Here is a 41,474-nt window from a genome sequence, read left to right on the forward strand (position 1 = left end):
CTTTGGGCGGCCCGCCCTGCGGGGGCCCCGGCGGTGGACGCGTTCCACCTTTCGCCCCCGTTCCACGATTTACCCGCTACCCGCCAAACGACCCCCTCTGTCGCCTTCGGCGACATCTCCCCCTCGAGGGGGGAGATTGGCGCCTAATCACGCCTTGCGCTTCTCCACCTCCGCCTTCCTCAGCAGGAAGCGCTGGATCTTGCCGCTTGGGGTCTTCGGCAGTTCCGTGATGAACTCGACCTCGCGCGGGTAGGCGTGCGCCGACAGCCGTTTCTTGACGTGCTGGGCCAGCTCTTCGGCGAGCTCCGAATTGCCCTTGTAAGCCGGCGCCAGAACGACGAAGGCCTTGACGATCTCGGTGCGCTGCGGATCGGGCACGCCGACGACAGCCGCCTCGTTGACCGCCGGATGCTCGATCAGCGCGCTTTCGACGTCGAACGGGCCGATGCGATAGCCGGCCGAAGTGATGACATCGTCGGCGCGGCCGATGAAGGAGACCGAACCGTCCGGCTCGTACTCCACCGTGTCGCCGGTGCGGTAGTAGCCGCCCGTGACCGCTGGCGTCTCGGCTTGGTGATAGCCGTCGAACCAGCGCAGCGGCGACTTCGCGATGTCGACGGCGAGGATGCCGGGCTGGTTGGGGCCGAGCTCGTTGCCGGCCTTGTCCAATACCACCATGCGATATCCGGGCATTGCCAAGCCGGCCGAGCCCACGCGCACGACGTGCGAGAGCCCATGATGGTTGTTGACCATCATGCCGTTCTCGGTCTGGCCGTAATGGTCGTGAATGGGCGCGGCGAGATTTGCGTCGAACCAGCGGATGACTTCCGGGTTGAGCGGCTCGCCGGCGCTGCTCACCACGCGCAGTCTGCCTTTGACACGGGCCGCAGCTTCCGCGCCTTCCGCCATCAGCAGGCGATAGGCGGTCGGCGAGCCGGCAAGGCTGGTGACGCCGAGCCGCTCGATGATGTCGTAAGTGCTCTTGGCGTTGAAGGCGCCTTCATAGAAGGTCGTGGCGATGCCGAGCTGCAACGGGCCGGTGATGGCGTAATAGAGGCCGTAGGCCCAGCCGGGGTCCGCGATGTTCCAGAAGATGTCGTCGGGCAGCAAGCCGATCGCGTCGCGCATATAGGCGCCGAAGGCGAGCAGGGCGCGAAGCGGCACCGGCACGCCCTTGGGCAGGCCGGTCGTTCCCGACGTCGACATCATCATGAACAAGTCGTCGCCCTTGCGCATCACCGGCTGGCACTCGGGCGAGGCGGCGGCAAGCGCGGCGCGGAAATCGATGTCGCCTGCAGGTAGCTCACCGCCATTGCCAAGAATGGTGGCGATTTGCGCTGATGTCTCGACCTCGTCGAGCTTGCCGCGATTGGCCGGGTTGGTCACCACGATCCTGGCGCCGCTATAGCCGAGGCGGTGCTCGATGGCTTTCGGACCGAAGGCGGTGAACAGCGGCTGGTAGACCGCGCCGATGCGCCACGTCCCGAGGATCAGCGCCACCAGTTCGGGGACGCGCGGCAGCATGCCGGCGACGACATCGCCGGCACGGACGCCGGCGGCCTTGAGCACATTGGCGGCGCGCCCCGACATGTCGGCGAGATCGTCGAAGCTGAATTCGCGAAGCTCACCGCCGGCCGAGATCGCGCGCAGCGCCAGCCGGTTTTGTCCGGTGTAGCGGCCGCAGCATTCGACATAGGCATTGATGCCGGTTCCAGGGTTGCCATACAACCACGCGATCTCATCTTCGATGCGAAAGCGCTGAACGGCATCCTCATAGCGCGGCATTTTGCTCATTGCGGTCCTCCCTAAGCGGCGCCCATCTCCCCTTGGAGCGCCTTATCGGTCAGATTGCCTGAAATTGCTGCGCTGGTCGATTACGGCGATAGTCGGGGGATGCGAAGGATCGCAGCGCAGCGACAATCCGCGCCGAGCCACTGCTGTTGACCGAACCGTCCATCCGGCCGATAGCACCGCCAGAATTGCCCCGAGGCCCCAATGACCCCAGACTCAACTTTCGATGACGCGGCCATCGCCGACGAAGGACGCGATGCCGACACCGCCTGGCAAAACGACATCCGCGCGGGCGTGCGCCACGTCCGCGATCTCGCCTCGCTGCCGCTGTCACCCGCCGAGCGCGCGGCGGCGCAGGAGGCGGCCGTACACCACAAGGTGCGTGCCCCCAAAACCTATCTCGACCTGATCGACTGGAACGATCCCGCCGACCCGATCCGCGCGCAAATCATTCCATCGCCGGATGAGCTGACGGAAACGGAAGGCGAGCTCGACGATCCGATCGCCGACCATGCCTTCAGTCCGGTGCCGCGACTGACGCACCGCCACGCCGACCGCGTGCTGTTGTTTGCGACCTACCAATGCGCGGTCTATTGCCGCTTCTGCTTCCGCAAGGAATCCCTGACCTCGATCGGCCGCGGCTATACGCGAGAAGCGCTCGAAGAGGCTTTTGCATATATCGAGGGCCATACCGAAATCCGCGAAGTGATCCTGACCGGCGGCGATCCGCTGTCGCTGCCGGACAAGGCGCTGGCCGAAATCCGCGCCCGCATCGAGGCGATCGCGCATGTCAGGCTGCTGCGCATCCACACGCGCGTGCCTGTCGTACTGCCCGCGCGCATCACGCCGGGGCTGGTTGGCGCGTTGCAGGGCCGGCTGATGGTCACAATCGTCACCCATTTCAACCATGCGCGGGAGATCACGCCGGCCACCGAATTGGCCTGCCGCGTCATGCGCCAGGCAGGCTTCGTGCTGCTCAACCAGAGTGTCCTGCTCAAGGGCGTCAACGACACGGTCGAGGTGCTGGAGGAACTCTGCCGCGAACTGATGTACCGGCTCGGCGTCAAACCCTATTACCTGCACCATGGCGACCTCGCGCGCGGCATGGCGCACAGGCGCACCACGATTGCGCAGGGACAGGCGCTGGCCGGCGCGCTGCGCGCCCGCCTGTCGGGCATCTGCAATCCGGTCTATGTGCTTGACCTGCCGGAAGGCGGCGGCAAGGTGCCGCTCGGGCCATGCCATGTCGAGGGGCGGGAAGAGCAGGACTGGCGCATCCGCGGCCAGGATGGCGAGGTGAGGGTATATCGGGACGTGGTGGTGTAGGCACGGCGCAGCGGCGACAATGACCGCCGCCGTCACATTGTCGATCGGGATGACCGATCGCACCAAACTCTCGCCACTACGCGTTCGCCTGCATTCCGTATGTTGACATAAAGATATCCTTATGTGATGGTTGTCGCCTCAAGGATAAAAAATGTCGCAGAATTCTGCATCGCTGGACGTTTTGTTCGGCCCCGTCGCGGCCAAGCCCGACGGTTCGGAAGTGCTTGCGGCGCTCACCGCGGCGGCACGCGAGCGCATCCTCATCCTCGACGGCGCCATGGGCACGCAGATCCAGGGTCTCGGTTTCGACGAGGAGCATTTTCGCGGCGAGGCATTCGCCGGCTGCGCCTGCCACCAGCAAGGCAACAACGACCTCTTGATCCTGACGCAGCCGAAGGCAATCGAGGAGATCCATTATCAATACGCCATCGCTGGCGCCGATATCCTCGAGACCAACACCTTCTCCTCGACCTCGATCGCCCAGGCCGATTACGGCATGGAGGATGCCGTCTACGCGCTGAACCGGGACGGCGCGCGACTGGTGCGTCGGGCAGCGGCGAGGGCACAGCAGGAAGACGGCAAACGCCGTTTCGTCGCCGGCGCGGTCGGGCCGACCAACCGCACCGCCTCGATGTCGCCCGACGTCAACAATCCCGGCTATCGCGCCGTGACCTTCGATGAATTGCGCCTGGCCTATGGCGAGCAGCTGCGCGGCCTGATCGACGGCGGCGCCGACATCATTCTCATTGAAACCATCTTCGACACGCTGAACGCCAAGGCGGCGATCTTCGCCTGCAACGAGATTTTTCTCGAAAAGGGCGTGCGCCTGCCGGTGATGATTTCGGGCACCATCACCGATCTCTCCGGCCGCACGCTGTCGGGCCAGACGCCGACCGCCTTCTGGCATTCGGTGCGCCATGCCAACCCCTTCACCCTCGGCCTCAACTGCGCGCTCGGCGCCAATGCGATGCGCGCGCATCTGGCCGAAATTTCAGGCGCCGCCGACACCTTCGTCTGCGCCTATCCGAATGCCGGCCTGCCCAATGAATTCGGCCGCTATGACGAGAGCCCGGACTTCATGGCCGCGCAGATCGAGGATTTTGCGCGGGAAGGGCTCGTCAACGTCGTCGGCGGCTGCTGTGGCTCGACGCCGGACCACATCCGCGCCATCGCCGAGGCTGTCAAGAAATATCCGCCACGCGCCATCCCCGAGATCGAGCGCAAGATGCGCCTGTCCGGGCTGGAGCCGTTCACGCTGACTGATGAGATTCCCTTCGTCAATGTCGGCGAACGCACCAACGTCACCGGCTCGGCCAGGTTCCGAAAGCTGATCACGGCGGGCGACTATGTTCCGGCGCTCGACGTGGCGCGCGACCAGGTCGCCAATGGCGCACAGATCATCGACATCAACATGGATGAAGGCCTGATCGATTCGAAAAAGGCGATGGTCGAGTTCCTCAATTTGATCGCCGCCGAACCCGACATCGCCCGTGTTCCGGTGATGGTGGACTCCTCGAAATGGGAGATCATCGAGGCCGGGCTGAAATGCGTGCAGGGCAAGCCACTGGTCAACTCCATCTCGATGAAGGAAGGCGAGGAAGCCTTTCTGCATCATGCGAAGCTGGTGCGCGCCTACGGCGCGGCGGTGGTCGTCATGGCCTTCGACGAGGCCGGCCAGGCCGACACCAAGGCGCGCAAAGTCGAGATCTGCACCCGCGCCTACAAGCTGCTCACCGAACAGGCGGGTTTCCCGCCCGAAGACATCGTCTTCGACCCCAATGTCTTCGCGGTCGCCACCGGCATAGAGGAGCACGACAATTACGGCGTCGACTTCATCGAGGCCGCCGGCGAGATCACCGCCACGCTGCCGCATGTGCATATCTCGGGCGGCGTCTCGAACCTGTCCTTCTCCTTCCGCGGCAACGAGCCGGTGCGCGAGGCGATGCACGCGGTGTTCCTCTACCATGCCATCCAGCGCGGCATGGATATGGGCATCGTCAATGCCGGCCAGCTTGCCGTCTACGACACGATCGAACCGGGACTGCGCGAGGCTTGCGAGGATGTCGTGCTCAACCGGGTGCCCAGGGCCGGCGGCACCGCCACCGAACGCATGCTGGAGATCGCCGAGCGCTTCAAGGGCACCGCCGGCAAGGAAGCCAGGGAGCGCGATCTCGCCTGGCGCGACTGGAGGGTCGAGCGGCGGATTTCGCATGCGCTGGTCAACGGCATCACCGAATTCATCGACGCCGACACCGAAGAGGCGCGGCTTGCGGCCGAGCGGCCTCTGCATGTCATCGAAGGCCCGCTGATGGCCGGCATGAATGTCGTCGGCGATCTGTTCGGCGCTGGAAAGATGTTTCTGCCGCAAGTGGTGAAGTCGGCGCGCGTGATGAAGCAGGCGGTGGCCGGATTGCTGCCGCACATGGAGGCGGAAAAACTGGCGAATGCCGCCAATGGGATCGACAATGGCGAGCGCCAGACGGCCGGCAAAATCCTGATGGCGACGGTGAAGGGCGATGTCCACGACATCGGCAAAAACATCGTCGGCGTCGTTCTGGCCTGCAACAATTACGAGATCATCGATCTCGGCGTCATGGTGCCGGCGGCGAAGATCCTGCAGACGGCGCGTGAGCAAAATGTCGACATCATCGGCCTGTCCGGCCTGATCACCCCGTCGCTGGACGAGATGGTGCACATGGCCGCCGAGATGGAGCGTGAAGGCTTCGACATTCCGCTGCTGATCGGCGGCGCAACAACCAGCCGCGTGCACACGGCGGTGAAGATCCATCCCCGCTACTCCAGGGGACAGACGGTCTATGTCAATGACGCCAGCCGGGCGGTCGGCGTCGTCTCGTCCTTGCTGTCGAACGAGACCAAGGGCGGCTACGTCGACACAGTGCGGGCCGAGTACAAAAAGGTCGCCGACGCGCATGCCCGCTCCGAGGCCGACAAGCAGCGGCTGCCGCTGGCAAAGGCCAGGGCCAATGCGCACAGGGTGGACTGGTCCGCCTATGAACCGCCGAAGCCGTCCTTCACCGGCGTGAAAGTGTTCGAGAACTGGGACCTGACTGAGCTCTCGCGCTACATCGACTGGACGCCGTTCTTCCAGACCTGGGAGCTGAAGGGGCGTTACCCCAAGATCCTCGACGACGAGAAGCAGGGAGCCGCCGCGCGCCAGCTTTTCGAGGATGCGCAGGCGATGCTGACAAAAATCATCGCGGAAAAATGGTTCGCGCCGCGCGCCGTCATCGGCTTCTGGCCGGCGAACGCCGTCGGCGACGACATCAGGCTGTTCACGGATGAGGCACGCTCGCAGGAACTGGCAACCTTCTTCACGCTGCGCCAGCAGCTGACCAGGCGCGACGGCAAGGCCAATGTCGCGCTGTCGGATTTCGTCGCGCCGGCCGACAGCGGCAAGCCGGACTATATCGGCGGCTTCATCGTCACCGCGGGGATCGAGGAGGTGGCGATCGCCGAGCGCTTCGAGCGCGCCAATGACGATTATTCCTCGATCATGGTCAAGGCGCTGGCCGATCGTTTCGCCGAAGCTTTTGCCGAGCGCATGCACGAAAAGGTGCGCAAGGAATTCTGGGGCTACGCGGCTGACGAGAAGCTGGCCCCCGACGAACTGATCGGCGAGCCTTATCGCGGCATCCGCCCGGCGCCCGGCTATCCCGCGCAGCCCGATCATACCGAGAAGGCGACCTTGTTCCGGCTGCTCGACGGCGAGCGCAATGCCGGCGTCAGCCTGACCGAAAGCTATGCGATGTGGCCGGGCTCCTCGGTCTCCGGCATCTATCTCGCCCATCCCGAAAGTTATTATTTCGGCGTCGCCAAAGTCGAGCGCGACCAGGTCGAGGACTATGCCCGCCGCAAAGCCATGCCGCTGGCCGATGTCGAGCGCTGGCTCGGCCCGATCCTCAACTATGTCCCTCAGCACTATGCCGAGGCGGCGGAATAGCGGCTGCGACGTGGCCCAATGGCTGCTCGACCGCTCCCTTGATTTTTCACCGTCGAAAAAAATCGCGCCGCACCCGGTTCTCGGCGAGCTGGCGGTTGTCGGTAGGTCAGACTTAGGTCCCTCGCGCCTGCTTTTCTGGAACAAGCCGTGATGTCCCGCATTTTATTGGCAGGGACACAAGGAGTGTCGAGTGAAAGCGATTTTGGGACTGGTCGGCGGCTTCGTGCTGACCCTTGCGGTGTTCGGCAGCGGGCTGGTTTTCGCAGCCTGGCTGCTTGCCGCCAAGCCTGTGCGGGAGGCAAGGCCCACCGTCAGCGTGGCGGAACTGTGGACCCGGAAAGCGCGGCCGGTGGACAAGACGGCGCAGGACTTCGAACGTGTGCCGCCCGAGCAGTCCGCGCCTGCCGACATCGCCGCCAAGGAGCCAGCCCAGGACCCGGCCAGGCAGCAGCCCGATCCCACAGTCACCGGCGCCATCGCGCGGACCGAACTGCCGCCGCCGCATCTCGCCTGGTGCGCCAGCCGATACCGCTCCTACGATCCCGACAACAACAGCTACATGTCCTATAGCGGACAGCAGCGCACCTGCGTATCGCCCTATCTCGCCGCCGACCGCGTCGCGCCGCGAGAGGCAAGCTACGTCGAGGGCGCGGGCGCCTACGCGGCCGCCGGCGGCGACCATGTCGAATCCTGCTTCAGCCGCTATCGCTCCTACCGTCCGGAAGACAACAGCTACCAGCCATATTCCGGCGGGCCGAGACGGCAATGCGAATAGCCAGCGCGAAGGGCGCCGCAACGATTGCGACCGCGCGATTTCTGGGATCGTTCGGATCGTCCTCAAAGCCCAGGGGAGAACCACCATGGAAGACGACCGCCATCATAAGATACAGCAGCGCGCCTACCAGATCTGGGAGCGCGAAGGCACTGGCGACCCCGAGCACCACTGGCACCGGGCCGAGGCCGAAATCGACCGCGAAGCAGCCCTGCCGCTGACCGCCGACGACGCCCTGCCGCGCGAGATCGCCAGCACCGACGTCCTGACCGTCGAGGAACTCGCCGTGCGAACCGGCATATCGGGCGACGAGGCACAGGAGCTGATCGACAGACTGGGCACGGATCGCGCCGCAGTTGAGCATGCTGCGCGGGGGATTGAGGGAAAGAGGCGGGCGACGTCCTGATCAGAGGGGCTATCAGAAACTGAAAGCACATTCGATGCCGAGTGGACCGGAGAACCCATTATCAGGCAGGCAGATATTGATCGCGGATTGTACCTGACGGCTGAGCCGGCGCCACACGCCGATCCCCGGACAAAAGACTGTCAGGCGGTTGAGCATTGACACCATAAGGCATTATATACGCGCGAGGCAACGACGCCTGGCTCGTCAGAAGCATCGATTAGTTGGCAGACTGACAAGAGCTCACAAAGTCGCCGATATCGCGCGCTCGCTTTCGTGAGACGGTCGGGGCGCTCTAGAGCGTCGGGGAGCCCCTGTTTTTTGATGCGGTCGAGGGCGACTTCGACCGGGAGATCGAGAACAATAATTACGTCTGGCATCGGCGTGACCCGCAGTTCCGCCTCTACCGTGTCAACTAAGCCCTCGTCGCCGTCACCCCGAGGTTGGTATGCAGATGCTGAAAGGAAGGATCGATTCTGTAGGATGACAAAGCCCGGATTGGCTCGAACAAATGAAAGTGCCGGTTTGATCTTGGTTGCGACATGGTCCGCCCGATCAGCCGAGAAAAGGGCGCGCTGCTCTTCGATATCGTCAGTTATCGACCTTAGGCCTGCCCGGATCCGGCGACCGTGGACACCATAACTCGGTTCGTGAAGGATGATGGGCGTAACCCCTTCGCGCTCTAGCCGACGGGCGAGTAGGGCGATCTGTGTGTCTTTACCAGATCCGTCGACACCCTCAAAAGCAATGTATTTCATCATCACAGTTGGACTAGTTCAGGAGGATTGCCAGCTTTGGACGCATCCATCTGTCGTCGAAGGACTTCGGCTGCCTGCCCCTTAAGGGTGTTCTTGCTCATTTGTTTGATAGGTCGCACCTGTCGAAGTATCTCCTCGACTACAGAAAACTTTATTGAATCCTCGTTGGTTGACAGTGCATATTCTTCTATTGCTTCGCGTACAGCGTCGACGAGATTTTTGACATCTTTCTTAGTGAAATCTTCGAGATTTGTCGACTGAAGTGTTTTTTCATTTAAATTTAGAAGATACTTGTCTAGCCGTTCAATAGTAGGGTGCTTTACGGTAATAGTAAAGTCGAAGCGGCCTGCTCGTTTGATAGCGTCGTCGATTTTTTCAGGGTAGTTGGTCGCCAAGAAAATTAAGCAACGGTCCTTATCGTGCAAGTCCTGGAGGCGAGGCAGCATCGCTGAGGTCGTGAAGGCGGCAATCGTTCGGCTTTTATATTGCTCTGACGCGCGAGAATTCGGTGAGTTAATTCTACCGTCAACTTTCCCGTCACTGTGATCGGAATCACCAGTTTTGCCCTCATTCCGATTGTCTATCTTTCTCGGATCCGCCGAAGTGGTCGCCACAGCACCGGGTTCAGGACTCACTCGGTCGTCTTCACCTCGCGAGAGAAAAAACTCCTCAAACTCATCGAAGAAGATTACGCATCCGCGCAAATGGTTCAGAAGCCCAAACACTCGGTTAGCCCGAGCTTCCATTTTATCAAAGCCGTCTTCAAACACGGAAGATGCGGGAACGGCCACCATGGGCCAACGCAGAACGCAAGAGACTTGCTTCACCAGGGATGTCTTGCGAGTGCCTGGATCCCCTGGCATAAGGCCTGCGCAACGATCGCTGCGCGGTTGTTCGCTCGGATTTTTGTGGATGTATGCGAGCACCTTCTCGGCAAGGCTCTGAGAGATCGCCGCCCCGACAGACGGATCGGTCCATTTACTTTCGATGCGAGCTTTCTCGTCGCTTGGAAGAGGTGTGTCTTTGAGCCACCCGTGAGGAGGGAGGTCTGGCCAGACCCAAGGATTGTCCTTGTCTCGTGCCCATCGTGTAGATGGCGAACTGGCCGTATCGTCAATAAGATAGCGCTCGGTTGCGAGCTGAAGTTCGAGTTCCTCGATAATTCGCCTATTAATCCAGTCGTTTAGCACATTTGCAAAGCCCGCAAGGAAATGACAAACAATTGCCGTCGCCCATCCAAGTGTGGTGTTTGGCGACACCGTATGGTCGTCCTGCCATCCATCCAACTTTGATCCGTCATTGCCGCTGGTGTCGCTTACAAAGGTCGGGATTACTCCATTCAGAAGGTACTTTCGCATCATTCCCACGATTAGTGGACGCGCGGTGTCAGGTACTCTCGGCTGGAAATATAGCCAGCTGAGGCAAAGGGCGACCTCGTGGCTTGCAATATGCCATGGCGTGCTCTTCTTACGGAACACCGGGTGTGTTGCTGGCCAGCTTCCATTCTCTTGCTGCCCTGCGGCGAGTGCCTCTACGATGGCGAGACACAAGTCCTTGTCTACATGCTCGTCATAGATCGCATAAATGCAGCCCGCGAAGGCCAATCTGACGGGATCTTGTCGATGGGTTACGCCGCGCTGAAAGTAGTAAGATTGCTCGATTGCAAAGGAGCGTGCGCCGATTACGACCGAGGCAAGCCCGTCAATGTCCTTTGCGCCCAATGCATGGAGTGCTCGAAGAGCGTGAAGTGTCGCAAAGTAATGCCTCGATTCGGCACGACCCTCCTCGAAACGCACTTCGCCAGGAAAACCGACGCCGACATCGCTTGGTTTTGCGGCTTCGCGGATGGCTTCTCGTAGCCTCCACTCGATCACGTTATGCGGAGCCATCTCGTTGTATTCATCAGCACTTTTACAGGACTCGTGCAGAGGGGAGGCTTCATCTTCCGTCTCAAACCGAAATGACTTCGGAGCCTGTTTGGAACTGAAAAACTTATTTACATCCGTCGAATTTTCGTAAAACCGCTGGAGATAGGCCGAAACTTGGAAGAAGTCAGCTAGATGCGCAATGTCGAAAGTGTTGACTTCATATGGATCGATCTTCTCTCCGCTGTTTCGTTTTTTTAACGCTTCGTAGAAACGGCGCCCTTGCCGTCCCAGAGTCACTCGCTGCACCAACTTCGTGAAGTCCTCGTGCCAGTCGGGCAGCCTCTTCCCCTTGCTCGTGTCTCTAAGTCTATCAGCGTACAGTAGCGCGATGTAGGCTCGCGCAGAGGTAGTAATGTGAGGCGCTTCGCCAGATAGAGCCGATTTCGAGTCTTTCCGAAAAGAACCGTCGTCTCGTTTGAAGCGATATACCGCATCGCTCGCGACCTGGGCCCACTTTTCCACAGTCGTTCTTAGCAGCACCAGATCGTCTACTGAAGTAATACCATCACGGAGCGGTTGCGCGGCATCTTTCGGAGGCATTTCTTGGTTCCTGCGGTCGAATTACGGTTTTGTTACCGGCGCTCATTTTGTATTACAAACACTCGATCAACTAGATTTGCTTAAATCTGAATGTCACGAATAGCGGAACTCGGGTCGAGCGTCGCACAAGATCATTAGCCTGAAACCGCGATTGGTACTCAGCGCGAGGCACGAACAGCTCCGTCGTCTCCTCTAGCTGCCATCCATGGCGGACTAGCGCATTGATGTAATCGGGTATGGAGTACCGGTAATAGGTAAATGGGCCAGCGGTGCCGCCAATCACGATGTCGAACCGCCCTGGCTGGGAAAGGTCGGCCTCTACGACGAACCTGTCGTCTTCAAGTGCCTCGCCCGTGCGATAAAAGTATGGATGCACAAGCGCGACCACGAGCGTGCCGCCTGGCTGGGTCACTCGATGCAACTCGTGCACAACTGCGGTCAAGTCACCGCAATAGCACAGCACTATACTTGCAACGATCGCGTCGAAATGTCTGTCCGGGTAGGGCAGGTCGGAGATATTAGCCTCTACGAAAGCAACGTCCGGCCGTACGCTTTCCGGTCTCGCGATGTCGCAAGCATGGCGCTCGCCGATGTCCACCGCGTCGAACAGCCAACCGCTGCCTGTGCCGGCGTCGAGCACCCGTTCACCGCTACGATTACCGAGCAACCTTATAATCTCTGGCTTGAGAACCACGTCGCGGAGCCAAGACGAACTGGACGGGCCGGAGGCGACCGTGGTTCGGTAGCCGGCTCCGTGGTCTTGCCACTCCTCCGCAATGTCAGGCGTCGGCATGCTTGGGGGTCTCGGTCAGACCTAGCAGAGCGCCTTGGTCGCTGCCGGCGAGCAATGCCTGGAGATCTCGCTCGATCCGCCGTTCCCATTTGGCCGTGACTCCAACGAAGGGCATTTTGAAACCGCGCGCGGCCATCTCCTTCTTGAGCTCTTCGATGAAGATACCCTCGTCGCGTACGATGGACCGCCCCTTATTGAGATAGGTCACTGCGCAAGCCGGCGAGAAGTCCACCCCTATCACTGCTAAAATCTCAATGTCCGCCACGCGAAGGCGTTCCATGTAGTCGATCTGCGCAACCGCAATGCCAATTGCCGTTTCGCGCAGCCCATTTCGGTCGTACCAGACCTTGCCGTGAGGCTGCCTTCCGAGCCCGCCTGCACCGCAGTTTGTCTCCGGGCATGGCATTTGGATAATGTTGATATCGTTGGCGAGGCAGAACTCAACGACCGGTCGCATCATCGCAGGATGATGGCGGACTACGCCCTCGGCCATCACACACTGCGCAAGTATGCAATGGGAGACGAATACGCAGCGTCGGGAGCGGATGTCCGCCATAACCTAAGTTGAAACTTCTTCAGGATACGTATGGGGAATGAATGGCCTGTCGGTATAGCCCATAATCCAAGCGTAATCTGACCAAAGGCGAAGGCATAGTCCGCAGACCTGCTTGGCGCACCGTTCCTCGTAGTCCTCGGCTGTCAGCCAGGCGCCTTCCGTGTAGTAGCGCGGGTTAAGACGTGGCTCTTCATCGAGCTCAATCTCGTAAAGGTGGAGTTGTACGTCGATGCCCATCGGGTTTTGATCTGACGCACCTTGAGTCAGATACGACTTTACCCGTATAGGAACACCGCCAAGCCGCTGCGCCGACATTTTTTCGAAAAGCGGCGTCACAGCTTCAAGATCGGTTATGTCCGCAATCGCTCCGGGGTCGTACTGGATAGAGAAAAGACTCCAAACTCCTGGATAGTTCTCCATAAACTGGGACCGGTGTACATAGAATGTCGCGTCGCCACTGCGCCGCACCCCAATTACAGCATGAATTGGTTTCTCGCTCTGCATTCTCCGCTCCTCCGGCTCGCGCTGTCGCTTCCTGTGGAACGATTCGCGAACATACGTATACATAGTATGTATGAATCATTTGTCGTAAGAAGGGAAGTTCGAACGGGATGATAAGATGTTGATGGGGCTGCGACGTGGCGAATGGCCACGACGTCCCTGCCAACGGGGCACCCTGATCCTTCGTTCCCACCCCTCCCGTTAACCTTTCATTAACCATACCACGGCTAGCGTTTACCTCTCAGTAAGGAATCGCCCGCCGTGACCTTTGCCGCTCCCCTCGAGGCCAAATCCATTCGCTTTCGCGCCCGCTCCTTCGTCGCGTTCACGCTGACGCCGGAGGCGCCTTTGGATGTTTGGCTGGAGAGCCTCGATCGCTGGGTCGGCAATTCGCCGGGCTATTTTGCCGGGCGCCCGGTGGTGCTCGACCTGAACGTGCTCAAGCCCGATGTCGTGGCCATCGAAGCGCTGGTCGATCTACTCGGCCAGCGCGGCATTCGCATCTATGCCATCGAGCTCGACGGCGGCGCCGAGCTTGGCGCGCATCTGCCGCCGGTGCTGGTCGGCGCCAAGGAGGCGACCACCGACGGTCTGCTGCTGCAGCCGAGCCGAAAGGCGGGCAGGGCGGAGGACGCCACTGCCGTAAGCGACATGAAGGCGACCGGTGGTATCAAGGCTGAGGCCGGCGATTTGAAGGCAGGGGAGTTGAAACCGGCGGGCGATGCAAAGCCGTCGCATGACGCCAAAATTGCCGCACCCGACGCTGGCACGTTGATGATCCGCTCGCCGATCCGTTCGGGCCAGCTGATCTTCCATCCGCATGGCGATGTCATCGTGCTGGGCTCCGTCGCCTCCGGATCCGAGATCGTCGCCACCGGGTCGATCCACGTCTATGGCACACTGCGCGGCCGCGCTTCGGCAGGCGCGCAGGGCAACACGGCGGCGCGTATCTTCTGCCGCAGGAACGAGGCCGAGCTTCTCTCGGTCGATGGCTGGTATTGCACGGCCGAGGAGATGGACCCGTCAGTCCGGGGCAAGCCTGTGCAGGCATTTCTCGACAACGGCATGCTGCGCATCGCCCCTTTCAGCTAATGCGTCTCGCCCGACAACGACATAACGAACAACAACGGAGGCTTTATTGATGGGCAAGGTAGTGGTGGTCACCTCGGGCAAGGGGGGCGTCGGCAAGACGACCTCGACGGCGGCCCTGGGGGCGGCGGTCGCCAAGACCGGCAAGAAGGTGGCGCTGGTCGATTTCGATGTCGGCCTGCGCAACCTCGATCTGATCATGGGCGCCGAACGGCGCGTGGTGTTCGACCTCGTCAACGTCATCCAGGGCTCGGCAAAGCTATCGCAGGCGCTGATCCGCGACAAGCGGGTCGAGACGCTGTTCCTGCTGCCGGCTTCGCAGACGCGCGACAAGGATGCGCTGACCGAGGAGGGCGTGGCCGAGGTCATCGGCAAGCTGCGCTCGGTGTTCGACTACGTCTTCTGCGACAGCCCGGCCGGCATCGAGCGCGGCGCGCAACTCGCGATGCGCTTTGCCGACGAGGCGGTCATCGTCACCAATCCGGAAGTGTCGTCGGTGCGCGATTCCGACCGCATCATCGGCCTGCTCGATTCCCGCACCTTGCGCGCCGAGGAGGGCGAGCAGATCGCCAAGCATGTGCTGGTCACGCGCTATGATGCGGGACGCGCCGCGCGGGGCGAAATGCTGTCGATCGACGACGTGCTGGAGATCCTGTCGGTGCCGCTGCTCGGCATTATCCCCGAGAGCCAGGATGTGCTGCGCGCCTCCAACCTCGGTTCGCCGGTGACGCTGTCGGAGCCGCTCAATGCCGCCGCCAAGGCTTACATCGACGCGGCCAAGCGGCTCGAGGGCGAACAGCTGCCGGTCATCGTGCCCTTCGAGCGCAAGGGCTTCCTCGATCGTCTTTTGGGAAGGAGGGCGGCATGAACCTGCTCGACATCTTCAAGCGGCGCACCAGCGCGCCGGTGGCGCGCGAACGGCTGCAAGTGCTTCTCGCCTATGAGCGCCGCAACCGCAGCCAGCCCGATCTCGTCTCCATCCTGCGCGAGGAGATCATGGCGGTGATCGCCAAGCATGTGCAGATCGACCAGGACTATCTGCAAGTCTCGATGGACCGCGGCGAGACCATGTCGACGCTGGAGATCGACATCCAGATCCCCAACAAGAGCGCGGTGCCGCTGGCGATGGCGGGGTGAGGGCACTTTACCCTCCCCCTTGTGGGGAGGGTCGATCCGCAAAGCGGATCGGGGTGGGGGTCTGCGCGGACCTCCGCCATCTTGGGTTCCTCTCCCAGACTTCGTGAGGGAAGAGGAAATCCACATCCCCCACGGTCAGCGCTAGCACCCCCGCCCGGACCTACGGTCCGACCTCCCCACAAGGGGGAGGTAGGGGGCCAGCGCCTCTCCCCAAAAAACATTCAACCAACTAGTTGACTATCTAAAATCTCGCCTCTATATTCAACTACATGGTTGAATTAGAGACGCCCCAGATGGACCAGGTTTTTCACGCCCTTGGCGACGCCACGCGCCGGAACATGCTTAACCACCTCGCCGGCGGCGAGCGTACGGTGAGCGAGTTGGCGCAGCCCTTTGCCATGTCGCTGGCCGCAGCCTCCAAGCACATCAAGGCGCTGGAGCATGCCGGGCTGATCCGGCGCGAAGTGCGCGGGCGCACCCATGTCTGCCGCCTCGAGGCCCGCCCGCTGGCGACCGCCTATCAGTGGCTCGGCCAATACGCGCGTTTCTGGAACAGCCGCCTCGATGTCCTCGAACAGCTTTTGCGCGAGGAGGCGGGGCGCAAAACGTCGACGACGACGTCAACGCCGGCACCGGCAAATCCAGAACCATCCAAGCCGGAATCACCCAAGCCAGACACATCCAGGCCAACATCATCCGAGGGAGACGACCGATGAACCAGATGAACAGCTTCGACGGCTACGCCCAGCTGATCCAGCCGGCCACTTTGAGGATCGAACGGCTTTTGCCCGGAACCAGGGAGCGCGTCTGGGAATATCTGACGCAGAGCGATCTGCGCTGCAAATGGCTGGCGGCCGGCGACATGGAGATGGAGGAAGGCTCTTCCTTCGAGCTGGTCTGGCGCAACGACGAACTGACCGATCCGCCCGGCGACAGGCCGGCCAGCTTCAGTGGCGGCGAGCAGCGGATGCACAACCAGATCGTCGAGTGCGACCCGCCGCGTAAGCTCACGATCACCTGGAACGGCAGCGGCAATGTCACGTTCGAATTGGCGCAGCGCGGCGACGACGTCCTGCTCACCCTGGTCCACCGCCGCCTGCCGGACCGCTCGAGCCTGATGATGCATGCCGCAGGCTGGCACGTGCATCTCGACCTCCTGGTTGCCCGCGTGGCGGCCGAGAAGCCCGAACCGTTCTGGGACAGCTTTAGCCGTATCGTGGCGGAATACGACCGGCGCCTGCCGGCCTGACCTGACCTGACGCATCGCCCGGTCCAACCGGGCACCATCGATCCCTTGCGCCGGATGCCGGCGCAAGGGCCGGCGAAACACGCGCCTTCGCCAGACACCGCGGCGCGCCAGCGGAAATGAAACCAGGCAACGTGCTTGCATCCCGCAAGCCCGAAGGAGGAAGTCATGCGTAAATTGATCACCGGAATGAAGATCTCCATCGACGGCAAGATGGAAGGCCCCGAAGGCTTCGCCGACTGGGTCGACAACTGGTCGGAGGAATACGGCCTGATGCCTGAGATCGACGCCTGCCTGCTCGGCGGCGTCATGTATGCCGGTTATGAGCGCTACTGGAGCGCGATCCAACAGAACGAGCCGGACCAGCCATTGCCGATGACCGGCAGACTGGTCGACCCGGCCGAACTCGAATGGGCGCGCTTTGCCGCGAAAACCCCGCACTATGTGCTGTCGAACACCATGACGACGTCAGCCTGGGCCTCGACGCGCTTCCTGCGCCGCCTCGACGACGTCGCGGCGCTGAAGCGCGAGCCCGGCAAGGACATCTACCTCATGGGCGGCGCCCGCATCACCGCCAGCCTGATCGAGGCGGGGCTAGTGGATGAAATGCGGCTGATCGTCTATCCGCTGCTCGCCGGCGACGGCAAGGCGCTGTTCGGCACGGTGCACGCCCGGCACGGACTGGAGCTGCGCCAGGTCGGCCAGCTGTCGGATGGGCGGGTGAGCCTGGTGTATGGGCTGGCGAGCTAGCCTCTTTTCCTCTCCCTCCGGAGGGGGGAGAGGTGGCGCCGCGAAGCGGCGACGGAGTGGGGGAAGGCGCTCATGAAACCCACGGTCGCCGCAAAACAGGAGCGACGGAAGCGAGCGCGAAATGCCTGCAAGCAGGCAATCAGCGGACGTGATGAACGGTCGACCCCCACTCCGTCGACCTACGCTCGACACCTCTCCTCCGATCGACGGGGGAGAGGAAGGGCGCGAGCTTATGCGAGCTGGCATTTTCCTCTCCCTCCGGAGGGGGGAGAGGTGGCGCCGCGAAGCGGCGACGGAGTGGGGGAAGGCGCTCAGGAAACCCACGGTCGCCGCCTCCGGCAAGCAGGCAATCGGGCGTATGTGATGGACGGTCGACCCCCACTCCGTCGAGCTTCGCGCGCCACCTCTCCCCGATCGACGGGGGAGAGGAAGGGTGTCGGCGTTCGCCTCCCACCCTTGCCCTATCAACAGCCCGCTCGTGCCACACGACAGCCAGGCCCTTTATCCCTATCTCCGGCCTGCGCTACGGCCGGCTGGTCGCGCGGGGAGGGACTGGAATTGACGTCGACGCCGATTGCCGCAGCTGAAGCGAAGGGCTTGCCGATCGGCGCGTTGCTTGGCGCCATGGTGTCGATCCAGATCGGCGCCACCTTCGCCAAGGGCCTGTTTCCGCTGATCGGCGCCAATGGCACCACGGCGCTGCGGCTGGCCGTGGGCGCGCTGATGCTGGCGGCGGTGCTGAGGCCGTGGCGGGTGCGGCCGTCGCGCGCCGTTCTGCCCTGGCTCATCGCCTATGGCGTCAACCTCGCGGCGCTGAACCTGCTGTTTTACGCAGCGCTCGCCAGAATCCCGCTCGGCGTCGCGGTGGCGCTCGAATTCTCCGGCCCGCTGCTCGTGGCGACGCTGTCGTCGCGGCGCGCCACCGACTTCGTCTGGGTGGTGCTGGCCGTTGCCGGCATATTGCTGTTGTCGCCCTTCATCCACTCCGGCAGTGCACTCGACCCGATCGGCGTGATGCTGGCGCTGGCCGCCGGCTGCTGCTGGGCGCTCTACATCGTCTTTGCGCAAAAGGCGGGCGCCGAGCTTGGCAGCCAGACCACGGCTTACGGCCTGGTCATTGCCGCTGCTGTCGCCCTGCCGTTCGGCCTAGCCGAGGCGGGTACCGGCCTGATCGCACCCGCGATCCTGGTCAGCGCGCTGCTGGTCGGGCTGTTCTCCAGCGCCTTGCCGTTCTGGCTGGAGATGGTGGCGCTGACCCGGATGCCGGCCAGGCTCTACGGCACGCTGACTTGTCTGGAGCCGGCGCTGGGCGCGCTGGCCGGCTTCCTGTTCCTGCACGAGACCCTGAGCCCGCTGCAATGCGCGGGCATCGCCGCCGTGGTCGTCGCCGCCTTCGGCGCGGCGCTGACGACGAAGCCGCCGGTACCGTCGCCGGAATAGTTGCCTGAAATGGATATGTGACGCCGATGCCGTGGTCCGCCGGTCCCGTGTCCGGTTGCTCAAGCGCCTGCAGCATCGATATATGGATCGATGTATGCGCAGGAGATCCAGATGAGCAGGGCCGACAGCATTGCTTGAGCCGTCCGTGATCAAGGCAATACTCCTTGTCGGGCTCGCCGCTGTCGTTGCGGCTTTGGCCTGGCGGCTGGCGCGGTCGCGTCGCAGAGCCCGGCTTCGTGAAGATCCGGCCAACGACTACGCCGTGCGCCGCGACTGGTCGGGCAACCACGGTAAGCTCAATCATTCGTCCTTTGTCTATTTCGATGCCGATCGCGACGGCCGCTACGGGCTCGGCGACCGCCCGATGGCCGGCATCATGGTCAGACTGCATGATGGCGACGGCCGCTTCGTCGCCGCGGCGCGGAGCAACCGCGGCGGCTTTGCCAATTTCCTGGCGTCGGCGAAACGTCGGGCCGCGCCCATCCATGTGCCGGGCAGCTACCGCTTCACCGTGTCGGTTCCGCCCGGCTGGCGCTCCAGCAGCGCCAACGAGGTCCAGTCGCAGCACCTCCGGCCGCTGCCGGGCTCGCCCACCGGGCTGGTCTCGGAAGCAATGCTGCAGCCGGTCGGCCTGTTTGCGATACGCCGGCTCAGCGGCCGCGGAGCGGACGGTGTCTCGGCGAGCATCTCGGTGATGGCGAAAGGGCAAGAGGTGGCGGTGCATCCGCTCAGCGATGGCTTCCGCCTCGATCTGCCCGATGACGCCGACGCGATCGAAATCACCGGCGGTGGCATGGAACGACGACTGGCCTTGTCGGCCTACCCGACCGAGCTCGGCCTGCTGTCGCCCGAGAACGCGGCTGTCGACAGCGCCGCGTCCTTGCAGGCCATCGGTTTCGACGATGTCACGACGCGCGGCCTGCGCAAGGTGCCGTCCGGTTATGCCGGGTTGACCTGGTTCAACCTGAACGCACTGGCGCGCGATCATACCGAAGGCAGCGAAGGCTACGTCAACGGCAATATCTCGGGAGACCATGTCTGCTATACGAGCAGCGGACACCCGGCCGAATTCTCGAGCGACAAACCGTTCGGGTTCCATTCCGTGATGCTGACAGCGGCATGGTTGAAGTCCGAAGGCGAAACCGCACTGGTCGAGAGCTGGCTTGGCGACCGGCTGATCGCCAGCGACACGATCGTACTGTCGGCACTGGCGCCCGTCCACTACGCGCCGATGCTGGCGGCGGTGACGCGCGTGCGCCTCTCCACGAGCCACTATTGGCAGCTCGTGCTCGACGATCTGGTGGTTGTGCGCTGAAGCGTGTCGCGATTAATCGGGGTGAAAGGGTTTATCGCGGATTGGAAGCACCGTTCGCGGTGACCTGCGAGAGCTTGCCTTTTTTGACCAGCACCGGTTTCAGATAGGTTTTCTTCATTTTCCACTCTCCACGTCGGGCACCCAAAGCCCTGTTCCCGGCCAGACGGCACAAGGCGTCCGGATGATCGGCTGCTAGACTGCGACCGGCCCGGAGCCGTTACCATTGTCGGCTGTAACCTGCGAGAGCTTGCCCTTCTTGACCAGCACCGGCTTCGAATAGGTCTTCTTCATGCCGCATCTCCAGTGTCAGGCGAGGCCGCCAGATCAGGCGACAGCCGACTCAACGACTTCACTCGATCGGGCCGGAACCCGCTCCATTGGCGAGCGCCGTAACCTGCGAAAGCTTGCCTTTTTTGACCAGAACAGGCTTCGAATAGGTTTTCTTCATAGTGAATCCTCCAAGCTTACGCGATAATGCCAGACGGATCGGCACTGTCAACCTTCGCGGCCTCGCTGTCCCATCCCGGTTTTTCTTGGCGCCGATGCGCTAACTGCAAGTCCACCTTCATCGACAAAGCGTTGTTCTTGGGCGTGCATGGCGTGGCCGGGTTGCGGTGCGAAAAATGTCCGAAACTGCGGCGGGTCTGGCCTGGTTGGTCGGCCTGCTCAAACAGAGCGGCAATGCAGCGCGGAGGGGTCCAGCCTAAACATTGGCCTTGCCGTCGCGCCGCACTCACAGTTCCTTCTCCGCCAGTTCGCGGAAGGCATCGGGAACCGAGCGCCGGGCTTCCAGCGCCACGGCGCCATAGCCGACAGCCTCTCTGCCAAAGCGCTGGCGGATCTTGTCGATGGCGCTATCGGCGCCAAAGCGCGCCAGGCCTTGCCTGCTGCCGGGCCGCTGCTTTTCATCGGCAAGCCCGAGCGGCAGCTCCAACTGTAGCTCGACACTTTCTTCCAGCTGCGACACCGAGATCGCCAGCAACGAGATGGTCTTCTCCCGAGGGTTGGCGGCCAGCACGCCGCGCACCAGCTCCCCGGCGATTTCGGCCAGCATCGCGGTTGCCGAAATCGGTTGCTCGAGCGTCAGCGAGCGTGTGACCGCGTGCAGATCGGCGAAACGCACGCGCACCGTCACCGTGCGCCCGGGCCGTGATTTCGCCCTGAGCCGGCTGGCGACCCGGTCTGCCAGATGCAGCAGGACGGGTCCGAAGATACGCGCCTCGGCCGGCCGTCTGCCAAGCGCCGACTGCGCGCCGGCGGAATGCGACCGCCTGTGGGGTTCGAGCTTTCGCGGGTCGCGGTTCCATGCCAGCGACGCCAGCTTTTCGCCGGTGGCGGGCCCGAGCAACCTTCGCAGCGCCCCGCTATGCGTCTTTGCCAACTGGCCGATGGTCTCGATGCCGATCTCGGCCAGCCGCGCCTTGGTCGCCGGGCCGACGCCCCACATCAGGCCGACCGGCAGATCATGCAGGAAGGCAAGTTCGGTGTTCGGATCGACCACCACCAGGCCGTCGGGCTTGGCCACCTGCGAGGCGATCTTGGCCAGATGCTTGGTGCGCGCCACGCCGATCGAGATCGGCAGGCCGAGCTCTGCCCGGACGCGCCGACGCACCGTGGCGGCGATCTCGGCCGGCGGCCCGAACAGATGCGTGCAGCCGGCGACGTCGGCAAAGGCTTCATCGATGGAAATCCGCTCGACCAGCGGCGTGAAATCGTCGAGCACCTTGATGGCGGCGTCGCCCAGCCGCTGATAGTCGGCGAAATGGCCGCCGACGAAGATCAGTCCGGGGCAAAGCTCGCGCGCGCGTCGTCCGGGCATGCCGCCGCGCACGCCGAAAACCCTGGCTTCGTAGGAAGCGGCAAGCACGACGCCGCCGCCGACGGCGATCGGCTTGCCCCTGAGCGCCGGGGCGAGCAGCTGCTCGACCGAGGCGTAGAAGGCGTCGAGATCCGCATGCAGGATGGTGGGCTCCATCCCGACCGTTCCCTTTGCGGCGTTGCAGCATTAGCCGCGTCTGTTGTGAGAGGCGTTTTTGCCGAACAAATAGAGAACAAACAGGGCCTATTGTCAAGCGAAGCGGTTGTCGCCGGCCGGCCCGTTCCAGGTCGGGCTGTCGAGTGCTCCGCCTGGGCATCGGACCTGCGGAACATTGTCTCTCGCCTCGGCGTTCATATCCGCGACGGGACGCTGTTTTTGTGGAGGCCGGTATGGGCCAGTTCGAGATGATCGACCTCGTCAGCGTCATTGACGCCTGCACGAGCGATCGCGTTGCCGGGCACTGCGTGTCAATGGCCAGGGCGGTGGAGGAGTTGCGAGTGCTGACCGGTGATTTCGTATCGCCGGACGAGACGGTGGCCAACGCGCTGTCGGCAGTGGCGCTGGGGCGCGGCTGCGCGGTGGTGTTCGACGAGCGAGCGGGCGCCGACATCTTGCTGACGCCGTAGCGCGGCGGCGCCGGGTTGTGGCAGCCAGAAAAGTCGAACAGCGTGCAAAAAGCTGTGCAGGCATGGCCCCATAACCGGGGCGTGGAAAAGTTCTGCGCGTGGGTGTATTCTCCAGGTCGCAAGCGGTCGCAGACCGCATAGGGGGAGAAATGACATGCCGAGGGTTTCAGAACTCTTTTTCAAAACTGCCATCTTGTTCCTGATGTTGGGGATTGCGGCCGGCCTGCAGATGGCGATCTCGGGCGACCACGCCGCTTTTCCGGCGCACGCGCATATCAATCTGCTCGGTTGGGTGACGAGCGCCATCTTCGGCGGCTACTACGCGCTCAATCCGCAAAAGGCGGCGCGTCGCATCGCCATGATCCACTACGGGCTCTACACACTCGGCCTGGTGATCATGCTGCCGGCGCTGTATGTGATGCTGCAGGGAAACCCGGCGCTTGAACCGATCGTCGCCGGCGGCTCGCTCATCGTCGCCGCTGCCGTTCTGGTTTTTGCTTTCGTGGTGTTTTCGCCCGAAACGGCGCGCTCGGTGTCCGGCGTGGTGCCGGCTTCTCGCTGACTGTTCGCGCAGCGATCAAGTCCGACCCGCGTTCGCGACCCGCCACGCGGGTTGGCCAGGCCGATGGCCGCAGCCGCTGGCTGCGGTGTCTATCGCCGCGTCGGCGCTTAACATACCCGAGTCCCACCACGTATTATTTCGTGACTATTTGGCGCCGGAACCTTCCCAGATATCGCGCGTTGCGGCGACTGTATTCGCGCTGCCTTATATATAGGCAGACTTGAGTACGTCCACAGCATGGGTTGGGGGAGGAGCAGGCCACCATGTCGAACAGAGAAATCGGAACGTCGGCCTCACTGGGCCGACGCATCGCCGATCTGAAAGCCAGGATGCGAGACGCCAGCGTTACTGAACACGAGATGCAGACCTTCCAGAAGGTCGCGGCCATCATGGGGGGTGTCGAAGGCTCCCTACGCCTCGACGCCGACGACCTGATCGCGGCGTCCTTCGTCACCGAGGCGCTCGGCGATCCCGGGTCGAACTGAAGGCCAGAGCCCGTCGGCACTCAAGTGCCGGCGGTCGATGGCCCGATTCGCAGCGCTGCATGCGAGCGTGCCCGCACCGCCCGCGCCGGGGATCTCTTGCGCACTTTGAAGCTTTCAGGCGAGCGGCCTCCACGGCGCTTGAAATATCGGACTTCGCGTTCGTGCTTCTCGGCTGCCTCGCGGCTGTCGAACGTGCTGAGATTGCGTCGCCGTCCAGCCCTTGACCACAAGGGCTAAGCCAAAATCGCCAAGGCGCCTTAAACGAAGGATCCGGCCAGCCGGATCCTTCGAAATATCAATCGCGATGCTCCGGCATCGCCTTCAGCTCATCCTTGGTCCAACTGGTGACGGCGTGGACGTCCCGGGAAACTTCTCGAAAGTCCGCGGTCGCTGCCTTACACGTCGTCGAACGGGCCGCCGCGCCTCGCCAGGTCGTGACCAATGGCGGCTTCCTCGGCGTCGTCGGGCAAGGCATCGTCACTGTCCTGGTAGGGGTTGTCGTCATCCTCCTCGGGCAGTTCGCCTTCCTTCTCGACACCGGTGGTGTCCGGCAGGCTTTCCTCATCTGCTCCGTCGGGCAGGACCGTTGCGCCACGCAGCGCATCCCAATCCTGCCGACCCGGCGTCGGCGCTTCCACGTCATCATTGGCGATCCTGTCGCGGGCATCGTTTTTGCTCGGTGGCGCCTCGACCTCGTCATTGGGTTTTCTGTTTCGTTCCATGATTGCCTCCTCTGGGCGGCTTAGCGTCGAGAAGGTGGAACTCACTTCCGGCTGCCAGGTTCCAGCAACCACTCCAGCTTCAGTGGAACCAATTGCCGCCAGTCTGCTTTGCCAAGGACTAGTCTGCTTTGCCAAGGAGATGAATCCAGAGGAGCTGGACCATGAAGACTTTCCCCCTCATCCCATGCGTGCTGCTCTTGGCGCTGGTCGACCCGGCGGCCGCGCAGGACAATAGCGACCAGAACGGCCCTGCCGCGCCTTGCCAAGCGCAGCCTCAGGACGATGGTCAGAAGCCGCCGGTCGCCAATGGCGGCGGCGAATCGACCAGCACGCTCGGTCCCTGCGGCGGCGTGCTGCAGCCGCCGCCCAGTGGTGACCAGGGTATGACGCAGCCGCCGCCGGATCAGGGCAAGACGCCGGTGATCAAGCCTGGCGAGGTGCCTGGGCAGCCGCCGAAGCAATGACCTTTGCTTGAAACTTCACGGCGTGGCACGAAGGCGGTCGGTTCCGATCTTGGCCGGGCGACGCGGTCACCGGATCAATGCCGGCGCCGGCCGCAATCGCCACCGGAATTGGAGCCGTGCATCATCCATGTCGAAGGTCTCCTGAGGGATTGTGCTTCAATGCGAATCTTGCGGGTGCGGGTTCTGCGGGCATGACCGGGCTGCCGATCAATTTAGTCTCCGCTTGCGGAACAAGACCGTACCGGCTGCGTTTGCCTCCAGGAGCCCGCCACCTCGATCTGCGCTGTTTTCGCCTCATGCGGGAACACGGCGGAGCTCGCCAACAACGACAGGAGACGAAGATGAAAACCATCCTTATTCCCGCCGTCGCCGGGCTCGCCATGATCGCTGGTATCGGCATTGCCGCCGCCGACGAGGTGATCGTCACGCAGCCGGCACAGCAGCAGGTGATCATCACCCCGGAACAGCGCACGGTCGTGCACCAGTACGTAAAGAAACATCCGCTTGCCTCTGTCAATCTGCTCGGCGTCGAATTGAATGTCGGCACTGCCTTGCCTGACACTGTCGAGCTGCAGGAGGTTCCCGACGTTCAGTACAGATACGCCGTCGTCGACAACCATACCGTGTTGGTCGACCCCAGCACGCGCAGGATTGTCGAGGTGGTCGAGTAACGCTCGACAACCTAACCATTCATCGGTGATACGGCCCTGTCGTTCTTCCCAAAAGGGCGGCAGGGCCGAATGACGAACATGATGAAAGGAGAATTGCCATGTTGCCGCATGTCGAGACCCCGAACTCCGCCAATGTTGCGGCGTGTTGCGACAAGTTGCTGGCCGAGCGCAACACGGCGCTGTTATCGATGAAGGAAGCGATCGCGCTCCTGCGGGAGCGCACCGGCACCGATCGTTCGGATGCCGACCTCGCGGGGCTGATCGTCAAGAAAGCGGCGCTGCTCGGCGTTGCGGTGATTTCCGACCCGCGCTGAGATGTCTCGTCACTCAAGACGCCGGCCGAATTTTCGGCTAATGTTTTCGTGGAATCTGGACCAACCGACCGGACCCAACCACGGAGGCTTAAGTGACGGACGACAAACAGGACCGCATTCGCCAGCGCGCGCACGAGATCTGGGAAAAGGCCGGCCGGCCTGAAGGCGCGCATCAGGAACACTGGGAGCAGGCCACGGCTGAAGTCGATGGCGCGGTCGCCAAGCCAAAAAAGGCGGCGAAGAAAGCTGACGCCAAGCCCGCCAAGGCAGCCGCCAAGCCAAAGGCAGCGAAGCCTGCCGCCGCAAAGTCCGGCAAAGCCAAATCGAAATAAGGCCAAGTCGAAATAAGACCAGTCGAAATAAAGCAAGGCCGGAATTCGCTGGCCGGGCCATCCTTGGCGCCCGCCGTTCAGGCGCGCCCGAGCCTCTCAACCTGACGAATTGCGCCTGCGACGGGCAGCGCAATTCCTTGTGTTTGGCGACAGGCGCCCTCATGCCTCCCAGGCATAACTCGACAGCGCAAAGCGAATGCCGGCAGCTGTCATGGCCAGTTCGCATTCGGTGATCTGGCGCAGGTGGCGCAGATAGCGCGTCACGGTCTGTGGCAGCCAGCCGGCGCAGGCCTCTACATAGGCGCGGCTGTGAACAAGGGTGCCGGTCGACAGCCTCTCGTCCTTCTCGGCAACGACTTTCAGATATTGGCGGATGAAGCGGATGTCGTCGGCGATGTCCTGGCTGGCCATTCGCCAGGCCCCGGCGAGGCGTTGGCACTGATCGAATGACAAGGGCAACAAAGGGGGCGGCAATAAAGGCGGCGGCAACAAAGGCGGCGGCAATGACGGGGGTGACAGCAAAGGCCGAGAGAGATCGGCGAAGGCAACATGGTTCGCTGTGCTCAAGGACATTCCTCTCTGCGAAAAGAGATATCGTACTTTATGTACGAATAAGCGTCAAGCCAATTTCGTACGGTTGGGACGATGGAAATGAATATAGCAGCGGTCGCTTCAGCTAATCCCGCATCGTGAATCCTTCAGGAGTCGCACCAATTTCGCGGAGGGATTTCCCCAGGATGGTGTGACTGTTTTCCCTCGTGGCGGCGTCGAACAGGTTCAAGCCGCCCCGGATCGTCTCGCGCCAGTTTTCGCCCTTGTCCCACGCTTCCATGAAGGCGAAGGCAAGGTCGTCCTGGCGACGCGTGGCTTCGAGCGCTTGGGTCAGCAGGCGCGCTTGATGGAGATCCTTCTCCCGCTTGGCGCCAGCGCTCGGCCCGCGTCGCGAGGCGACGATCAGCTTGTGGATGGCGTAGCGCTGGGGCGAGGGGACCAGCACAGGCAAGCCCGAGCGATGCAGGAGCACAGTCCGGATGGGGTCGCGGATAAGGAAATCCAGAAACCGTAAGGGCTGCGCGGAGTCTCTGCCGTTTTCTTAATTTCAACGCAGTTATAAGAAGTTCGTGGAAACGTTATAACGCAACGAACTGACGAGTCGTCTGTTAACGCCCGGGCGCCCGGCACGTCTGGCCCAAAACACTTTCCCGCAGTGCCTCAACAAACGGCTTCCCCAATGCCGCGAACGGTGCTTTAACCCGCCCATCCACAGGGGTGCTCCGTATCGTCGGGGCTGAGATGAGGGCGGCAAGCCTTCGGACCCTAAAGCTGATCTGGATAATACCAGCGGAGCGAGGCGGGCGATGTTTTCAGGCGCACAGATTTCCCTTTATCCCATGACCGACGATTTCGTCGGCGTCATCCTCGGCGCGCTCGGCGCGCTCGATCCCTGGCGCGACCGGCTGCGGATCGAAACCGATGACATCTCGACCCTTATGGTCGGGCCGCCCGAGGTGCTGTTTCCCGCCATGCGCGACCTGTTCGTCGCGGCGGCCAAAAGCGGCAAGCACTGCGTGCTTTCGGCGGCGGTCTCGCGCGGCTGTCCGGGCGAGCCCGACGATCCGATCTGCCGCTCCGACGAGACCGGCGGCCCCGCCATTCCGCTGGACGAGCGCAAGATCGCCGCGATCCGCGCTGTCCAGGCCACGCCGTCGACCGGCCAGCCGGTGGCGGCGCAGTTCTCGCTCTACGTTATGGGCACGGGCGACCATATGGACGAGATCTACGGCTGCATCGATTTCCTGAAACAGTCCGGCGTCTTTGAGCGCTCAAAGAACTTCTGCACCAAATTGCGTGGCGATGCCGGTGCGGTGTTTGCCACGCTCAACGAGGCCTTCTGCCGCTTCGGCCCCGGCGCCGGCCACGTCACCCTCGACATCACGATCTCGGCGAACAGCCCGAGCGCCGTCTGAGCCGCGGCTCAAGCGTCGTTCCTTGAGGATATTGCCGTGGCTGGTTTATCTGACCCATTGCGTGGAGGAGATGCCTCTGACCCCTCAGCACAGAGAGGAGGGGAGCCATTGGCGATTGGCGAAGACCGCGATGCCCACGAATCTCCCCCCTCGAGCAGGAGATGGCCGGCAGGCCAGAGGGGGTCCCAGCGCGTGGAGCGCCGACGTCCTTTTCGCATCGGCAAGGCGTGGGCGCTCTATGCGAGACGACCCCCTCTGTCGCCTTCGGCGACATCTCCCCCTCGAGGGGGGAGATTAGCCGCAGCCATCGCCAAGACCATCCCCGCCGCCTGCGCCTCCGCCCTGCTCCTCGCGGCGTGGGAGCTCTACGCCCGCTATGGTGGCGCTGCGCCCACCATGCTGCCGGCGCCGTCGCGCGTGCTGCAGCAGGCCTGGGAGCATCGCGCTGCCCTTGCCGACAACACGCTGCCCACCATCCGCGCCACATCAGCCGGCTTCGCCTGCTCGTTGGTCGCTGCCTTCGTGCTTTCGGCGCTGGTCGATTTCTTGGCCCCGCTGCGCCGCGCGCTGTTTCCGCTGCTGATTGTCAGCCAGACCTTGCCGCTGGTCGCGATTGCGCCGCTCATCGTACTGTGGTTCGGCTTCGGGCTGATGCCAAAAATCTTGCTTGTGGCGCTCGTTACCTTCTTCCCGATGATGGTGGCGCTGGTCGAGGGTTTTGCCGCGACCAGCAAGGCGATTTCGCAGATGCTCGCCACCATGGGGGCAGGGCGCTGGCGCATCTTCTGGCTGGCGCGCCTGCCTTCGGCGCTGCCCTATTTCTTCGCCGGGCTGCGCATCTCCATCACCTACGCCGTCGTCGGCGCGATCTTCGCCGAATATGCGGGGGCGGCGAAGGGGCTGGGCATCTACATGCTCAATGCCAAGAACAACTTTCGGCCCGATCTGGTGCTCGCCGCGGTCGCCGTCAGCGCCGCGCTCACGCTTGTCTTGTTCGCCATTGCGGTGCTCGTCCAGCGCTTCGCCATGCCTTGGGAGAATGCAGGGAGCGAAAGCCGCGACGGCAAGGTTGAAGCTGCAGAAGAGAACCGTCAATGACGCGGCTCGAACTCCGGGACATCAGGAAGAACTTCGGCGCGCTTGAGGTGCTCGCCGGCATTTCGCTTCATGTCGCGGCCGGCGAGTTCGTCTCCATCCTCGGCCCTTCCGGCGCCGGCAAGTCGACGCTGTTCCAGTTGCTGACCGGCGCGCTGAAAGGCGAGGGCGACATGCGCTTCGACGGCGCGCCATTGCAGGGCAGCCCCTTCGCCTTCATGCCGCAGCGCGACGCGCTGATGCCGTGGCGGCGCGTCATCGACAATGTGACGCTGGGGCTGGAAGTGCAGGGTCTTGGCCGCAAGGCGGCGCGCGAACGCGTCGCGCCGTTGTTCGCTGAGTTCGGCCTTGCCGGTTTCGAGCGCGCCTGGCCGGCCGAGCTTTCCGGCGGCATGCGCCAGCGCGCCGCCCTTTTGCGCACCGTGGTGCAGCAGCGCGACATGCTGCTGCTCGACGAGCCCTTTGGCGCGCTGGATGCACTGACCCGCGCGGGTATGCAGCGCTGGCTGGAAGGCATGTGGCAGCGCCACCGCTGGACGGCGCTGCTGATCACCCATGACGTGCGCGAAGCCGTCTACCTCTCCGATCGCATCTATCTGATGTCGGCGCGGCCGGCCCGCATCATCGGCGAGATTGCCGTGCCGCTGCCGCGCCCGCGCACCACCGGCAGCGATGCCGCGCGCCAGGCCGCCGCGCTCGAAGCCGACATCCTCGACACGCTGCTCAATCCCGGGACTGACCGGCCCTCGTTCCCGCAGACCGCTCAAAGGAGTTTTTCATGACCGAATTCACACGCCGGCAGGCTTTGCTGCTGACGCTGGCTGCCGGACTGCCGCTTGCCTCTCGCGCTCATGCGGCTACGCAAAAAATCACCGTCGCGCTCGACTGGACGGTCAACACCAACCATGTCGGCCTGTTCGTTGCCCGCGACAAAGGGTTCTACCACGAGGTCGGGCTCGATGTTGAGATCCTGCCCTATGGCGATACTGGCGGCGGCACGCTGGTCGCCAACCGCATCGCCGATTTCGGCATTGCCGGCGTCGGCCTGTTCACCCAGCGGGCTGCCGGCGCCGATCTCAAGGCGGTCTACGCCGTGGTCCAGCAGGAGACCGGCCGGTTGGTCTTCAACGCGGATCGCGGCGAGATCAAGAGTCCCAGGAATCTCGACGGTCTGACCTATGGCGGCTTCGGCAGCGCCTGGGAAAACACGCTGATCTCGACCATCATCCGCCACGATGGCGGCAAGGGCGTTTTCGAGACGGTGACATTAGGCACCTCGGCCTATGAGGCGCTGGCCAACGGCTCGGTCGACTTCACGCTGGAGGTCTCGACCTGGGAAGGCGTCGCTGCCGAGTTGAAAGGCGTCAGGCAGCGCGGCTTCCGCTACGCCGACTACGGCGTGCCCGACGAGCACACCACCTTGATCGCCTCCAGCAATGCATATCTCCAGGCAAACCCGAAGGCCGCATCGGCCTTCGTCGAGGCAACGCGGCGCGGCTACCAATTTGCCTGCGATCACCCGCAGGAAGCCGGCGATCTGCTGATGGCTTCCAACAAGGACGCGCTGACCGACCCGGCGCTGATCCACGCTTCGCTGAAAATGCTGGTCGACAGGCATTTCCTGAGAAGCCAGGCCGGCGTCATCGGCACCATCGACAAGGCCAAGATCGAGGCGATCGGAACCTACCTCTTCAGGGCCGGCATATTGCTCGATGGCGATGGCAAGGTTCTGAAGGAGAAGCCGGATTTTGGAGCGTATTTCACGAACGAGTTTTTGGGCGCGTAATCTCCCCCCTCGAGGGGGAGATGTCGCCGAAGGCGACAGAGGGGGTCGGTACGTCCTGACGCGACTTCCTATCGCGGACAGAGGACGTCAGCGCCTTACGCGCGGCGACCCCCTCTGGCCTGCCGGCCATCTCCCCCTCGAGGCGGGAGATTGCGCCTCACCGCCTTCTCCCTCACATATCGATCATCGAGCGCTTCACCCGGCCGATGATGGTGATGGCGCCTTCCAGCGCCGGCGGCGGGATGTCCATGTAGGAGGCCGGCTGGAAGGGCGGGTTCTCGTTGGGGCGGTAACGCTTGTAGGTGGCCTGGCCGGATTCGTCCGAAATGACGTAGCAGCCATTGGTCACCAGCCGCTTGTCCCTGAGGTTGACGAAGATGATCGAATCCGGTGGCGAGATCTTGTTCATCGACGGGCCGTCGACGCGCAGAGCAATCCATTGGCCCTGCTCCAGATCGGTGGTGGGGATGGTCGGATAGTCGCTGAGATTGACCACCATGTCCTGGCTGCCGAGTTCGCCGGCGCTGATCCATGAGACGATGGGCACATCGACGGTGGCCAGCGACGGCATCGGGATCTGCCGGCCCGACTCGTCAAAGCCGAAATGGCCCCCCGCAAGGCTGCCGCCGTCACCGTTGAACAAGAGCCAGCCGGGATCGACGCCGAACAGGCGGCCGTATTTCTCCGCCGCCTTGCGCGACAGCGGCCGGTTACCGTTCTCGTGACTGATCAGCGTGTTCTTGTTGATGTCGCGCAATGCCCGCGCAGCGTCGCTCGGCGAGGCATAGCCCGCCTCCGCCCGCGCCTGCTGCAATCTGTGCCTCGGTTCCTGCATCGTACAAATTGCCTGAAATTTATCGTCCAATATGTACGATTTCGCTTGCGTACGTTTCGTACATATCGTACGCTTAGCGCATGATCGAACAAATCGCAAGCGTTTCCGCAGACATCCTCAGCTTTCTCCCATCGTCCGGGCTGTCCTCCTCCCCGGTCCGGACGCAAACCGGGGCTTCTGCCCCGGATCCGGTCGAACCGTCGTCCCCCCGATCGACCGGAACGGCCGGAGCCGCTCCTCTCCCGGCTCCGGCCACCTCTTCAGCCCATGGCGCCGCCAGTGCGCCAAGGGCTGTTTCCGGCGGGCAGGGCCTTTCCTGCATCCGCACGGAAGACGGCACCGTCATCCTGTTCGACCGGCTGACGGGCAGGGCAGTTTCCGCCCTCACCAAAGCTGCCGCCGAAGCCGCCTTGCGGCATCTCGCCGGCTCGCTGCCGGCCGTCAGTATCGGCTGACCGCACCGACCATCCGCTCTGATTTTTTCCCGTAGGCCCTCGGGCCGGCGCTCCGCCTTTGCGCGCGCAATCAATGGATACCGACATGACTGCCTATACCGAGACCGAATTGCAGGAGATCGCCGTCTGGCTGAGGGATGGCCTGTCGGCCACAGGGATCGCCGTCCGCTTCACGGCGCTGCGCGGCAGTCCGGTCTCGCGCAATGCCATCATCGGCATCGTCCACCGCAACAGCGCGTTGAAGACCATCGGCTTCGCCAACCCCAGAGGCGGCAGGTCCGGCGGTCGACCGAGGAAGAATGCGACGGGGAAGACTGCGGCAAACGAGAATACCGCCAAGAGGAATCCGCCGGCGCAGCCAAGCAAGCTCGTAAGGGAAGTAGGAGTTTCGAAGCAGGCCGCGCCGGTTAAACCGGCCGCCAAACCGACCCGTCAGCCATCGGCCAGGCCTCTGTTGCCAGCCCGTCCGGCGCCCTCGATCCCGGGCGAAGGACGGCTGGTGGTGGACGGCGAAATCTACCGCTTCAATGTGCCGGCGCCGCGCCCTGCCTCGCTCGGGCGTCAGCCGCATGTCGCCGCCATGCGCTTCATCGACTGCCTGTTCGACCGCTGCCGCGCGCCGCTCGATCTAACGCTCGAGGAAGACCCCGACAACGATGCTCCCGGCAGCCGGCCGGGGCTCGAGATGCTGTGCTGCGGCCTGCGCACAAGGGCGCTGAAAAGCTACTGCGAATACCACCAGGCGCGTTTCCACCGGCCGGTGAGCGAGGTGGTGTGAGCGGCTGGGCTCCGTTCCTCGCCTCCGGACGACCCCACCAATGATCGAAAGCCGGTGGGACAGCGCCCCCCTCTGTCCTGCCGGACATCTCCCCCACGCGGGGGGAGATTGGCAGCTCGCCCGCACTGCCTTTCCAACGGCGGTGGTGATTGGCGAAAGCCGACGCGACATCCGATCTCCCCCCTCGTGGGGGAGATGCCCGGTAGGGCAGAGGGGGGCGCGAAGGAACGCCAACCTTCCGGCTCAACAACCCAATCCCACAAGGATCCCCCGATGAGCAAAAAAACCGCGCAGAAAGCCAAACCGCCGAAATTGCCTGCGGGCGAAGCCGAGCAGGTGCGCATCCGCCGCGAGATCGGCCATGATTTCGCGCTGAAGGACGATCGCTTCGGCCGCAAGCGGTTGAGCGTCGGCACCGAAGAGGCGCGGCGCGTCTACGAGGTCTCCAATGACGGCTACACCGCGACCGGCGGCATCGTGCGGGTGCGCAATGTCGATCCGCTGGTCGGCATCACCTCGCTGACCCGCCAGCAGCGTGAGGCCGGACAGCGGTTTCGCGACGATTTCGAGCGTGCCTCGCGTGACGGGCTGCGGCCGATGCCGTGGGAAGAGCGCATTGACGGCGGCCGCATCAATGGCGGCATCCCCGACCGCGTGCTCAACGCCGGCCGCGCCCACACCCATGCCATCGCCGCCATGGCCCACTGGGAAGTGGCGGAGGTGGTTCGCAAAATCTGCCTCGAAGGCCAGTCGGTGAAGGCGCTCGCCGAACGCACCGGCGAGGGACGAGATGTGGTGGTGAAGCTGTTGAAGGTCGGGCTCGACCTTTTGGCCGTGGGTTACGGGATGATGCTGATGCGGAAGCCGCGATAAGGCCGGCAGCCGCGCAGGAAGCGCCGGCCGGCAGATGCCGGCCGAACCGGTTTCACCCTATCGGATCACCGTTCGCAAACGCGAATTTCCTCGACGATCCTGTGATGATGGCGCCAATGCTTGACCAACTCTATGCGGCAATGGCGATGGTGCCTGTGATACCTGTGGTACCTGAAGCCGTTATCGTAGGCATCATACTGGTAGTAGGGGCGAGGAGCGTAGCGATCGTAATAGTCGCCATAGCTGTCATTGTAGTCATCGTCATAGTAGCCGTTGCCGATGCCGATCACGACGCGCCCGCCGGCATTCGCCGGGGCGATCATCGCCGCCGCCGCAGTGATAGCGATAGCCGAAGCAAGCAGGAGCTTTCTCATAGCTGCCTCCTATTCAAGGTTGCGCTAATATAACTCGCTGGGCACGACCCCGTTCCATAATTTTGCAAGATGCGAACGATCCCTGCGCCGTGCATTGCGAGGAAAGCCGGCGTCACCTCCTGTCAGCATCATCCCCCGATTTTTGAACCCTTCGCCGCCCCAGCCATTAATCCGGCATGAATCAGCAAGGGAAGGACGAGACCATGCATGTCATTCTTGGAGGTACCGGCCATGTCGGCTCGGCGGCGGCAATGGCGCTGTTGCGGCAGGGCGAGGATGTCACGGTGGTGACGCGCGACGAGGCGAAGGCCGCATGGTTGGTTGAACAGGGCGCGGAGGCCGCGGTTGCCGATGTGCTCGATGTCGAGGGGCTGCGTGAAGTCTTGCGGCGCGGCAAGCGGGCGTTTCTGCTCAACCCGCCGGCCGATCCATCGACCGACACCGACGCCGAGGAGCGCAAGACGGTTGGCGCCATTGCGGCGGCGCTGGAGGGCTCCGGCCTCGAAAAGCTGGTGGCGGAATCGACCTACGGCGCGCAGGCCGGCGAGGGTGTCGGCGATCTCACCGTCCTTTACGGCCTCGAGCAGAAGCTGAAGGCCCAGGCCATTCCGGCAAGCATCAACCGCGCCGCCTATTACATGAGCAACTGGGATCAGGCCCTGGAGACGGCGCGGCGCGACGGCGTCATCACCTCCTTCTTCCCGGCGGATTTCGAGCTGCCGATGGTGGCGCCGCAGGATCTCGGCGAGGCCGCGGCGAGACGTCTGCTGGAGCCGACGGACAAGACCGGCACGCACTATATCGAGGGTCCTCGGCGCTACTCAGCCGCCGATGTCGCCGCAGCCTTCAGTGCGGCGTTGCGCAAAAACGTGCGCGTGGTCACGGTGCCGCGCGAGCGCTGGACAGAAACCTACGAAAAACTCGGCTTCTCCAAAACGGCGGCCGAGTCCTATGCCCGCATGACCGGGGCCACGCTGGACAAGCCGATGCAGCCGGAAAACCCGGAGCGCGGCACGACCAGCCTGGAAAGCTATATTGCGGCGCTGGTCGAGGGCCGGCCGGAAGACCTGTTGAAGGGTGCCGCGTAAAGTGAAGGGTTGCTGTTGAGAAACAGGCGCTTCGACGACCTACGTGGCCCGCTATTCCTATTGCCTGACCGTTCGGCAGTTGCCCGCCGGCGGCGTGGTCTTGCAGATATCGATGGAGGTGCGCGTGTCGCCGTGACCGGTTTCGGTTATCAGATTCAGGTCCAAAAGTTCGTATGTCATGAGGTATCGTATGCTGTCGTCGGGTGTTTTTTGCATGGCCGATACGATCCACGAACCTGCTTTCATCTCGGTGAAATAGCTGTCGACCTTGCGTTCATACCATTTGGGTATCGGAACGAGGACGATGGTCTTCTTGCCGTGGATTTTCTTGGCGGTCGGCAGCATGATCCGGTGAATGCCGACAAAGGCGCGGCTGTCTGCCAGGCGCCGTACGCCGCCCGCAAGAACCATCGTACAAGCTGACGAACAGACTGCGCCGACGGGGTTGGCGACGCCGAAGCGGAGGTCGCCCGGCCCGCAGGCTTTTGTGTCTGGCGCGCATTCGGAGAACTCCGTCTTGCCAACCATCGTGTCGAGCCCGCTGGCGCGGATCATATGGCCAAGCGCCATCGCCGCATCGGTCTCGCCGCCCGGGGAATTCAACGCCAAAGGCAATTTGCGGGGGCCGAGTTTTTTCAGCAAGCCTTCAGCAAAGCTGGCGTGCCGGCCACGATGTGACCTTCCGCCGAAATCCATTCCGGGCATGTCGGCTCGCATCCTGGCGTGCTGTTGCGTACAACGACGAAGTGCATCGGCGGTGTATATGCCAGTATGGCAGGCTCAGGCGTCGTTTGGGCGATCGCGCCGCCAATCGCCAGCAGCACGAAAACCAACGTCCATGCGAATGTCTTCATGCCGAGCCTCGCCTGGCAGAGCATCACTTGAGAAATGGGTCTTTGCAAGCATTATCAAAACAAGCCGAGCACGTGTTTCTATGGGCCGCGCACTATCTCTGCATGATGGACAGGCCGCTACTGGCGGCCCCTGTCTGAACCGTCGTCGCTTTCCGCCGCCCCCTCCCACCCGAACACACTGCGCCCTCCCAGCAGATGCGACTGATCGAACTCGCCGGCGACGATTTCCTTCAGGCTCGGCCCGGTGACGTAGCGCTCCAGCCGCCGCGCTTCGCCATCCAGCCGCTTCAGCGCGCCGAGCTCTTCCTCGCGGCCGAGCTTGGCCTTGCCGACGGCCGATTTCAGCACCGCGATCGTCTCGTCATAGACTTTCAGCGGCACCGGGAAGGGGTGCCGGTCCTTGCCGCCATGGGCAAGCGAAAAGCGCGCCGGATCGGAGAAGCGGCAAGGCGCGCCATGCACCACTTCCGCCACCATGGCCAGCGCCCTCACTGTGCGCGCGCCGACGCCGGGCACCAGCAGCAGTTCGGGAAAATCGGCCGGCCCGCTTTCTATTGCCGCGGAAATGTTGCCGTGCAGCCGGTGCATGACGATGTCGCTCTCGCGCACGTCATGATGTGCCGGCATCACCAGATTGGGCAGCATCGGCTGCGCCGGGGGCTTCGCAGGCTCCGCTTTCGGCGGCGGCTCCAGCAGGGCAAGCTCGTCAAGGATCCGCTCCGGGCTCATGGTCTTCAACAAATCGAGCTGTCCGGTCCGCGACGGCTCGGCGCGATGGTCGGTGAGGTTGACGATCTCGCCCTGCCGCTCGCCCTCGATCGCCGCATGCGGCTGGTCGACGAAGCTTGTCAGCCCTTCCGACAGCCAGTGATAGCGCCGCGCCTGGCGGCTGTCGCCGTTCATGCCTTGCTGCACCACCACCCAGCGGCTGTCGTCGGTGACGATGAAGCCGTGCAGATAGAGGTCGAAACCGTCCTGCACGGCCGCACTGTCCACCTTGGCGACCAGGCGGCTGGCGGTGGCAAGCGCCGCACCATCGATGCCGACGCGCTCGCCGATCGCGGTCAGCTCCTGCGGCGTCTTGCGCGAATGCGCGCCGCGCCCGCCGCAGACATGGATGCCGAGCTCCCGCGACATCGGGTTCAGCCCGCGCTTCAGCGCGCCGACGACCGAGGTGGTGATGCCTGAGGAGTGCCAGTCCATGCCCATGACGGCGCCGAAGGACTGGAACCAGAACGGATGCGCCAGCCGCCGCAACAGCTCGTCGCGGCCATAGTGATGGATGATCGCCTCGCACAACACCGCGCCCAGTCGCGTCATACGATCGCCCAGCCATTTCGGAACCCGCCCGCCATGCAGCGGCAAGTCCGCACTGCCGCTTCGCTGCGTCAAGTGAATGCTCCGTGGATGCCGCGCACCGGCGGTGCGCCTGTGATGTAGATGGCATTTGGGTGGGGATTTGCAAGCGGGGGGGGGGCGGCGACTATCGTCGCCCTACGCTCTTCTTGGTGTCTCGCCGAAAGATGCAGTTACGCCGCCTGTCGCACCTGGCAATAAGGTCGGCTCCCTGCTTGAAGGCGAGACAGGTCTCGAATAGAGCTTATCCAGCCGACGGCAACTATTAAAACCAAAACGATGTCGCAATTCTGGTGGGTAAATCACAGTCAGACCGCCCGCCAAGAGATCGACGGGCAATATCTCTGGTCGCCCAAAACTCAGAAGAATGGGGCACGCAGCGAGTTCTACAAAAATATGCGTCGGGCGACACCTGGTGACCTCGTGTTGTCTTTTTTCGGTCAAGCCGTGCGCTATATTGGTCGGGTAGCGGAGTTTGCATTCACAGCACCGAAACCACCGGAGTTCAAGAACACTGGAGCCAATTGGAACGAGGAAGGTTGGCTTCTCCCGGTGTATTGGGCGCCGCTCCTGCCGACGGTGCGCCCGTCGGACATAATTGGCGAATTGGGTCCGCTTCTGCCTGCCCGACACTCGCCCATCGACCCAAACTCCGGATCAGGCCGTCAAAACGCCTATCTCGCGAGCGTATCGCAAGAGGTGTTTCACACAATTGTCGCGGGTACAGCTTTCGACCGCGAAGCTTTGAGGCGTGGTGGCGCAAACAGTCTCACTTTCGGAGTCGTCAATGAAATTTTAGAGGACGTCGTTGAGCGCCGTATCCGAGACGACCTCCAACTCGAGGACACTGTAAAGACGAGCGTCATTCAAGCTCGTCGCGGCCAAGGTAAATTTCGTTCCAATGTCGAAGCCATGGAGCGCTCGTGCCGACTCACAGGGGTCACCAATCCCTCGTTGCTGATTGCAAGCCACATCAAGCCTTGGCGCCTATGCGCTTCCGCGCAGGAGCGCTTGGACGGCATGAACGGGCTGCTCCTCACGCCTGATGCCGACCACCTCTTTGACCGTGGCTTCATCAGTTTTGAAGATAGCGGGCAGGTCCTCATATCCCAGCGCGTCGACAAGACTGATTTGCGGCGGCTCGGATTCGAGCAATTGGTGATGCAGAGTTTCGGCTTTGCCGAAGCCCCCGCCGTCTGGCGCACTAGCACCTTCACCCCGCCGCAGCAGGCTTACCTCGCTCACCATCGAGAGGATGTGTTTGTGGCATAGCTCGCATCAACTGAGCGGTCAGCCGTCAGGTCCCCCTACCTCGCCGCCCCCTAAAACACCGCCTTCTCCAAGACCGGCTCCAGTGATTCAGCAAATGGCGTCGCCAGGTGGTGCCGGTCGCGGAAGGCGAGTTGGCCGTTGATGAACACGTGGCAGGTTTGGGCGTCGCAGAACTGGCTGGTCAGGTCGACATAGGTGGCGCCGGGCACGCTGCGCATGACGTCGCGCTCGGCCGCGGCGATGTCGTCGTTCGCCGCCGCGTCCCTCGGCGTGTCGCAGACTTCAGGCACCTGCCCGCGCCACAGCGCCCGCGCCACGCATTTGTCGGCATAGCTTCCATTGTAGGGAACGTCCCGGATTACCGCGACCTTGATCCCGGCCCGGCTGAATGCCGCCAGCGTCCAGCGCAGGCCGGCCTTCCACTCCTCGTTCCAATCGGCGTGCTTCAGTTCCTCGGGCGATTCCTTCATCACATTGCCGATCGAGAATTCCGAGATCACCACCATGTGCGGGTGCAACGCGATAATGTCCTTGACCGATTGCTCCCGCCACTGGTCGCATTCGGTGTAGTCGCGCTTCAGCCGCCAGTTCCAGGTCGTCACCCGCGAGGCACGGCAGGACGATTTGAGATAGGTGACGAGGCGATAATTGTTCTTGGCCGCCGCCTCGATCAGCGGCGTCGACCAGTGGTCGGCATGCGAATCGCCGAACAGCGCAATCGAGCGCCCGGCGTCCTTGTTGCCGAACACGCAGGCCTTCGGCGTCACCGTCTCAAAGGAGAGAATACAGCCGGCCGCGCGCGCCGTGGACGGCTGCGCGGCGCTGGCGGCAATGCTGCGCTGCTCAGGGTCCAGATCGTGGACGACAAGCCTGGCATTGGCGTAGGCGGCTGCGACGCCGGTGCCGGTCAGGAGGACGGCCGGCACCAGCGCCCGCGCCGCACTGGCCATCAGCCAGCCATTGCGGCGGATCGGGTTTTCGATGACATGATAGGTGAACCCCGACAGCGCCAGCGTCAGCGCCAAGCAGCCGAGCCGCTGCAGCGGCGAAAGTTCCGGCGTCAGCATCGTGGCATAGACGATCACCGGCCAGTGCCAGAGATAGAGCGAGTAGGAGAGCTTGCCGATCCATTGCAGGGGCGGCAGCGCCAGTGCCACGATCGGGCTTTTCTTAGCGCTCTCCTGCTGCGCGTGCGCCGCTCCTGCCAGCAGCAACAGCACGGTGCCGGCCACCGGCACTAGGGCGAGGAAACCCGGGAAGGGCGTTTCGTCGCTGAAGGAAAGATAGGCGCTGGCAATCAGCGCCAGGCCGAGCCACGCCAGCGGCGTGGCGAGCCGCGGGCGGTTTTGCCAGACTTGCTGCGGCACCATGCTGGCCAGCCCGCCGGCGGCGAACTCCCAGGCGCGTAGCGGCGAGAAATAGAAGGCCCAGGGCTGCGAGACCGTGGTGAGCCACGCGCAGACGGCGAATGAGACGAGGCCGGCAATGCCGATCACCAGGATCGCGCCGCGCTTGCCGGGGCGCAGCCATGCCGCCAGCACAAGCAGCGCCGGCCAGGCGACATAGAACTGCTCCTCCACCGACAGCGACCAGAAATGGACAAACGGGTTGCTGGCCGCATCGGCGGCGAAATAATCGAACGACCAGCGGATCAGCCACAGATTGATCATGTAGGCCGAGGCGAACATGGCGCCCCTCGAATAGAGCGATTGTTCCTCCGGCGACAGGATGAAGGCGCCGGCCACCAGCGTGGCGAGGATGACGAACAGCGACGCCGGCAACAGCCGCCGGGCGCGCCTGGCGTAGAAGCGCCACAGGTTCAGCCGCCCGGTCTCGGTGATTTCGGCAAGCAGGTGTTTTGTGATCAGATAGCCCGAGATGACGAAGAAGATGTCGACGCCGGTGAAGCCGCCGGGCAGACCGGTGAAGCCGAAATGGAAGGCGATCACGCCTGCCACCGCCAAGGCGCGCAGTCCTTCGATATCGGGCCGGAACGATGCTGACACGATTTGCCACCTCGTGCTGGTGCATGATCCCGCCTTGGAGCGAGCAACGATCGCGCCGGGATCATACGTGCCGCAGCTGTGCGCGCCCAACGGGACACGGCGCAGCCGTTGACAGTCGGCCCAAGACTCCGCCCTATGGGTCGATATCGCAATGCAACAAATCTAACGCAGTGCAACATTGGAGGAGGCGACGCCGCTGATCTCCCCCCTTGAGGGGGAGATGGCCGCGAAGCGGCCAGAGGGGGTCGTCTCGCGTGAAGCGCCAACTTCCGTCTGGTGCAGGGCGCCGCGTCCAGTCGAACCGACCCCCTCTGTCGCCTTCGGCGACATCTCCCCCTCGAGGGCATAGGCGCTAAGATAGCTTTGGCATGGACTGAAACTTGCGCTTTCGTGGTGGCTCACGCCAGCGATATCGCAAGGCATGGAGTTTTTGG

45 protein-coding genes, 1 pseudogene and 1 riboswitch are annotated in these 41,474 nt (G+C 63.1%); of the genes and pseudogenes, 28 read left to right on the forward strand and 18 right to left on the reverse strand.

The genetic code is table 11. The annotated features are described in order from the left end of the window. Positions 1-147: 147 nt before the first annotated feature. A complete protein-coding gene (locus tag NKJ58_RS29760) occupies positions 148-1,794 on the reverse strand; it encodes an acyl-CoA synthetase (RefSeq protein WP_352854590.1) in 1,647 nt (548 codons plus the stop codon). Positions 1,795-1,995: 201 nt separating this feature from the next. Here NKJ58_RS29760 and NKJ58_RS29765 point away from each other — a divergent pair, with 201 nt between their 5' ends. The 4 genes from NKJ58_RS29765 (at position 1,996) to NKJ58_RS29780 (ending at position 8,256) form a co-directional block, all read left to right on the forward strand. Then, complete coding sequence (locus tag NKJ58_RS29765; RefSeq protein WP_352854591.1) at positions 1,996-3,117, forward strand: KamA family radical SAM protein; 1,122 nt, start codon at positions 1,996-1,998, stop codon at positions 3,115-3,117. 151 nt (positions 3,118-3,268) lie between these two features. Beyond that, a complete protein-coding gene (gene metH, locus NKJ58_RS29770) occupies positions 3,269-7,078 on the forward strand; it encodes a methionine synthase (protein WP_352518969.1) in 3,810 nt (1,269 codons plus the stop codon). Positions 7,079-7,268: 190 nt separating this feature from the next. Next, complete coding sequence (locus NKJ58_RS29775; protein ID WP_352518970.1) at positions 7,269-7,853, forward strand: BA14K family protein; 585 nt, start codon at positions 7,269-7,271, stop codon at positions 7,851-7,853. An 85-nt stretch (positions 7,854-7,938) separates the two neighbouring features. Beyond that, positions 7,939-8,256, forward strand: a complete 318-nt coding sequence (locus NKJ58_RS29780; RefSeq protein WP_352518971.1) for a DUF2934 domain-containing protein — start codon at positions 7,939-7,941, stop codon at positions 8,254-8,256. A gap of 140 nt (positions 8,257-8,396) precedes the next feature. Here the strand turns inward: NKJ58_RS29780 and tmk are convergent, their stop codons facing one another. From tmk to NKJ58_RS29805, 5 genes are all read right to left on the reverse strand, one after another. Continuing rightward, positions 8,397-9,014, reverse strand: coding sequence for a dTMP kinase (tmk, locus tag NKJ58_RS29785; protein WP_352518972.1), 618 nt, complete (start codon positions 9,012-9,014; stop codon positions 8,397-8,399). After that, positions 9,014-11,479 (reverse strand): AAA family ATPase, encoded by a 2,466-nt coding sequence (locus NKJ58_RS29790; RefSeq protein ID WP_352518973.1) that lies wholly within the window; start codon positions 11,477-11,479, stop codon positions 9,014-9,016. Before NKJ58_RS29790 ends, tmk begins: the two co-directional genes overlap by 1 nt. A 70-nt stretch (positions 11,480-11,549) precedes the next feature. Then, on the reverse strand, positions 11,550-12,272 hold the full coding sequence (locus NKJ58_RS29795) for a class I SAM-dependent methyltransferase (protein WP_352518974.1): 723 nt from the start codon (positions 12,270-12,272) through the stop codon (positions 11,550-11,552). Further along, the gene (locus tag NKJ58_RS29800) at positions 12,259-12,765 is read right to left on the reverse strand and encodes a hypothetical protein (protein ID WP_352518975.1); all 507 of its coding nucleotides are present in this window, start codon (positions 12,763-12,765) and stop codon (positions 12,259-12,261) included. The genes NKJ58_RS29795 and NKJ58_RS29800 overlap by 14 nt, the downstream gene beginning before the upstream one ends. A 66-nt stretch (positions 12,766-12,831) precedes the next feature. Beyond that, positions 12,832-13,332: an NUDIX hydrolase gene (locus NKJ58_RS29805; RefSeq protein WP_352518976.1), complete on the reverse strand. Its 501-nt coding sequence runs from the start codon at positions 13,330-13,332 to the stop codon at positions 12,832-12,834. 258 nt (positions 13,333-13,590) lie between these two features. Between NKJ58_RS29805 and minC the strand changes: the two genes are divergently transcribed. From minC to NKJ58_RS29845, 8 genes are all read left to right on the forward strand, one after another. Then, a complete protein-coding gene (minC, locus tag NKJ58_RS29810) occupies positions 13,591-14,421 on the forward strand; it encodes a septum site-determining protein MinC (protein ID WP_352518977.1) in 831 nt (276 codons plus the stop codon). A 49-nt stretch (positions 14,422-14,470) separates the two neighbouring features. After that, positions 14,471-15,286 (forward strand): septum site-determining protein MinD, encoded by an 816-nt coding sequence (gene minD, locus NKJ58_RS29815; protein WP_023670342.1) that lies wholly within the window; start codon positions 14,471-14,473, stop codon positions 15,284-15,286. Beyond that, complete coding sequence (minE, locus tag NKJ58_RS29820; RefSeq protein WP_023684809.1) at positions 15,283-15,555, forward strand: cell division topological specificity factor MinE; 273 nt, start codon at positions 15,283-15,285, stop codon at positions 15,553-15,555. The genes minD and minE overlap by 4 nt, the downstream gene beginning before the upstream one ends. Before the next feature lie 269 nt (positions 15,556-15,824). Further along, the gene (locus tag NKJ58_RS29825; protein WP_352518978.1) at positions 15,825-16,271 is read left to right on the forward strand and encodes an ArsR/SmtB family transcription factor; all 447 of its coding nucleotides are present in this window, start codon (positions 15,825-15,827) and stop codon (positions 16,269-16,271) included. Then, complete coding sequence (locus tag NKJ58_RS29830) at positions 16,268-16,804, forward strand: SRPBCC family protein (protein ID WP_023743860.1); 537 nt, start codon at positions 16,268-16,270, stop codon at positions 16,802-16,804. Before NKJ58_RS29825 ends, NKJ58_RS29830 begins: the two co-directional genes overlap by 4 nt. Before the next feature lie 165 nt (positions 16,805-16,969). Beyond that, positions 16,970-17,551 carry a dihydrofolate reductase family protein gene (locus NKJ58_RS29835; RefSeq protein WP_023727785.1) on the forward strand — a complete coding sequence of 194 codons (582 nt, stop codon included), beginning with the start codon at positions 16,970-16,972 and terminating at the stop codon, positions 17,549-17,551. Positions 17,552-18,109: 558 nt separating this feature from the next. Beyond that, a complete protein-coding gene (locus tag NKJ58_RS29840; RefSeq protein WP_352520201.1) occupies positions 18,110-18,991 on the forward strand; it encodes an EamA family transporter in 882 nt (293 codons plus the stop codon). Between the two features lie 145 nt (positions 18,992-19,136). Beyond that, entirely contained in the window at positions 19,137-20,306 is a 1,170-nt protein-coding gene (locus NKJ58_RS29845; RefSeq protein ID WP_352520202.1) for a hypothetical protein, read from the forward strand. A 192-nt stretch (positions 20,307-20,498) separates the two neighbouring features. Here the strand turns inward: NKJ58_RS29845 and NKJ58_RS29850 are convergent, their stop codons facing one another. The 3 genes from NKJ58_RS29850 to dinB form a co-directional block, all read right to left on the reverse strand. Further along, positions 20,499-20,597 carry a hypothetical protein gene (locus NKJ58_RS29850; RefSeq protein WP_023684816.1) on the reverse strand — a complete coding sequence of 33 codons (99 nt, stop codon included), beginning with the start codon at positions 20,595-20,597 and terminating at the stop codon, positions 20,499-20,501. Between the two features lie 58 nt (positions 20,598-20,655). Beyond that, entirely contained in the window at positions 20,656-20,754 is a 99-nt protein-coding gene (locus tag NKJ58_RS29855; protein ID WP_023670351.1) for a hypothetical protein, read from the reverse strand. Between the two features lie 285 nt (positions 20,755-21,039). Further along, positions 21,040-22,281 (reverse strand): DNA polymerase IV, encoded by a 1,242-nt coding sequence (gene dinB / locus NKJ58_RS29860; RefSeq protein WP_352854593.1) that lies wholly within the window; start codon positions 22,279-22,281, stop codon positions 21,040-21,042. Between the two features lie 233 nt (positions 22,282-22,514). Between dinB and NKJ58_RS29865 the strand changes: the two genes are divergently transcribed. From NKJ58_RS29865 to NKJ58_RS29875, 3 genes are all read left to right on the forward strand, one after another. Then, positions 22,515-22,751, forward strand: coding sequence for a hypothetical protein (locus NKJ58_RS29865; protein WP_023670353.1), 237 nt, complete (start codon positions 22,515-22,517; stop codon positions 22,749-22,751). Positions 22,752-22,905: 154 nt separating this feature from the next. Next, on the forward strand, positions 22,906-23,313 hold the full coding sequence (locus NKJ58_RS29870; protein WP_023684822.1) for a heme-copper oxidase family protein: 408 nt from the start codon (positions 22,906-22,908) through the stop codon (positions 23,311-23,313). Positions 23,314-23,576: 263 nt separating this feature from the next. Beyond that, entirely contained in the window at positions 23,577-23,798 is a 222-nt protein-coding gene (locus NKJ58_RS29875) for a hypothetical protein (protein ID WP_023670355.1), read from the forward strand. Positions 23,799-24,193: 395 nt separating this feature from the next. Here the strand turns inward: NKJ58_RS29875 and NKJ58_RS29885 are convergent, their stop codons facing one another. After that, positions 24,194-24,520 carry a hypothetical protein gene (locus NKJ58_RS29885; protein WP_023670357.1) on the reverse strand — a complete coding sequence of 109 codons (327 nt, stop codon included), beginning with the start codon at positions 24,518-24,520 and terminating at the stop codon, positions 24,194-24,196. A gap of 161 nt (positions 24,521-24,681) precedes the next feature. Here NKJ58_RS29885 and NKJ58_RS29890 point away from each other — a divergent pair, with 161 nt between their 5' ends. The 4 genes from NKJ58_RS29890 (at position 24,682) to NKJ58_RS29905 (ending at position 26,301) form a co-directional block, all read left to right on the forward strand. Next, complete coding sequence (locus NKJ58_RS29890; protein ID WP_023728138.1) at positions 24,682-24,984, forward strand: hypothetical protein; 303 nt, start codon at positions 24,682-24,684, stop codon at positions 24,982-24,984. A 341-nt stretch (positions 24,985-25,325) separates the two neighbouring features. After that, on the forward strand, positions 25,326-25,655 hold the full coding sequence (locus NKJ58_RS29895) for a DUF1236 domain-containing protein (RefSeq protein WP_023670359.1): 330 nt from the start codon (positions 25,326-25,328) through the stop codon (positions 25,653-25,655). A 98-nt stretch (positions 25,656-25,753) separates the two neighbouring features. Next, positions 25,754-25,969: a hypothetical protein gene (locus NKJ58_RS29900; protein WP_023670360.1), complete on the forward strand. Its 216-nt coding sequence runs from the start codon at positions 25,754-25,756 to the stop codon at positions 25,967-25,969. Between the two features lie 92 nt (positions 25,970-26,061). Continuing rightward, a complete protein-coding gene (locus NKJ58_RS29905; protein ID WP_023684825.1) occupies positions 26,062-26,301 on the forward strand; it encodes a DUF2934 domain-containing protein in 240 nt (79 codons plus the stop codon). A gap of 159 nt (positions 26,302-26,460) precedes the next feature. On the opposite strand, the gene NKJ58_RS29910 is transcribed toward NKJ58_RS29905, so the two are convergent. Both NKJ58_RS29910 and NKJ58_RS29915 read right to left on the reverse strand, forming a co-directional pair. After that, positions 26,461-26,712, reverse strand: coding sequence for a hypothetical protein (locus NKJ58_RS29910; RefSeq protein ID WP_023684826.1), 252 nt, complete (start codon positions 26,710-26,712; stop codon positions 26,461-26,463). A gap of 265 nt (positions 26,713-26,977) precedes the next feature. Then, a pseudogene (locus tag NKJ58_RS29915) lies at positions 26,978-27,367 on the reverse strand (GSU2403 family nucleotidyltransferase fold protein); the annotation flags it as partial. 189 nt (positions 27,368-27,556) lie between these two features. Then, positions 27,557-27,669: riboswitch (TPP riboswitch) on the forward strand. Between NKJ58_RS29915 and NKJ58_RS29920 the strand changes: the two are divergent. From NKJ58_RS29920 to NKJ58_RS29935, 4 genes are all read left to right on the forward strand, one after another. After that, a complete protein-coding gene (locus tag NKJ58_RS29920) occupies positions 27,660-28,268 on the forward strand; it encodes a YkoF family thiamine/hydroxymethylpyrimidine-binding protein (protein WP_023670364.1) in 609 nt (202 codons plus the stop codon). (Overlaps the previous riboswitch by 10 nt.) 255 nt (positions 28,269-28,523) lie before the next feature. Then, complete coding sequence (locus NKJ58_RS29925) at positions 28,524-29,366, forward strand: ABC transporter permease (RefSeq protein WP_023689011.1); 843 nt, start codon at positions 28,524-28,526, stop codon at positions 29,364-29,366. Further along, positions 29,363-30,145 (forward strand): ABC transporter ATP-binding protein, encoded by a 783-nt coding sequence (locus NKJ58_RS29930; protein ID WP_023693859.1) that lies wholly within the window; start codon positions 29,363-29,365, stop codon positions 30,143-30,145. Before NKJ58_RS29925 ends, NKJ58_RS29930 begins: the two co-directional genes overlap by 4 nt. Beyond that, on the forward strand, positions 30,142-31,149 hold the full coding sequence (locus tag NKJ58_RS29935) for an ABC transporter substrate-binding protein (protein WP_352854594.1): 1,008 nt from the start codon (positions 30,142-30,144) through the stop codon (positions 31,147-31,149). Before NKJ58_RS29930 ends, NKJ58_RS29935 begins: the two co-directional genes overlap by 4 nt. A 172-nt stretch (positions 31,150-31,321) precedes the next feature. Here the strand turns inward: NKJ58_RS29935 and NKJ58_RS29940 are convergent, their stop codons facing one another. Next, the gene (locus NKJ58_RS29940; protein ID WP_023672482.1) at positions 31,322-31,984 is read right to left on the reverse strand and encodes a LexA family transcriptional regulator; all 663 of its coding nucleotides are present in this window, start codon (positions 31,982-31,984) and stop codon (positions 31,322-31,324) included. Positions 31,985-32,064: 80 nt separating this feature from the next. Here NKJ58_RS29940 and NKJ58_RS29945 point away from each other — a divergent pair, with 80 nt between their 5' ends. The 3 genes from NKJ58_RS29945 to NKJ58_RS29955 all read left to right on the forward strand — a co-directional run bounded on the left by NKJ58_RS29945 (position 32,065) and on the right by NKJ58_RS29955 (position 34,090). Then, positions 32,065-32,439, forward strand: coding sequence for a hypothetical protein (locus NKJ58_RS29945; protein WP_081839729.1), 375 nt, complete (start codon positions 32,065-32,067; stop codon positions 32,437-32,439). A gap of 85 nt (positions 32,440-32,524) precedes the next feature. Next, positions 32,525-33,217, forward strand: a complete 693-nt coding sequence (locus NKJ58_RS29950; RefSeq protein ID WP_352854595.1) for a GcrA cell cycle regulator — start codon at positions 32,525-32,527, stop codon at positions 33,215-33,217. Positions 33,218-33,490: 273 nt separating this feature from the next. Further along, complete coding sequence (locus NKJ58_RS29955) at positions 33,491-34,090, forward strand: DUF6456 domain-containing protein (protein ID WP_023730349.1); 600 nt, start codon at positions 33,491-33,493, stop codon at positions 34,088-34,090. A gap of 65 nt (positions 34,091-34,155) precedes the next feature. Here the strand turns inward: NKJ58_RS29955 and NKJ58_RS29960 are convergent, their stop codons facing one another. Then, a complete protein-coding gene (locus NKJ58_RS29960; protein WP_023693854.1) occupies positions 34,156-34,464 on the reverse strand; it encodes a hypothetical protein in 309 nt (102 codons plus the stop codon). 203 nt (positions 34,465-34,667) lie between these two features. Between NKJ58_RS29960 and NKJ58_RS29965 the strand changes: the two genes are divergently transcribed. Continuing rightward, positions 34,668-35,552 carry an NmrA family NAD(P)-binding protein gene (locus tag NKJ58_RS29965; protein WP_352854596.1) on the forward strand — a complete coding sequence of 295 codons (885 nt, stop codon included), beginning with the start codon at positions 34,668-34,670 and terminating at the stop codon, positions 35,550-35,552. Between the two features lie 57 nt (positions 35,553-35,609). Here the strand turns inward: NKJ58_RS29965 and NKJ58_RS29970 are convergent, their stop codons facing one another. From NKJ58_RS29970 to NKJ58_RS29980, 3 genes are all read right to left on the reverse strand, one after another. Beyond that, a complete protein-coding gene (locus tag NKJ58_RS29970; RefSeq protein WP_352710049.1) occupies positions 35,610-36,194 on the reverse strand; it encodes a COG3904 family protein in 585 nt (194 codons plus the stop codon). Further along, complete coding sequence (locus NKJ58_RS29975; protein ID WP_352710050.1) at positions 36,188-36,406, reverse strand: hypothetical protein; 219 nt, start codon at positions 36,404-36,406, stop codon at positions 36,188-36,190. Before NKJ58_RS29975 ends, NKJ58_RS29970 begins: the two co-directional genes overlap by 7 nt. Positions 36,407-36,523: 117 nt before the next feature. Continuing rightward, complete coding sequence (locus tag NKJ58_RS29980) at positions 36,524-37,798, reverse strand: DUF763 domain-containing protein (protein WP_352824181.1); 1,275 nt, start codon at positions 37,796-37,798, stop codon at positions 36,524-36,526. Positions 37,799-38,041: 243 nt separating this feature from the next. On the opposite strand from NKJ58_RS29980, the gene NKJ58_RS29985 reads away from it, so the two are divergent. After that, on the forward strand, positions 38,042-39,034 hold the full coding sequence (locus NKJ58_RS29985; protein ID WP_352824180.1) for an HNH endonuclease: 993 nt from the start codon (positions 38,042-38,044) through the stop codon (positions 39,032-39,034). A gap of 50 nt (positions 39,035-39,084) precedes the next feature. On the opposite strand, the gene NKJ58_RS29990 is transcribed toward NKJ58_RS29985, so the two are convergent. Then, the gene (locus tag NKJ58_RS29990) at positions 39,085-41,040 is read right to left on the reverse strand and encodes an acyltransferase family protein (protein ID WP_352854597.1); all 1,956 of its coding nucleotides are present in this window, start codon (positions 41,038-41,040) and stop codon (positions 39,085-39,087) included. Between the last annotated feature and the right edge of the window lie 434 nt (positions 41,041-41,474).

Origin of the sequence: Mesorhizobium sp. M0139, from assembly GCF_040322455.1 — a bacterium.
Classification (GTDB): domain Bacteria; phylum Pseudomonadota; class Alphaproteobacteria; order Rhizobiales; family Rhizobiaceae; genus Mesorhizobium.

Excerpts from the sequence above, each read along its gene's own strand:
- NKJ58_RS29975 (WP_352710050.1), bottom strand. The coding sequence starts at position 36,406 with ATGAAGACATTCGCATGGACGTTGGTTTTCGTGCTGCTGGCGATTGGC.
- NKJ58_RS29825 (WP_352518978.1), top strand. The coding sequence starts at position 15,825 with ATGGTTGAATTAGAGACGCCCCAGATGGACCAGGTTTTTCACGCCCTT.
- NKJ58_RS29835 (WP_023727785.1), top strand. The coding sequence starts at position 16,970 with ATGCGTAAATTGATCACCGGAATGAAGATCTCCATCGACGGCAAGATG.
- NKJ58_RS29920 (WP_023670364.1), top strand. The coding sequence starts at position 27,660 with ATGTTTTCAGGCGCACAGATTTCCCTTTATCCCATGACCGACGATTTC.
- NKJ58_RS29965 (WP_352854596.1), top strand. The coding sequence starts at position 34,668 with ATGCATGTCATTCTTGGAGGTACCGGCCATGTCGGCTCGGCGGCGGCA.
- NKJ58_RS29910 (WP_023684826.1), bottom strand. The coding sequence starts at position 26,712 with ATGGCCAGCCAGGACATCGCCGACGACATCCGCTTCATCCGCCAATAT.
- metH (WP_352518969.1), top strand. The coding sequence starts at position 3,269 with ATGTCGCAGAATTCTGCATCGCTGGACGTTTTGTTCGGCCCCGTCGCG.
- NKJ58_RS29850 (WP_023684816.1), bottom strand. The coding sequence starts at position 20,597 with ATGAAGAAGACCTATTCGAAGCCGGTGCTGGTCAAGAAGGGCAAGCTC.
- NKJ58_RS29870 (WP_023684822.1), top strand. The coding sequence starts at position 22,906 with ATGCCGAGGGTTTCAGAACTCTTTTTCAAAACTGCCATCTTGTTCCTG.
- NKJ58_RS29765 (WP_352854591.1), top strand. The coding sequence starts at position 1,996 with ATGACCCCAGACTCAACTTTCGATGACGCGGCCATCGCCGACGAAGGA.
- dinB (WP_352854593.1), bottom strand. The coding sequence starts at position 22,281 with ATGGAGCCCACCATCCTGCATGCGGATCTCGACGCCTTCTACGCCTCG.
- minD (WP_023670342.1), top strand. The coding sequence starts at position 14,471 with ATGGGCAAGGTAGTGGTGGTCACCTCGGGCAAGGGGGGCGTCGGCAAG.
- NKJ58_RS29895 (WP_023670359.1), top strand. The coding sequence starts at position 25,326 with ATGAAAACCATCCTTATTCCCGCCGTCGCCGGGCTCGCCATGATCGCT.
- NKJ58_RS29830 (WP_023743860.1), top strand. The coding sequence starts at position 16,268 with ATGAACCAGATGAACAGCTTCGACGGCTACGCCCAGCTGATCCAGCCG.
- NKJ58_RS29950 (WP_352854595.1), top strand. The coding sequence starts at position 32,525 with ATGACTGCCTATACCGAGACCGAATTGCAGGAGATCGCCGTCTGGCTG.
- NKJ58_RS29760 (WP_352854590.1), bottom strand. The coding sequence starts at position 1,794 with ATGAGCAAAATGCCGCGCTATGAGGATGCCGTTCAGCGCTTTCGCATC.
- NKJ58_RS29900 (WP_023670360.1), top strand. The coding sequence starts at position 25,754 with ATGTTGCCGCATGTCGAGACCCCGAACTCCGCCAATGTTGCGGCGTGT.
- NKJ58_RS29865 (WP_023670353.1), top strand. The coding sequence starts at position 22,515 with ATGGGCCAGTTCGAGATGATCGACCTCGTCAGCGTCATTGACGCCTGC.
- NKJ58_RS29890 (WP_023728138.1), top strand. The coding sequence starts at position 24,682 with ATGAAGACTTTCCCCCTCATCCCATGCGTGCTGCTCTTGGCGCTGGTC.
- NKJ58_RS29855 (WP_023670351.1), bottom strand. The coding sequence starts at position 20,754 with ATGAAGAAAACCTATTCGAAGCCTGTTCTGGTCAAAAAAGGCAAGCTT.
- NKJ58_RS29935 (WP_352854594.1), top strand. The coding sequence starts at position 30,142 with ATGACCGAATTCACACGCCGGCAGGCTTTGCTGCTGACGCTGGCTGCC.
- NKJ58_RS29805 (WP_352518976.1), bottom strand. The coding sequence starts at position 13,332 with ATGCAGAGCGAGAAACCAATTCATGCTGTAATTGGGGTGCGGCGCAGT.
- NKJ58_RS29790 (WP_352518973.1), bottom strand. The coding sequence starts at position 11,479 with ATGCCTCCGAAAGATGCCGCGCAACCGCTCCGTGATGGTATTACTTCA.
- NKJ58_RS29800 (WP_352518975.1), bottom strand. The coding sequence starts at position 12,765 with ATGGCCGAGGGCGTAGTCCGCCATCATCCTGCGATGATGCGACCGGTC.
- minE (WP_023684809.1), top strand. The coding sequence starts at position 15,283 with ATGAACCTGCTCGACATCTTCAAGCGGCGCACCAGCGCGCCGGTGGCG.
- NKJ58_RS29885 (WP_023670357.1), bottom strand. The coding sequence starts at position 24,520 with ATGGAACGAAACAGAAAACCCAATGACGAGGTCGAGGCGCCACCGAGC.
- NKJ58_RS29985 (WP_352824180.1), top strand. The coding sequence starts at position 38,042 with ATGTCGCAATTCTGGTGGGTAAATCACAGTCAGACCGCCCGCCAAGAG.
- NKJ58_RS29960 (WP_023693854.1), bottom strand. The coding sequence starts at position 34,464 with ATGAGAAAGCTCCTGCTTGCTTCGGCTATCGCTATCACTGCGGCGGCG.
- NKJ58_RS29955 (WP_023730349.1), top strand. The coding sequence starts at position 33,491 with ATGAGCAAAAAAACCGCGCAGAAAGCCAAACCGCCGAAATTGCCTGCG.
- tmk (WP_352518972.1), bottom strand. The coding sequence starts at position 9,014 with ATGATGAAATACATTGCTTTTGAGGGTGTCGACGGATCTGGTAAAGAC.
- NKJ58_RS29930 (WP_023693859.1), top strand. The coding sequence starts at position 29,363 with ATGACGCGGCTCGAACTCCGGGACATCAGGAAGAACTTCGGCGCGCTT.
- NKJ58_RS29945 (WP_081839729.1), top strand. The coding sequence starts at position 32,065 with ATGATCGAACAAATCGCAAGCGTTTCCGCAGACATCCTCAGCTTTCTC.
- NKJ58_RS29780 (WP_352518971.1), top strand. The coding sequence starts at position 7,939 with ATGGAAGACGACCGCCATCATAAGATACAGCAGCGCGCCTACCAGATC.
- NKJ58_RS29940 (WP_023672482.1), bottom strand. The coding sequence starts at position 31,984 with ATGCAGGAACCGAGGCACAGATTGCAGCAGGCGCGGGCGGAGGCGGGC.
- NKJ58_RS29875 (WP_023670355.1), top strand. The coding sequence starts at position 23,577 with ATGTCGAACAGAGAAATCGGAACGTCGGCCTCACTGGGCCGACGCATC.
- NKJ58_RS29795 (WP_352518974.1), bottom strand. The coding sequence starts at position 12,272 with ATGCCGACGCCTGACATTGCGGAGGAGTGGCAAGACCACGGAGCCGGC.